Annotated in this window: 30 protein-coding genes (2 of these 30 cut by a window edge); 5 read left to right on the top strand and 25 right to left on the bottom strand. The window is 46.8% G+C overall.

The window, feature by feature from the left end:
- Together AC58PQ_RS18775 and AC58PQ_RS18780 are read right to left on the bottom strand one after the other, a co-directional pair.
- Positions 1–6,949: the 5' portion of an endo-alpha-N-acetylgalactosaminidase family protein gene (locus AC58PQ_RS18775; RefSeq protein WP_497244153.1), read on the bottom strand. It extends 767 nt beyond the left edge of the window; the window shows 6,949 of its 7,716 coding nt (coding positions 1–6,949); its start codon is at positions 6,947–6,949; the stop codon falls past the left edge of the window.
- Between the two features lie 379 nt (positions 6,950–7,328).
- Positions 7,329–8,024, bottom strand: a complete 696-nt coding sequence (locus tag AC58PQ_RS18780) for a DMT family transporter (RefSeq protein ID WP_497244243.1) — start codon at positions 8,022–8,024, stop codon at positions 7,329–7,331.
- Between the two features lie 26 nt (positions 8,025–8,050).
- Between AC58PQ_RS18780 and AC58PQ_RS18785 the strand changes: the two genes are divergently transcribed.
- Entirely contained in the window at positions 8,051–8,545 is a 495-nt protein-coding gene (locus tag AC58PQ_RS18785) for a LysR family transcriptional regulator substrate-binding protein (RefSeq protein WP_497244155.1), read from the top strand.
- Positions 8,546–8,757: 212 nt separating this feature from the next.
- Here AC58PQ_RS18785 and AC58PQ_RS18790 read toward each other — a convergent pair whose 3' ends face one another.
- Together AC58PQ_RS18790 and AC58PQ_RS18795 are read right to left on the bottom strand one after the other, a co-directional pair.
- A complete protein-coding gene (locus AC58PQ_RS18790; RefSeq protein WP_497244157.1) occupies positions 8,758–9,588 on the bottom strand; it encodes a TrmH family RNA methyltransferase in 831 nt (276 codons plus the stop codon).
- Between the two features lie 8 nt (positions 9,589–9,596).
- Positions 9,597–10,256 (bottom strand): potassium channel family protein, encoded by a 660-nt coding sequence (locus AC58PQ_RS18795; RefSeq protein ID WP_497244159.1) that lies wholly within the window; start codon positions 10,254–10,256, stop codon positions 9,597–9,599.
- 182 nt (positions 10,257–10,438) lie between these two features.
- Between AC58PQ_RS18795 and sspI the strand changes: the two genes are divergently transcribed.
- Complete coding sequence (gene sspI / locus AC58PQ_RS18800) at positions 10,439–10,642, top strand: small acid-soluble spore protein SspI (protein ID WP_497244161.1); 204 nt, start codon at positions 10,439–10,441, stop codon at positions 10,640–10,642.
- A gap of 143 nt (positions 10,643–10,785) precedes the next feature.
- On the opposite strand, the gene AC58PQ_RS18805 is transcribed toward sspI, so the two are convergent.
- The 12 genes from AC58PQ_RS18805 to AC58PQ_RS18860 all read right to left on the bottom strand — a co-directional run bounded on the left by AC58PQ_RS18805 (position 10,786) and on the right by AC58PQ_RS18860 (position 46,181).
- The gene (locus tag AC58PQ_RS18805; RefSeq protein ID WP_497244163.1) at positions 10,786–11,463 is read right to left on the bottom strand and encodes a S1C family serine protease; all 678 of its coding nucleotides are present in this window, start codon (positions 11,461–11,463) and stop codon (positions 10,786–10,788) included.
- A 32-nt stretch (positions 11,464–11,495) separates the two neighbouring features.
- Positions 11,496–20,681: an FN3 associated domain-containing protein gene (locus tag AC58PQ_RS18810; RefSeq protein WP_497244165.1), complete on the bottom strand. Its 9,186-nt coding sequence runs from the start codon at positions 20,679–20,681 to the stop codon at positions 11,496–11,498.
- Between the two features lie 86 nt (positions 20,682–20,767).
- Entirely contained in the window at positions 20,768–28,363 is a 7,596-nt protein-coding gene (locus AC58PQ_RS18815; protein WP_497244167.1) for an S-layer homology domain-containing protein, read from the bottom strand.
- Between the two features lie 93 nt (positions 28,364–28,456).
- Positions 28,457–33,826, bottom strand: a complete 5,370-nt coding sequence (locus tag AC58PQ_RS18820; protein WP_497244169.1) for an Ig-like domain repeat protein — start codon at positions 33,824–33,826, stop codon at positions 28,457–28,459.
- A gap of 311 nt (positions 33,827–34,137) precedes the next feature.
- Entirely contained in the window at positions 34,138–37,197 is a 3,060-nt protein-coding gene (locus AC58PQ_RS18825) for an ATP-binding protein (RefSeq protein WP_497244171.1), read from the bottom strand.
- A gap of 5 nt (positions 37,198–37,202) precedes the next feature.
- A complete protein-coding gene (locus AC58PQ_RS18830; protein ID WP_497244173.1) occupies positions 37,203–37,604 on the bottom strand; it encodes a PilZ domain-containing protein in 402 nt (133 codons plus the stop codon).
- Positions 37,605–37,801: 197 nt separating this feature from the next.
- A complete protein-coding gene (locus AC58PQ_RS18835; RefSeq protein WP_497244175.1) occupies positions 37,802–40,867 on the bottom strand; it encodes an ATP-binding protein in 3,066 nt (1,021 codons plus the stop codon).
- Positions 40,864–41,997, bottom strand: a complete 1,134-nt coding sequence (locus tag AC58PQ_RS18840; protein ID WP_497244177.1) for a response regulator — start codon at positions 41,995–41,997, stop codon at positions 40,864–40,866. Before AC58PQ_RS18840 ends, AC58PQ_RS18835 begins: the two co-directional genes overlap by 4 nt.
- Positions 41,998–42,164: 167 nt before the next feature.
- Positions 42,165–43,259: a Gfo/Idh/MocA family protein gene (locus tag AC58PQ_RS18845; protein ID WP_497244179.1), complete on the bottom strand. Its 1,095-nt coding sequence runs from the start codon at positions 43,257–43,259 to the stop codon at positions 42,165–42,167.
- Between the two features lie 21 nt (positions 43,260–43,280).
- Entirely contained in the window at positions 43,281–43,913 is a 633-nt protein-coding gene (locus AC58PQ_RS18850) for a ThuA domain-containing protein (RefSeq protein ID WP_497244181.1), read from the bottom strand.
- Between the two features lie 29 nt (positions 43,914–43,942).
- Positions 43,943–45,082 carry a Gfo/Idh/MocA family protein gene (locus AC58PQ_RS18855; protein ID WP_497244245.1) on the bottom strand — a complete coding sequence of 380 codons (1,140 nt, stop codon included), beginning with the start codon at positions 45,080–45,082 and terminating at the stop codon, positions 43,943–43,945.
- A 64-nt stretch (positions 45,083–45,146) separates the two neighbouring features.
- Positions 45,147–46,181 (bottom strand): LacI family DNA-binding transcriptional regulator, encoded by a 1,035-nt coding sequence (locus AC58PQ_RS18860; RefSeq protein ID WP_497244183.1) that lies wholly within the window; start codon positions 46,179–46,181, stop codon positions 45,147–45,149.
- A 271-nt stretch (positions 46,182–46,452) separates the two neighbouring features.
- Between AC58PQ_RS18860 and AC58PQ_RS18865 the strand changes: the two genes are divergently transcribed.
- A complete protein-coding gene (locus AC58PQ_RS18865; protein WP_497244185.1) occupies positions 46,453–47,817 on the top strand; it encodes a putative bifunctional diguanylate cyclase/phosphodiesterase in 1,365 nt (454 codons plus the stop codon).
- Here AC58PQ_RS18865 and AC58PQ_RS18870 read toward each other — a convergent pair.
- From AC58PQ_RS18870 to zwf, 4 genes are all read right to left on the bottom strand, one after another.
- Complete coding sequence (locus AC58PQ_RS18870) at positions 47,812–48,636, bottom strand: YheC/YheD family protein (RefSeq protein ID WP_497244187.1); 825 nt, start codon at positions 48,634–48,636, stop codon at positions 47,812–47,814. The two genes, AC58PQ_RS18865 and AC58PQ_RS18870, sit on opposite strands and share 6 nt — an antisense overlap.
- A gap of 127 nt (positions 48,637–48,763) precedes the next feature.
- Positions 48,764–50,347, bottom strand: a complete 1,584-nt coding sequence (locus AC58PQ_RS18875; protein ID WP_497244189.1) for a peptide chain release factor 3 — start codon at positions 50,345–50,347, stop codon at positions 48,764–48,766.
- 45 nt (positions 50,348–50,392) lie between these two features.
- Complete coding sequence (locus tag AC58PQ_RS18880; protein WP_497244191.1) at positions 50,393–51,466, bottom strand: metallophosphoesterase family protein; 1,074 nt, start codon at positions 51,464–51,466, stop codon at positions 50,393–50,395.
- Between the two features lie 172 nt (positions 51,467–51,638).
- Entirely contained in the window at positions 51,639–53,174 is a 1,536-nt protein-coding gene (gene zwf / locus AC58PQ_RS18885; protein WP_497244193.1) for a glucose-6-phosphate dehydrogenase, read from the bottom strand.
- 191 nt (positions 53,175–53,365) lie between these two features.
- Between zwf and AC58PQ_RS18890 the strand changes: the two genes are divergently transcribed.
- On the top strand, positions 53,366–53,734 hold the full coding sequence (locus tag AC58PQ_RS18890; RefSeq protein ID WP_497244195.1) for a hypothetical protein: 369 nt from the start codon (positions 53,366–53,368) through the stop codon (positions 53,732–53,734).
- Positions 53,735–53,790: 56 nt separating this feature from the next.
- Here the strand turns inward: AC58PQ_RS18890 and AC58PQ_RS18895 are convergent, their stop codons facing one another.
- Positions 53,791–54,237 (bottom strand): GNAT family N-acetyltransferase, encoded by a 447-nt coding sequence (locus AC58PQ_RS18895; RefSeq protein WP_497244197.1) that lies wholly within the window; start codon positions 54,235–54,237, stop codon positions 53,791–53,793.
- Between the two features lie 130 nt (positions 54,238–54,367).
- Between AC58PQ_RS18895 and AC58PQ_RS18900 the strand changes: the two genes are divergently transcribed.
- Positions 54,368–55,039: a hypothetical protein gene (locus AC58PQ_RS18900; RefSeq protein WP_497244199.1), complete on the top strand. Its 672-nt coding sequence runs from the start codon at positions 54,368–54,370 to the stop codon at positions 55,037–55,039.
- A 69-nt stretch (positions 55,040–55,108) separates the two neighbouring features.
- On the opposite strand, the gene lepB is transcribed toward AC58PQ_RS18900, so the two are convergent.
- The 4 genes in view from lepB to liaF are tightly spaced (at most 36 nt apart) and all read right to left on the bottom strand, a layout consistent with a single transcriptional unit that may run on beyond the window.
- The gene (gene lepB / locus AC58PQ_RS18905) at positions 55,109–55,639 is read right to left on the bottom strand and encodes a signal peptidase I (RefSeq protein ID WP_497244247.1); all 531 of its coding nucleotides are present in this window, start codon (positions 55,637–55,639) and stop codon (positions 55,109–55,111) included.
- A 36-nt stretch (positions 55,640–55,675) separates the two neighbouring features.
- Complete coding sequence (locus AC58PQ_RS18910; RefSeq protein ID WP_477590515.1) at positions 55,676–56,323, bottom strand: response regulator transcription factor; 648 nt, start codon at positions 56,321–56,323, stop codon at positions 55,676–55,678.
- A 26-nt stretch (positions 56,324–56,349) separates the two neighbouring features.
- Positions 56,350–57,417, bottom strand: coding sequence for a sensor histidine kinase (locus AC58PQ_RS18915; RefSeq protein ID WP_497244201.1), 1,068 nt, complete (start codon positions 57,415–57,417; stop codon positions 56,350–56,352).
- Positions 57,418–57,441: 24 nt separating this feature from the next.
- A protein-coding gene (liaF, locus tag AC58PQ_RS18920; RefSeq protein ID WP_497244203.1) for a cell wall-active antibiotics response protein LiaF crosses the window boundary here: on the bottom strand, positions 57,442–57,671 show its 3' portion. Its footprint extends 433 nt past the window's final position; only the last 230 of its 663 coding nucleotides appear in the window; the start codon falls outside the window, past its right edge — the gene reads right to left on this strand; its stop codon occupies positions 57,442–57,444.

Here is a 57,671-nt window from a genome sequence, read left to right on the forward strand (position 1 = left end):
ATTTACCGTTTCCTTCCACAACAATATTGAAGTCCACTGCACCAGTCAGAGGTGTAACACCCGTCTGCTTCACTTTTGAATTGATTTGATCCGCAACTGTTCCCTCCACCTTCTCGATAACAATACTGATATTCACGTTTTTCGAATCGGTTCCGAGTTGCTTAGCAAAGCCGTCTAGATTCAACGTCTTTACAGGAACATTGTACGTCATGTTATTGCTCTTAACAGATAAAACAGCATCCGGTACAGTTTCTAAGCCTTGAGACATAGCGCTCGCACCAATTTCTACTACAGAGACTGCATCGGTACTTTTCACTTCGATGTTAATTGTTGGATTGTTTGCTCCGCTCGTTTTCAATAAATCGAACGCTTGTCCTAGTGAATCTCCGTCCACAGTGACTTTCGCAATCATCTTCCCGTCGGAGGCTTCTTTTACCGGTTCGATAGAAATCGTAACTCCATCGTTTGATGTTTGTACATCTGATGTGTCAGAAGTGCCTGCGCCAGATCCGCCAGGTAACGGGTTTGTCGGAACATAAGGAGGCTGTACCGGCTGTACTGTTCCCTGTGGTGTCGCACTAGCTACGCTGGAATAACCACTTTCACCCGCTGTATTTGCTGCTGTAATTTTATAAAAGTAGGCCGTTCCGTTGGTTACGTCTGAATCCGTAAAAGTCGTATTCGTAACATTTGTAGCAATACTGGTGAAAGTACCAGTCGCCGATGTTCCGCGATAAACATTATAGTACGTTGCTCCTGTGACCGTACTCCATGTCAATGCAACCTGTGCGTCACCCGCAGTTGTAACTAAGTTTGTCGGAGCAAAAGGCGGCTGTACTGGCTGTACGGTTCCCTGTGGTGTCGCACTAGCTACGCTGGAATAACCACTTTCATCCGCTGTATTTGCTGCTGTAACTTTATAAAGATAGGTCGTTCCGTTGCTTAAGCCTGAATCCGTAAAAGTCGCATTCGTGACATTTGTAGCAACATTGATGAAAGAGTCAGTCGCTGTCGTTCCGCGATAAATGTTATAGTACGTTGCTCCTGTGACCGAATTCCATGTCAATGTAACCTGCCCATCACCCGCAGCCGCCGTCAAGTTTGTCGGAGCGGAAGGCGATTCATTAAGTGTCATATCAATGACAGCCACATCCGCCAACGGCACGACCACATTCGAGCTTGTCGCGTTCACATAGCCTTCTTTGCTCACCGTCAGGGTATAAGTTGAGCCAGCTGGTAAGTTAGAGATAGAATAGGAGCCGTCCGCTGCCGTAGTAGCGGTACCATATACTGTATTGGTATCCGATACTGTCACGTTCGCGCCGGAAACTGGCGTATTACTGCTATCTACAACTTTACCTTGAATGCTTCCAGGTGCCGTATACTCCAACACCGGCCAGTACTGCGATAAAGAATTTTCTTTAGTCGCAAATTGATAATCTGATGATCCACCGCCTAGGGATGCATTCGAGATTTTTATTGATATGTTTTTATCTTGGCTGATAAGCGCGCTCTGGGCAATTGCCGTTACATCAATGACAACTGCCATATTCGGAGACGCTGGTTTAATAGGCGTTGTTCCATTCAACTTGCCACCTATTACTGCAGGCTTCATAGTCCAAGTAATACCAGATTCAGTCCAATTGTTACCTACTTGTTCAACATTAAAGCCATTCGCGACAGAACCCACCGCCGTCGGATAAAGCTTAATCTTTGCGGTTGTCATGTTTGGCGGCAAACTAGTCAAATTAAATTTGAAGAAAGCCTCACGGACATAGCCCGGTGCATCCAACTTTGAAAATGCCAATGTTTCCGTTCCGTGATTAATATTGACATCACTACCGTCACGCACAAATGAATCCGCAGCAGCAACGATTGAGATTGCATTCGTTGACGTACCGTTCACAAGTGGACTCCAGTCCGTCGTCTCTGCAGCGTTCTTAGCCCTTACTCTGTAGGTATGAGTGGAACCTACAGACAATCCAGAATTCACATAAGGGTAACTAACAGATGGAACCACTTGACCATCAATTTCCAGATCATATCCGGTTGCCAAATCCGTCTCATCCCAGCTTACGCTAATCTCTGACGGGCTTATAGCAGTCGTCTTTAATCCAGTAGGCACTGTCAAAGGAGGCGCTGTAGTTACAACGTCAATCGCAAAGTCATCAATGACGAAGTCAATCATTCCACCCGCGTTCTTAGCAAACGCAATGTAGGTGTCATCATAATTTCCAGTCTTAAATACTTTTGTAAACGTAGAAGGCGTGGTATCGGTAGTGGATGCTGGCAGCGGTGCATTCGACAAAGTCACTGCACCGTTGTTTCCTTTAACCGCAACACTATAGGTTCCACCGTTAGCTGCACCAAGCAGATAGTTAAAGCTCAATTGATACATCGTATTTGGCTGCAACTTTACAGTATAAGGCACTGTTCGCAAATATTCGCCTATTTCCGGATTATCAGTTGTCTGTCTTGTCTTCAATGAGTATTTGCCATTGATCGTATCCGTCGTGTAACCAGTATGCGTCTCAGACCTGTGAACACGTCCGTCCTGTTTGGTTGGTATAAAAGGTCCATAGCTTTCGTCTTTACTTTCAAAATCTTCGAAGAAATAATGGTTTCCAAACGGTGTAGTATCCATTTCAACTATGCGAACATCATCGAAATTCAAGTAAGACTCAGGCGTCGTTCCTGTACTTCCCTTGATGTAAATCTCTGCAGTAGACCCAGTTGGAGTAAATTCCAGCTTAATTCTCTGCATGTTATTACGCCCATACTTTAACGTGTTATATTCCTGGTTTCTAAACGGCGATTTATCCATGGAGTTCGTTACCTCAGAACCACCATAGTTCTTAACACCAATCGTTCCAATTCGATCCTTAACCTCCATCCACGCGGATAGTTGGTAAGTCTTGCCCGGTGTCAAACCTGTAATGGTTTGGCTCAATGCAGCATCTGCGCCACTGTTTCCAGTCACACTCAGATAGCTCTCGCCATCGATGCTGTTCACAATGTTAACGTGACTTTTATCTGCATTGGAAGATGTAACAGTCCACGCTGAAGCTCCAGTCAAGTTGTGACTATCAAAGCCAGGATCTTTGACAAATCCGAATTCTCCCCAAGTCATAGTTTGAGCAGCTTGTGCACCTTTGTAAATGACATATGGTATCTTAGCTGTTGCGTTAATCGTTACACGACCACCAGTTACCGGAAGGGTTGCTACATGAGTCCTGCCTGAATCGGATAACTGGTACAGTTCTACCGTGGACAACCCAGCCCAACTGTTCGGAAGATCCCATGTTGTGCTCTCGCTGGCAGTATTATAGTGGTAGATCTTCGTTTCGCTTTGGGGATCCCACGGAATGAACATCTTAGCCATTAGGTTTGTTACTGGAAAACTTGCACTGCCATTAAAAGTAGCATGGTTTTGATAAGTTGCGATCTTTTTATTATCCTTGTATAGCTCAACTACTGGATCTGCACCCGTTGATAATTGTTTGACATATACATGGTTAGTGAAATCGATTCTGTCTGGAGCCCACTTCAGGATGTCAAAGTTCTTCATGTACTTATTTGGCAGATTCGTGGTATAGAACATGTCCATTTGTCTGGTCAAGCTCACGTCATTGCCTTGATCGTCAGTACCATCAAACCCATATCCCATCGAACCCCCATGCCTTGAATTCAAAAGCATGTTGTTGAACCCAAAGGAATCGGTTACGCCATTTTTGATAAATCTTAAAACTTGGGTTTTAATTTGAGGAACGTGATTCCAAATCGAATAATCTTCAAGTGCACCCATGAACTCTGTGCCGATCGCCCAGCCATATTTGTTCATTTCGGTTGCGAGCTTCCACTCTGGATAGCCTTGCGTATGATACACGTCTACATAAACCCATTTCAAATTAGGAACAGCACTGTGAAGCTCAGCTAGCCTACCTGCTAAACCGTCCCCCTCAAAATTGGTGGCATCCGCGTATTGATCGATTTGCCACGCTTTGTCCAATGAATCCCAGCCGCCTTGATGTGGTTGTCTCAAAATTTTCTCACTGTAGTATTGGGCTTCTGGATAAGCTTCGGTATGATTGATGTGTATACCAACACTTGTATTATATTTAGCAGCCTCATCAACTAAGGTGTTAAACTCTTCGAGTCCGCCTGCTCTTTTATTGATGTTGATTCCATAGTCAGGGTGATTGGAATCGTGCCCTTCAGCCTGATGTCCTTTGTATTCCAATAACTGTCCGAAGTTGTCCGTGTACAGCGATATCTTCTTCACCATATCCAATGTTCTGAGGAACGGCCACTGGGCACGACTTCCGCGGGTATAGGCAATATGAGCAAAGGTTTTTTTGATGAGGTCTGCACCGATTGGGTTCTTCATAATCGATCTGTAGCCGATCGCGCCATCCTGCCAGTCTACTACACCATCCGTGTTGGCATCGTCGGAAATGACAATCTTGCTATATGGTAAATCAATAACTTCCGTCGGTACTTCTCTATACGTCCAAGCATTGTTCCACGCAGCCATTCTTTTGTAACCAGACTTTTGTTCCGTCTGGTAAAAATATCTAGCCTCGTTTTTGTTGTCTTGAATCTTGGTTGTAGTAGTCGTCTTGGTCTGATCCGTAGGATTAAAGGTATTGTTGTACATACTTGCTGCAAGCTTGTCGGTATTCAAAATCAGATAAGATTTTGACACTGGAGCTGCGTCAAGCGCTTTAGTAGACAACAAGTTCCTTTCTTCTACCGTATTATCGGAATAGACTACGGAGCCCTTGATATCCACACCTGTTTCTGCGGCACCCGTCTGGGTGCTCCGAATGGACAGTAGATTTTGCTTCGGAATCTCAAAGGTCATTACTTTCGTGGTTCCGCTTTCAGTAATGCTGTCAACTTTAAATTCGACAATATTCCCAGTAACCTGGAAATGCATCGTCATGGTTACTCCTATACTTGAAAAGTTCATTGCATAGGAGATTTTATCCGCCACCCTCTCACTGATTACAGTAGGCGTATAAAGCGTGCCGTTGATTTTTACTTGAGTTAGCGTATCTTCATTCCCATATAACACGGCATTTTGAGACGTTCCAACCTTCAACCATTCGTATTGAATAATTCTAGGGAAAGTATCGTCCACTCTCACCTTCAAATCAGTTGATACAATTTGCGGGAGATCCATAGGTGTCGCACTAGCTACATTTGAATCGACACTTGAACCTCCACCATTTGTTGCTTTAACCGTATAGTAGTAGGTTGTTCCGTTGGCTACGCCTGCATCCGTGTAACTCGTTGTCGTACTCGTCAGGTTTGGAGCAATTACGGTGAAAGGACCGGCCGCCGATGATCCCCTATACACGCTATAGGAAGTTACTACTCCTCCAACCGCACTCCAATTCAATGCAACCTGCCTGTCACCCACAGTCGCCGTCATGTTGGTCGGAGCAGGAGGCGGAGTAAGAGCCACCTGAGGTGTCGCGCTAGTTACGTTTGAATAGTCACTTTCACCCACTACATTGGCTGCTTTAACCTTGTAATAATAGGTCGTTCCATTCGTCAAGCCTATATCCGTATAAGTCGCACTCGCGAGATTGGCGCCAACCTTGGTGGAAACATCAGCCTCCGTCATTCCGCGATACACGTCATAATACGTTGCTCCTGTAACCGTATCCCATGTCAATCTAACCTGATGGTCATCAGGAGCCGAAGTCAAGCCCGTCGGAACAGCAGGCGGCACAGCGGTAAATTCCAAAGTCGGTCTTATTGCTTGTACACTATGATCTCTGGTCGCTATTTTAAAATCAGCTTTATTAGTTGCAGTAGATGTTGTTGGCTCATAGAGCCTGATTGAAATGTTTTTGTCTGTTGTTGTAAGTGCATTCTTGACCATGTCCGTTACATCAATGTAGATCGGCTTGCCCGCATCAGTAGCAGGATTAGGACGAATGATTGCCGTATTCAACGGGGTACCTGTCGTCTCTGCTGGCTTATTAGCAAAAGTAATCGTGCCTTCTGACCAACTATTCGCTACCTGGCTAACATTAAAGCCCGTTGATGTACCACCAATGTACGTTGGATAAAGCCTGACCTTCGCATTCGTAATATTTGCTGGCAAAGTCTCTACATTAAATTTAAAGTAAGTCTCGCGCAGAAAGCCAGCATTAGCAGAATGCCTTACTTTGCCCTCCGTCGTATTCGGACCTTTGTTAGAAGAAGTTGCATCATTTTGCACATACGCATCCTCTGAAGCGACAACAGAAGGCACATTGTAATTCATCGTATACTCCACCGCAGGTCTTAACGATGGGTAAGTATTATTCTCTTTAGACGCAATCTTATACGGATTAGTAACAGTATCTGACACACTTGAGATCTTCAATGATAGGATCTTATCTCCGCTGGCAATAACAGCCCTAGCAGCGTTCGTAATATCAATGCGATAACTCGTTTCATTGTCATTCGATGTAGGAATCTTTGGCGTTGCATTCAAGTTGCTTCCTATGATTGCAGGTCGATTCGTCCAATTAAGACCCGTTTCAGTCCAACCGTTATCTACTTGTATGACATTAAAACCCTTTGTACCAAATGTTGTAGTTGTATACATACCAATTCTAAGGCTTGCTGTAACAAAATCTATTGGCAGACTACTCAGGTCAAATTTGATGAAAGTTTCCTTAATTGAAGTAGCGCCAGTATAATTATCTGAAATTAAGTCGACTGCAGTACCATAATTAGTTGATTGATTAGCAGCAGCGGAATCTGCATAGGTATCAGCCAAAGCACCGATGGAATAAACCATCAATGGATTGCTTGGCTCTCCTGCCGCCTGAGCCTTCTCCACTTCAAGAAATGGCAAGCTACCGAAAGAAACTTGCATGAATAGCAATACGAACATCAGAACGATCTTGACATACTTAGCAAAACTCTTTTGAATCCATTCACTCATTTAGTTTCAGCTCCTCACCGAGATTGAACAGCATTGTGAATAAAAAAACGTTCTAAATAGATACCCTCATTTTCACCACCTTTATTCCTTGAGCAACATATTTCGATCTAAATATATGATCAACTCACAGTCTCCTACAAGGTGCAATTGTTGCGCGGCTCCTTCTCTCTAAGATTTCTACAATTGATATACTGTCGCTGAAGTACAGTCGCAATTATTGCAATATTTGAGAGCCAAACTAGAAATGCGACTTACAAGATATGCTGGATTGGTCCTCACTTGGATGGACTTTCACCAACTAGATAATGCGTTCCTCTGGGCACGCCGAAATAAAAAAGAGGCCATGTGGCCTCCTCAACTTCATAAAGTATCTATTTTTTTATGATGGATTGCCGATTGTATGCTGGCGGTTCTTCCTGTTCCCTTGCCAATCGGATACCACTACACCGAGTAGGACAAGCGCCGCACCGATGTAGCCTCTTAGCGGCAATATTTCATGGGCGAACAAGAATCCAAACAGAGCGGCAAACACGGGTTCGAGCGCAAAGATTAAACCAGTTCGGATAGGTGTCGAATATTTTTGAGCCAATGGTTGAACAACAAAGCCAAAGGCGCTGCATACGAGGCTAAGCACCAGGATGGAGATCCATCCGTTTAAAGTAACTGGAAGCGAAGGCGTTTCAAAAATAAACGAGAAGAGCAATCCAAAGGCGCCGGCAAAACCTAATTGCAAAATACCCAGACTCAACGAATCCGTTTTTTTAGCTGCGGTTCCGGTAATGATGATATAGACGGCGTAGAATAATGCTGACAGAATGCATAAGAAATCACCCGGATATATACGCAATTGGCTGTTCAGCGTAAGGAGTCCCATCCCGATAAAGGCGAGGCAGACGCCAATGATAAGGTTGGGATGCAGCTTTTTCTTAAACACAAGAACGTAAATTAAAGGTACAAAGATGACCGTTAGACTAACCAAAAAACCGGCATTGGATGTCGTTGTCGTTTTCAGGCCAAAGGTAATGCAAATAAAGATACAGAACAACAGAAACCCCAGTAAAGCACCATATTGGATAGTGGATAAATCCGTTTTCCGTACTCATGGAAGGTGACTACGAAGAGATTGAGAGCTGGATCGCATCAGGGGAAGTCGATTGCGGGTTTATTACAATTCCCGCACGGGGAAGCTTTGATGTTGTTCCATTGAAGAAGGACAGGATGTTGGCCATTTTGCCTATGGCGCATCCCCTGAGTCAGCTCCCCTTCTTTCCTTTATCGCAAATTGAAAAGGAGTCGTTCATCATTCAGCGAGAAGGATCCGATTACGATGTCAGACGTATCTTGGATCAATCGTCGCTCAAACCCCGCATTAAGTTCTCGTCAGGGGATGATTATGCTATTATCGCGATGGTGGAGAACGGGCTGGGCATTTCCATACTTCCTGAACTGGTACTTCAGGGAAGGGATCACAATGTTCATTCGCTGGAGTTGGAGGATCATAGTTACCGTTCTCTGGGCATTGCCGTTCATTCCATGAAAGATGCGTCACCGGCAACCAAACGTTTCGTCAATTATGTGCAGCAATGGTTGAAGTAATTCTTTGTAGGAAGACGAATGTGAAAGACGCATGAGTGCACAGCAACGTCTCCTGTTGAAAATAACTATGAAAACTGTACATAAGAAAAAAAGACCGAATTTTATTATCGGTCTTTTCGATTTCACGTTTAACTATCGTCTTCCCTGCTTTGAGTGGGGAAATAGTGGGGATGGGGTGGGAATAATACAACTATATTTTCAGCGATACGAGTTTATTTACTTGGATATGTGTTTATTTGCGGGGAATACATCCGCTGCCTAGCCGCCTCAAACAACAAAACCGTCGCCGCCATCGCGACGTTCAGCGATTCCGCTTTTCCCTGCATCGGAATAATAACCTTCACATCCGACTGCGCAGCAACCTCCGGCGACACGCCATTGGCCTCGTTGCCGAGAATCAGCCACGTCGGCCGCCGCAGGTCCGTGTCATAGCACGAGCCCTGCGCCTGCAGGCTCGTCGTCACGAGCTGCACGCCGCGCTCACGCGCTCGCGGCAATAGCTCCCCCAAATCTGCCTCCACAATCGGCAGATGATACATCGATCCCATCGTCGATCGGATCGTCTTGGGATTATACAGGTCGACGGTGCCGCGACCTAGTACGACCGCTTTGGCCCCGACGGCATCCGCGCTGCGGATGATCGTGCCCAAGTTGCCTGGGTCCTGGACGCCGTCCAGAACCACAACCAGATCATGCTCGCCGCCAAGCAGCGTCTCCATGCTAAGCTGTGGCCGCGCCACAATCGCCACGACGCCTTGCGGTGTCTGGGCATCGGAGCATTTGGCCAGCACCGCTGCGCTGACGCCGATCCATTCGACGGCGCGATCACCAGCGAGCGCGACAAGCTCCACAGGGCTCCCTTTTTCCGCTAGAAAAAGAATGACCTCCACCTGCGCCCCCGCTTTCAACGCTTCCTCAATCAAATGGTAACCTTCAATGATATATTTGCCCTGCTTCTCTCTGCCGCGCCGCTCTAAGAGCAGTGCCCAATCTTTGACTCTCGTATTTTGAACTGACATGATTTCTATATATGAATTCCTCATGAATATACCTACTCCGCAAAAGTGACTTCAAAGGTTTGAAGACTCGAATTTTTACCCACAATAACTAAAATATCTTCTTGTTGAATTGACTCTTCTGCGCTCGGCGGAATAATCATCTGATCATTCTGCTTAATGGCAATCACATTGCAGCCAAATTTTGCGCGCACATCGAGCTCTCGCAGGCTTTTGCCAATCATCTGTTTCGATGCTTTCATTTCAAGGATACTATAATCGGCCGATAGTTCTATATAATCGATAATATTCGATGAAATCATATGATGCGCTACACGCTGTCCCATATCTCGCTCTGGATAGACGATTTTATCCGCGCCAATTTTTTTGAGCACCTTGCCGTGAAGATCATTTACTGCTTTTACAATTGTCGTAGCTATGCCCATTTCTTTAAGAATCAATGTAGTTAGAATACTCGCTTGAATATCTTCCCCAATTGCCACAACGACTACATCAAAATTCCGAATTCCCAAAGCCCTCATAGCTTCCTCATCAGTTGAATCAGCTTGAACAGCATGTGTGACATGGGCGGAAACGTCTTGCACCGTTTCTTCGTTCCGATCAATGGCTAGAACCTCGAACCCTGATTGTGATAATGTCTTAGCGACAGCTGAACCGAATCTTCCCATCCCAATAATCGCAAATTGTTTTCTCACCGCTCACGTTCCTCCATATTCCCAAGAATACATCCCATTATCCTATTATATCATACTTGAACCTGTATACTCACTTCTCTACAATCGAACAACGATCGCGCATTGGCGAAGTGTGGGAAGGATGAATCCATCTTCATCTGTACATATTAATAACGAGAATGAAATGGAAGCGAGGTCCTCGAATGAATATCACCTTAAGACAAGCCATCCACCAACGGGTTAATAACAAGTCAAGTGAAGAGCTGAAGGAAGTTATTGAAGATTCCATCGGCGGAGAAGAGAAGGTTTTACCCGGATTAGGTGTGCTTTTTGAAATTATATGGCAGCATTCAGAAGCTAGTACGCAGGATACGCTTGTCGAAACACTCAAGGCACATCTCGGATAAAAAAGACCACGCTCTCGAGCTGGCTAGGGGCTGCCTCGCACTCTCTAGCTAGTTTCCTGTTTCGTGAATTATTAAGCCTCGTTGCAACTAAAAAGAACCCCTCCCAGTAAAATCATTCACTGAGAGGAGCTCTTCGTTCATTACTAGTCTACTGGCAGTAAGCTTTGGAGATCCTCGGTATTAAGTACAAGATGAATGTTGTTCATCGTTCGCAATGATCCTGAGATGATTCCCGACAAATATCCGTACTGATCGATCATCGCCCCCCCAGACATGCCGCTTACGATCTGCGCCGACGTCAATATCCGATCTCTTCCGTTAATATTTGCTTTCGGGGAGTTGACAATCCCCTCTGTAATTATAGACGTATTTTTCATCGGATACCCGATTGCAAACACTTTTTCGCCATGTTTCACGGCTGCTTCTCTGATCGGAAGAGCGTGATACGGGATTTTGTCCCCGGAAAATTCTTTCAGATCAGGCAGTTTTAATATCGCTGCATCCGTCAGTTCATCAGAGCCGAGCACCTCAATTGGAGAAACGACACTTCCGTCATTAAAAATACCCTCAATACGATCGGCCCCTTGAATCACATGGTACGCTGTAGCCGCAAGCCCTTCAGAAGAGATCATTACACCGGTACCGGTCGATTTTAAATTATTTTCCTCGTCCAGAACTCGGATATAGAATACCGCATCTTCAAACTTCGCATAAATTTCTTCCGCGTTGTAGCGAATTGGAGCATCCGCTTTTGAACTTGGGGAAAAATTTTGGAAAGAAAATAACGAGAATAATAAACATAAAGCCACTATTTTTTGCATTCAGTTACCGCCTTCTCCCAAACAATTGGTTCTTAATTAACAACAGACATAATATCCTGATAAGCCCAGTGTGAAGGAGGCAAGTCATCAAATTTCACAGGCAATTCTTGCTTGTGCGCACCAATAACCCGATTGATCAGCACGACTGCCTCAGCCCTTGTAATTTCGCTATCCGGTTGGAACGTACCGTCCGGGAAGCCTTGTACATAGCCTGCCTTCGTAAAGGCATTTATATATTTTACAGACCAATGATCCTTCACGTCCGACAATGACGTTTCTCCTTGATCGGAGACATTAAGCTTTAATACCCTTGACATCAGCACGACAAACTCTGCTCGCGTCAAGCCTTTCTCACCGCCGAAAGTGTTGTCGGGGTAACCTTCGATAATTCCTGCCGATGTGAAGAATGCTACGAGATTTTCTTTGCCGCTGGCTACATCTGAAAGCTGGCTTCCAACAGTGACATCCTCTTTATCCAGCAGAAGAGCAAGAACATCTGCGATCTCATATCTGGTGAGGGCTGCTTCCGGTTTGAATTCGTTATTTTCATATCCAGCAATGTACTTCACTTGGCTTGCATCACTCCTCATGTCATACTTGGCATTTTCGACCTCATAGCTGATCGTCAACACTTTATCATCCTTATCGGTGATCATCTTGATCGTCATATTTCCAGTGATGAGAAGCTCGCCATGATATTGTGGGCTATTCTTCGTAGGCGTGCTTCCATCGATCGAATAATAAATCGTTTGACCCTCTGGCGCAGATAATGTCAGTTTACTGTTCTTAGCGACGACGACGGAGGATTCCGCATTAACGTCAACCTTGCTTTGACCAATATTTGCTGAAACGGACGGTGGTGGAGGTATGAACATTCCGCCGCCAAAACTCTGAGTGACTTTCGTCCAAACCGCTGAGAACACTTCACTGACTTCCTTGTCTTCCACGATCGTGATCGCTTTAACTGTTGTGGTGTTCGTCAATACAATTGGCGCCGTATACAGCGTAGACCATTGATCCGGCTGACTGCCGTCCAATGTGTAATAGATTTTGCCATCTGCTTCATCGGTAGTAAGAACAACGGAAACCTCTTTACTGAACTTATCCTCGCCGGGAACTGTCGCAGGCTTTTTCGCAGTCTCTACAAAAGATAAAGCAGTTTTATTAATCGTCAAGCTTCGGCTTGTCCCATTTACCGTTGCTGTCAAAACGGCACTTCCTGGCTTTTTCAAGGTTCCTGTGAGAATGCCTGAACCATCTTTGAGCGAAACTGAGCTCGGATCGACTTTCCAGCTCACTGCAGCATTGTGCGTTAACGTAAAGTCAGACTTCATCTGATTTACTATATCCCGTTCGTTAAGGATCACTGCTGCGGTACTAAGCATTGCCGCATTCGTTCCATTAAAAGCTATCAATTGAGGATAGAAGCCTTGAACGGCTTGCCATTTACTTGCATTCCAATTGAGCGGCAGCGTTCCATTCGTAAGATCTTTGGCTAGTATGCCTATCGCTTGCCCATCTGTTCCAGCGACTCTCTCCCCGGCAGCATCATAATAAGCTGTATTCGCTTTGAGCATCTGCCTGTTGAAGGCGCTCTTCGTGACTGCAGCTGCTGCTTCCTTTTGACCGGCAATGCCGCCAAAATAACTTACACCTGGTACAATCTTTCCGCCAACTGCTGCGAGAACCTCGCCATAATTCAATGAATCGCTTATCGAGCCAGAGACAGCATGGCCAACGATACCGCCAGACCAGGCTTTGGATGTACCTATAGCACTTATACGACCTGAATTGTAAACATTTCGGATCATACCGCTATTAAGACCAGCTATGCCTCCAACCTTCACTTGATCGGCAGTCAATTCGATATCTATGAAAGAGAAAGATTCGCTAATTTCACCATTCGCCATGTTGCCACCGGCAATACCACCTCTAATCAACGTCAGATTGGAATCTGGACTGCTCAGGCTGCCTTTGGTGTATGTCTTGCTTATGTTCCCATCATTGACACCAGTTGCCCCGCCTGCCATATTGCCTGTACTACTAATCGTTGCATCTACAACAGCTTCAGAAATGGTTCCACTATTCTTACCGGTTACGCCACCTGTGTAATTAATGCCATCGACTGTCAGGGATTGAATGGTTAAGTCGGAAAGATCACCTTCATTTTTCCCTGCTACACCACCTGTGTAATTGTTGCCCTTCACTGAACCGCTGATTACGATGCCAGTGATGCTTGCTCCAGTATGATTGATACCTGCCACGATTCCTGTATTTTCGTCCCCTGTGAGGACAGCGTCCGTAAAATGAATATTAGCAATATCTCCAAAATTCTCCGCGACGAAGCCGTATGCAGCAGCATCTGATACCCCGTGAAGACCACTGATCGATTTGCCCTTGCCATCAAACACACCATTAAACATGAAGAATGGAATCCATGCATGGCTTTCCATCGAAATATCTGCTCCGAGGGAGAGCTTATCCAGGCTCGGTTTGGTCACAGCCGAACGGTCAAACAGTTTGTAGTAAGCTAGTCCTGTATCATTGTTTAGCAGAACGGCCCCATCTAACTGTTTCACATTGTTGATAATGATGTCCAACTCATTACTTAAGCTCAGGAATGAGTTGTCGATTTCAAAAATTGTATCTTTAAAGCTATAAGAATTAGAGAGGTCTTTATCCGCTTTAGAAACAACTGCCGCAGCCAAATCGCGGCCAATCGGATTCAGCGTGCCCAGATAAGAGGAAAGCGTAACGCTGGCATCTCTGAAATTGTAACCAATCAGCGAACCGCTGAATGCATTCGCGCCGCTGACATTCATTTTGATTTCAGAGACATTGGCAAAGACATTTTCAATAACGCCATCGTTATAGCCTGCAAAACCCCCAGCATACGATCTTGTAGCGTGATTAATTCCTGTCGTCTCCACCTTGCCTTGATTCGCAAATGAATTCTTCAAGTTAGCCGACCGCTCAATGATCCCTGCAAACCCGCCGCTTCGCGTATCAAACCCCGTATTCGAAACATCTCCATGTGCATACGCATCGGTGATCGCATACCTGTCAACGGATCCGACGAAGCCACCAACATAAGAGCCGGTAATTCCTTTCACATTCAGTACGCCTTTGGCATAGGCTCTTTCAATCACTCCCGCACTCAGACCGGAATCGCCCAGCATACCTGCAAATCCACCAGCATAGATGGTGTTGTCCTGATTATCACAATCTATTTGTACTAGCATATCGGCAAATGAATTCGTTATTCGGGTGTTATCCCCCATGCCAACAAAACCTCCGACATGTGCTGCCGGCATGATTCCAGGTTTCGTTACTGCACTGCCAACGACGATCTCTTCTCCACCGATGGAGGACGCATTGGAGTAATGGATTTCGCCGCCTACGGCTTGACCTACGACCCCGCCAACATGGTATACGCGACTAGTGTCTGCTTCGATATGGCTATGGGAAACGGTATTCACCATAATGCCGCTGCTGAAACCAGCGATCCCCCCAACGGCAGCCGTACTTCCTTCACTAACCCCAATACGTGTTGTTGACTCAGCGTAATAGATAGAAGCGTTTGTAAGCTTGCCCACGATTCCGCCCACAACCAAATCCGCTCCGTTATCCGAGCCAACTGCGTTAATCCCTTTCGTAGAAACGCTAGCATTATAGATTCCTCTATAAAATGGAACTAGCTTGCCAAAATCAAAACTTCGGTTGATATCGCTTGACGTCACACTTCCAGCTACGCCGCCTACGGCAGTTTCACCCGTCGTGGACGTTGAGTTAATGTCAGACTTAACGTCAACCATATATAAGGTAGAATCGTTCACCTCACCTGCAATACCGCCAGCCGTTACACGTACACCAGCTACTTGCAGCGCAGCACTCATAAAGGCTTGCTGCACAGCAGCGTTGTTCAGCTTCCCTGCAATGCCGCCAATGACAGCCTGGTTGCTGCTATCCACTGTGGCTAACACGAGCTTCTCCACTTTGACATTGTCAAGGTCAAACGTATTGCTGCCCTTGCCTTCCTTAACCCCTACAATGCCACCGATAATGCCGTTGCCTGTCAATTGCTGACCATCGCGGGTAGTTGTAACCGTTATATTCGCGATCTCATTGTTGGCACTGGAGTATCCGACCACACCGCCTAAGGTTGACTGCTCTCCCGATACTTGCAAAGTGACAGCAGCGAAATTCAGCGTCATATTCGCTGTCTTACCAGAAATATGACTACCAACAAGTCCGCCGACAATACTATTCGTGCCTGATGAGGAGATCCGATATGTCGTCCCGACATCCATCGTCAAACCGCTGACATCTCCAGCTTGCTTTCCGACCCATCCGCCAATCGTCGCATTGGCAGATGAACTGCCCACACTGCCGTCCGCCGACTGAATGGATGCGGTACTAGGACTGATCGCAGCTGCATTATCGCCGATGATCCCACCGACAATCGCATTTGTACCCGTGCCTTCAATACTGCCGCCGCCGTCCAAGCTCAAGTGCAGAGCAGATATCGATCCGGTATTCTGTCCTAGAATGCCGCCAACGATTACGCCACTAATTTGCGCACCATCAAGCAATCTGACGTCAACATTGGAAACCGCACCTTGATTGACACCTGCAAGCGCTCCGCTAAATTGACCGCCTGCAACGTATAACGGCTCAAGCTTGACGTTCTGCACATTACCTTGCTGCCCAATGACTCCGAATAATCCACTATACGTATCGTTGGATAACAAGCTTAGACCGTCGATCAGTTGACTATTCCCGTAAAATATTCCTTGAAAAGCGTCGATTTCATTCACGCCAATCGGTACCCACCGATTCGATTGAATGTGAATCGGATTGATGACTTTAATCGTTCTACCCGAGAAATTGAACTTGTCGACACCGGGAATCGTCCCGTTGACAATCGCCGCAAGCCCTGCGAGCTCGGCTTCCGACTTCAACTCGAAGTTAATCGCGTCTTTATCTCGCGTATACCAGTTGATGCTTGCATTCATACTGTCGCCGCTTCCCGAACTTCCGCCGGAATTGGCAACTCGGATTAATTCAGGATATTTGTAATCGGCATTCGGAGACCCGTATCTCCATATTCCCGTGAAATCCCATTTGGAAAGCCCCGGAAAGTAATGTCTATCTTGCAGCGTCGACGTCAATATCGTGCTTAGACGTGCATGGACGTTGAGCCAAATCAAGTTTCCTTCAGCAAAATCCGGCAAGTCGCCATTAATGTCATTGTCGATATCCTTCACATAATACGATTTATCCAACAAATCTTTATTGGCATTGTCATAGCGCCCGGCGAATCCGCCTGCAAGCGCGCCATCGACTGCCGAAACCTTGCCGGCTGAGTAAGCGTTTGTCACTGTTCCATTTGTAATTCTACCTAGGAAACCACCAGCATAAGAATGATTTGCATTGGCTATGATCTCTTTGGCTGCGTAGGAGTTGGCGATGCTGCCTGCCGTATGCTCGCCGACCAAGCCGCCCACATTCGTATAACTGCCATTCGCGGTTACTTTGGAGACAGAGTAAGACTTATTGATCGTACCTGTATTTCTACCGATAAGTCCGCCCAAGTAAGTAGATGCGCCGCTACTTCCAAAGGCATCGCCAGTAATATCGATGTCAACATAGGAGGCGATAACCTGTCCTCTATTATCGCCAGCCAAACCGCCAGCAATCGTATTTTGTCCTCCGATGGTCAGCTTCGCACTTGAATACGTAAAATAGAGCGTTCCCTCCGCCGTATTCAAACCAACCAATCCGCCCACTGTGCTGGAATCCCCTTGGGAAACAACCGAATTTTTATCGGAAATGCTGACATTTGCAATCAAACTGCGATTCTCTCCGACCATGCCACCAGTTACAGAAGAAGGGGCACTGACCAAAATCGTTCCCACACTCCGACTGTTCTGAATCGTACTAACCGCACTCTGCGGGTCTGAACTCGGATCCCCTGCCTGACGATCATTGATACCAATGATCCCGCCAATTGTAGATGAAACTGCGGACGACTTCACTTTTATGCTAAGGGCCGCCGTATTATTATTGATCAAAACGGCAGTGTTAGAGCCTAAGTTATATCCAGTCATCCCCCCCACTGATGCGCTAGGACTGTTGATGACGAAATTTACAGTGCCTGAGAAGACTTTCTCCATGAGGGTCTTGTCGCTATATCCGGCAAGCCCACCAAAATAGGATGACGTTGCAGCTACTGTGCTAGATATAAGCAGGTTGTCCGCATTCGTCTTCACGGCATCGCCGATAATTTGACTGTTTATGATGTGGCCTGCCAGTCCGCCAGCTTGCGCCCTTGCTCCCATGACGGAAATCGTAGCCGAATCAGGAATCTCTGATTCTACTTGGAAATCCTTGATCTCGGTATTTTTCGCATAACCGACAATGCCGCCGACGACAGCATTCGTACCTGTGACCTTGATCAGCTCCGTTTCTCCTGCATGAACCCATGCGTTGGTGATACCGGCCAAAGTTGCACTGTTGTCTGGGACTTCGGAGTGACCAACAATCCCTCCGATTTCAGCCATGTCACCGCTAGCCTTGAATTGATTGTTTTTCGTTTGAATATTAGCCAAAATGCCGGTGTTTTTCCCAGCAACTCCGCCGATTTGATTTGTATTTCCTGCTGTATCAATCACGATATTTTCTGCCAAGCTCATCGGGACATCCTTATTGTTTTCCCCGAAAAGACCGCCGATCTCGACCCCATTGCCTTGGGCAGACACGGTAATATCAGTAGCTGTGAAAACAAATGCGTTAGCGGCCGGGCTCGTAATCACAGCATCCTGCACACCCGCCACGCCTCCCGCCTTGACCCCTGAAGCTGGAATGTTCATATTAACATTCTCTACCTCCAAGAAGGCCATTGCTGAATGGTTAATCCCAATCGCTCCGCCCACATTGCTGTTGTCAGCCTTAACGTCGATTACCATCTGATTCACATGGACAGGCGCACCTGCTTCACCGATTTGTGCATCCACAGTGGCGAGACCCGCTACGGCTCCAAGCGTATGTCCGTTACTCCCCACTTCGCTGAGCAAACCGATGCGGGTGACAAGACTGTTCGTAATGGCAATGGTGCTATCATTCTGGCCCATAATGCCGCCGGCTGTCATTTGATTAATTCCGGCTGCAGCAGCTAGTTTAACGCTGTCGCTGCCAGTCGCCTCTGCACGGGTGTCTCCTACGGTTGCATCCGTAATAGTTCCCTGCGCTGTACCAGCAATCCCTCCAGCAAAACCGTTTACATTACGGACAGTAATAGCTGTATACTTAACTGCTGCCGTATGGATAGTCCCCTTTAAATATCCAGCGATACCACCGCTGCTTCCATCTGATGAAAGAACTGCATAGTCATCTGACGTTTTCGCTGCAACCGCTCGGTTAATTAGGCCTTCATCCACATATCCGGCGATCCCGCCCGTGAACGTATGTGCGCCTCCACTCGCGTTCAGAGTACCTTGGAAAACAGAATCGTTGATCGTTCCATTGACCGCGTACCCGACAATCCCGCCAGTGCTGACCGTGTTACCTTGGCTCGATGAAGCCGCCGTAACCGTAATCTGATTGGCAAATGTTGCCCCAGTAATCGTTTTATCCAGGCTATCCGCTGGAAGCCATCCAATGAAACCGCCGGTGTACAGCTTCGTTACGCCGGTTATTGTAATATTCCCTGTGCTGTAAACATTGCTAACGATACTATTATCTCTCGCATAGGCCCGGTTGGACACGATTCCTCCCGTGTATACCCCAGTTCCACCATGGACTGTGATGCTTCCGCTATTGTCATAAGCATGAATCGCTTCATTATTCAAAAGAATGCGATTTACACCATATCCGACCAATCCACCGGTATACGCTTCATCTGGTTTGTTCAGGCTACCGCCACCGCTTACTTGGATAGCTCCTGTATTTTTCGCTGATCCTTGCAAACGTAGATCTCCTGTTACATATCCCAGAAGTCCACCGCTAAATACATGATCATTGCCTGAAGCTGTGATACTCACGCTATTCGTATAGTTCTTTTTCCACGTTAAGGTACCTTCAATGTAACCAGCAATCCCTCCTGTATACACGTTGGAGCCGCCGTTGTTCGTTATTGTGCCTGTATTCGTAAAGGGGAAGTCCAATACATTCGTCGTTGCTGTCACCATCGCACCGACCAACCCTCCGGCATGCGAACTGCTAGCCGCAGGCGCTGTGACCGTAATTGCCCCACTGTTAGAGGTGTTCGCAGAGAAGCCCACATGACCACTGACTTGACCAATGATGCCTCCCACGTAGTTATGCAGCCCGTTGATAACCGTAACGGATGCCGTATTAGCTATAGGTGTCGAGTCTTCGTCCATCATGAGAGATACCGCAGAATAGCCGACAATCCCTCCCGAATACACAATTTGGCCGTTGCTTGTAGCCTTCACTGCGCCCGAACTCGTAACCTTCTTGATCTTCAAACCATTGCGGTCCGCATAGCCGGTTATCCCTCCAGCAAACACATTACCGCCAGACACAGTTATAGCTCCGTTATTCACCGAGCCTGAGATGACTCCCTCGCCCTGTCCGACAATGCCGCCCGCGTAAACAACCTTCTGCACAGTATTGGCCGTAATGGCAACATTGTTAGTAATATCATAGACAGTACTATTGTTTATCATCTTGCCGACGGCAACACCGACGTAAACATCGTGTGTGACCGTCGGCATTATCATTTCCTGTGAATTGGCAAAGGTCAGTCCACCAACCACAGCGCCCGCCTCACCACCATCCATCAAACCGATGAATCCATTATATGTATAATCATCCAGTATCTTAATATTGCTTATCTCGGTTGTCCCGCTTCCGATGATGGTGCCTTTGAAAGGTTTACCTTCCTTGCCAATAGGCACCCAATGATAGGCAGATAAGTTCAAATTGCGATCGATCTCAAGAATCTTTCCGCTGAAACCGTTTATCGATAATCCACCTGAAGTCACTCCGTCATTTACTAGCTTTGCGACGCCAGCCAGTTTAGCCGCAGTATCAATTCTAAAAGTATCATACGTAGGATCATACCAGCTAACGTCAGCATTATCAGCCCAGCTATCCGAGCTTGCATTTGCCAGAAATGCTCCTGAGACCGTCACCACTGCCATGAATAATACAGCAAATACAATCGTGTAGATTGATTTTTGCCTCACTGCCATTTCCACACCGCCTCAATTTTGTTAGGTTTCACTTAAAACAAGAGGTACCGACACACTTGGAGCATGTGTCGGTATCCATGTATTCGCTAATTGCCTGTGATCCAAGAAGCGAGTCGAACTGCAATAGCTGCAGCCTGCGTTCTCGTCAACTGATCCTCTGGATGAATGTTGCTGTTGTCCCCTTCGATAATCCCGTTCTTAATACAGAGTGCAACTGGAATACGAGCCCACTCCGGTATCAATGCTCCGTCAGCAAACGTACTCAGCAGAGTGTCTGCTTCTTCCGATTGAAGGTCCTCGGCTCGTCCAATGGCCATCAGCATTCTTCCGGTCATCGTCATTGCTTCGACTCTTGACATTGTCGCTTGAGGAGCGTAGGATCCATCCTCCAAGCCGTTTACAATACCAAGATTCGCTGCGATCGACACGCTGCGGTTATACCAATCGTTTTCATTGACATCCGTAAAGCTCGCAGCAGCCGTTTTATTCATCATGCCTGCTGCTCGAAGCAGCATTGTAGGAAATTCAGACCGTGTGATATTGCTTTCTGGTTCAAATCGGTCTGCATCCGTGCCTAGCACGAATAGTTTGGATGCAGCATTGGCGATGCTCTCCTTGCCCCAGAAGTCGTCTTCGACATCGCTGAATGTTTTCGCACTCCGCAGGAAGACTAGATTGCCTTGGCCGCTTAATTGAACGGTAACGGAAGTCGCACCGCCTGAAGTTAAGAGCTTCCATGGCAATGGTGTCCATTCGCCGTCAGGACCTTGCAGCACAACCGCTGTAATATCCTCAGGCTGAATCGTACTAGGTACCGGAACTTGAGCTGAAACGTACGTGTTCCAATTCGCATTCGGTATGTTCGTTGTAATAGAAACACCTTGACCGGCTGCTAGCAGAGACGCATCCACGCTTGCCGCTATTTCTCCCACACCCGTTATGGCTGCACTGCCATTAGGACGAATATCGATTTCCAAATCCTGCTGCATGCCAGCCAACATTTGCGGTGTCAGCACGACCCTGGCTAACGGCAGGTCAATAATAATATTTTTCTGATTGTTGATTACTTGCTCGCTAACAGCCTGAGCCACGTGTATCTGGAATCCATTGGCTGATGCATCCTGTGAAGCGATGACGAGGTCTTGAATGCCTCCAGCTTCTACATCCTTAGCTGTTACCTGGACAGTTACGATACCGTCTTTTTTATCAGGCGTCACTTTCTGCCCATTTATCGTTAAATCGGAGGTCATGCTTCCTATAAATCCGCCCATAAATCCGCCTAGTACAGGTGCCCAGACATTGGCAGCCATCTTAGCAGATGCAGCTACAGCCAATTTGCCCGAAGACGTTCTTTTCGCCACTACGACACTGTCTCCGGCTTTGGCCGGTATCATTCCGTTCTCGGGCAGGAAGGTCCAATCGCTAATGTTCTGATTAAGCGTCGGCAGCCCTTCGCTCGTATTTGGCGTGAATACTTTATATACGAGTTGATACCCGAGCATTTCACCTGCATGGTCTACAACGACTTTTGTTGCGCTATTGTTGTACGGAATGCTGGATGAGTATGCACTCAAACGCTCCATTACGGTTGGCGCAGGAACTTCAACAGTCGCTGCAGCCATAGCCTGCAAAGATATGCCTTCGGACACTTGGTAACTCGCTTCAAGGAGACTAGAGCCCCTCGCAAGTGCCGTTATCGAGCCATCGCTTCCCAGATTAATCGCATCCCCTGAAAGAACCGAATAGCTAATCTGATCGGAAGGAAGCTCAACCTCTTTGAACTTCGGTTTCCCTTGCGCATCTTTGCCATCCGACACGCGTAGGAATGATTTCAGCGTTTGTTTATCCCCCGGTTTCATGATCGGAACCTGTTTGATCACTAGCCCTGCAGGCACGACATAGTCATCATTCGTAATATCGAGGGACGCCACATTCTCATTGCCGGCATGATCAAGAGCTCTGATCGTAAGCTGTGCCGTCGAATCGCTCGATGTGACACTAACTTGCCCATCAAAAGTGCCATCCGTCGCTGGAATCAAGTTTGTCGCTTTGCTCTCATCCCCGTTCACCGAAACCTTAAGCACAGCATCGTTGGACGTTCTTCCAGCAACTCGTATTTTCCCGTCTATCGTTCTGGCGCCCGTTAACGGTTCATCCAAATACAATACTGGTGCAATGGTATCCACGGTAAGGTAGAGCATCTTGACCGCCCTGTCCTTCGTCTTCGTGTTCTTCGCCAACAGTTCAATCCCATACTCTCCGTCTGTGGTGAATGTAGTCAGATCCAGTGTCCCGTGGCTGCCGCTGCCATCATTTTGAAGCTTAACCTTGCCGATAGATTCGTTATTGTAAAAGGCTTCTACTTCCACATCCTTCTGATCGGAAAACAGCTCGATGCTTTGCTTCGTTTTGCCGGTCAACATCTGAATTTTGTGATTGTTTCCACCTAGCAACGACTTGTCCGCTTCGAGCACAGGCTTGACAGGTACAGGGAGCAAAGTCTGCGTACTATTTACTTGACCAGCATAATGATAATTCTCATTTGCGTCCTTATCTTTAGTCGGTTTGGTTACCGAAGAAACAGCTACAACATACTCCTGTCCCACCTGAAGCCCGACGTTTTTCAGCTTTTTCTCATCCAAAGGTTGCTCTTTCGGATCGCCTGTGTAAACGGTCGACCAGCCACCAACAAGAATGCCTTCATACTTGCCGGTCGCCTGATTCCAATGGTCGGCGAGCTCCTTCTCGGTAAACATGAGCTCACCAAAATTCGGATACGGCTTCAGCTTGCCGTTTTGTTCTTGTAGAGCATGGATCACATAGCTGTGTTCAAAATCCTCATGCCCTGTTTTCTTCGGCGACGGCTTGAAGGAAAGCTCAAAATATCCGTTGCCTGCTGGCTCAATGGCTACCTCGCTCACTTCTTGCGGTGCAAGTGGATCAACGATTTCAAACTTCTCTGCTGAAGTTTGAGTACCGAATGTGGCATCCGACTTGAGCTCGGCGCGTAAATAGTAATCGCCTTGTTGCAATAATCCTCGAATATCTTCGTCATTCCCCAACAAGCGAACCTTAGTGACGTCTATGTCCATTTTGCCGCTAGTTGCAGACCCCGTTACGCCACCTTCGTTGTCCACTGGCAAATCTTTAGCGATTAAGAAGCTTGAACCTCCCGGATCGAGCACTTCTTTGCCGCCTTCCAGCTTAATCTTATCACTGGCTACTGCATTCTTAGCGAGATATAAACTTACAGTGTCACCCGGCATGGCATTATCCACGGTCCAATTCGCTGTGAATTTATTTGCATCCGCACTGTCCTTATCCAAGCTGACATTCTTCAACTGAGGCAATGTCGGAACATTAATCAACCTAGATTCGACTGCAGATAGCGATGTAAGCGTCCAAGTGCCTCCATCTTTCAACCGTTCCTGCGGAACAATGATAAAGGCCTTCTTATGATCCACCTTATCGGCCGACTTCGCCGCTGGCAGGATTTGCTCGAAAGCGTTGGCCTCCGGATTCGTGTTCGTATTGTCAAACACTACAGGATACTGCTTGCCAGCCGAATCTTTCAACGACATGCTCGGTCTAGCTTTATCGGTATATTCCACTTCAATGATGGCATTACCGGAGACCCCGCTCATCGGGATTTCGTGCACGCGCCCGCCATTTTTCACCTTAATGCCGCCAATACCAACATTCATTGTGCCGCTGTCCAACACTTGGACTCCTGGAGCCACTTCTGTATACTGAATTTCATGAGTTTCCTTCTCTGCTTCGATCCATGAGGTGGCTACCGTCTTCATACCCTGCCCGATTACCATCAATCTCGGACCCCGCTCTGGATCCTCTATAAGCAAATGGGTGAAGCCATCAGGCAACTGTTCGCCTGAGGTACCGAATTCAACCCCTCCACCCCAATAATAGGTGATGCCCACTGTGATGAATAAGATGCCTACGCTGCCCCAAATCTTATCGTTATTAAGGCCAAAGAACACACTAGCCAGCGGTATTCCGCCTACGACGGGCACATCTTCAGGAATTTGGATTTTGGCTCCCACATATCCTTCAAAGTCGATCCGGTGCTTCTCCAAATTTTGTCCTACGAATATGCCGGCCTTGCCGATGATCACATTCCACTTCCCAATGTCCACTTCTGCTTCCAGACGCACAAACCAAGGCTTTGTCCATTGCGCCTCGATTAAGGCATGCGTAAGCATCGGCATTAAATCATCCTCTTCAGGATCAATCTTGGTGGAGAAATCCATTTTCCCTTCCAAAGCAATCCCTGTTCGCTTTAAAGTAAGATCGATATCTCCAAAATGATAGGCAGGTGCAATACCGAACCTCAAGCTTACGCCAGCCTCGATGGTTAAAGGAAACGGATCCTCCTTCGTGCCGCCGGCAATCGTATCAGCCAGCTCTCGAATAGCTCCCCGCACAGCCGTTAAGTAGGTCGCTCCAGTAATGAGTCTACCAGGGCTTGTCAGTGTGGTGCCAAAGGCAATCACATCCGGCAATATTCGACCGTCTTCCACTTGCTTGAAGGAAAGCTCAGCCTCAATCTCCATCATGTTCTTCAATTGCGCACCGAATTGGATGCCATATTCATTGGAGACATCGTCAACCGGCTGGACATAATGGACAATGTTGATTTCACCGCTAGGCCTATCGGGTCCCTCCGGCTCCTCACTGCCGCCTCCGCCCTCAGGTTCTTCCTTTTTCTCCGGTTCGAGCAAGCCTAATTTCCCGTTCAAATCAAACTTAAGTCCCGCTTCAATGCCCACAAATCCCTCTTCATTAAAAATAATGTTACGCACTTCAGCCTGAATCACCTTCAACGAAATCATTCCACCGAATGAGATGCCGCCAGGTCTTAGAATAAAATCGTTAAATTGAAGGGAAAACCCGGAAACCATAAAGTTTGGCGCTGCAAACAAGCTATGCTTGTTGAAATACACCAACTGAATCATTAACTGCCGCATCGGATTCAGCCTATCCCCCAGCGCTCCAGCCGCCCATCTCAAGCTGCTGTTCAAGCTGCTTTCTTCCTCATTGCCTTCTTTGTCCGGATATTGCGCTTGCGGAATGGTATACCCTTCACCCAGCGTTTTATCAAATCCGTTAAAGAAATCAAGCGACCATTCGCCTTTGTGGAAAACAAAACCGCTGCTGGCTACGCTTAGAACGCCATCCCCTTTTACAATCAGCGTATCGAAGAACGGCATGGTGTCAAACCCGTTCACTTTATCCTGCACGCCGAAAATACTCAGCTTGCCCTCGGAAAAGACAATATCCTTTCCTTTATAAGCAACGGCCCCATTAATAATGGCCCGCTCGGTTCTCGTATCTACCACGATCTGCTGATCATCGCCGGAGCCTACCTGTTTAATCATCCCGCGAATGTCAACAAGCTTTTCTCTTTCTACTTCTTCATCCTCAAAAAACTTATCCATTTCTTCTTCCGATTCAAACAATTCGTAATTATAGGCTGGGACTTCTGCCAGAGATTCATCGTCCAAGTATTCGGCAAGCTCGAATTCCGGGTCGATCGCTTTACTCGCCATGCCAATAAAGTTTTTGGCCATCTTATACACCAGTACAGAGCTGTACAGATCCGTACCCGATTCAAAAGGTTCCCCAGGGAATGCATCATTAATCTCCTCTAGCAAATCCCCGTTTAATGAAGGTGTAACGTGGCTTAAATCCACCATCTGCTTATAGACCGCTATGATATTGGCTTCCCGAACCCGGGTCGTATCATTATCCGTGACAGCAAAGGTTTGATTGGTCGTAATATCGTACATCGCAGCGAGTTCCTCATCGCCGCCTGCTTCGCCTTTATAGTCAATTTCAATTTGGTATTCTCCCAGAGGCAGTTCTGGTCCACGACCAGCCTCAATCACTCGCCCCGCTTTGTCAACCAAATCACCGTCCCGGTAAGTAATGCGCATATCCCCGGAGAATCCATCATCCGTTGGGTTCAAAACAACGGAACCCTTGACAGGCACCTTATAGCGCTTATCAGTTGCTTTCTCTTTGATATACAGATCAAAGTTAGGCTCAGTCGTTTCACTTCCCGTATTGTACGCATCAATATTCGTGATGTTGACGTTCAAATATTTCACATCACTTATATAAGTTTCTTTCGGAGATAGCCCGTAAGCATATGTTGGAACCGCTTGGCCAATGGCCGGCAATAAGATAAAACTGGATTTGTTCGATTCATACTGGGCTTTGATCCCCTCGTCCTCAATCCCCTCGACCTTTTGCTGGGTCTCTGGACTCTTCGCAGTCAGCATATACTGCTTGGTCGTAGGCCAAGGTCTGCCTTTGGCCATCACTTTGAACGAAGCCGTAATCGTATCGCCTGGCTTATAATTCGGAATAATCCCCTGCTGCGCTTCCTCCAGCGTCGCCGACTTTCTGAACTCTATCGCTTTGCTGTTTACAGGCTCAGTAAGAACTTTGCCGTTCCCATCACGCTTTACCCTTCCCTGTTCATCCAACTGAACAAAACTCAGCCCACTTTCCAGTGTCAGTTCGACTTGAATCTTCGAATGCTCCATGTTGAACGCTGGGAGATTCTCCACTTCTGCTTGTAAATCGAATATGCCTTCATTCTCATAGCTGCTGTTGTCACTGAGCGTAGCCAGCTGTTGTGGCGTATCCAGGTAGCGAATGGAAAACACCTTATCCGGCTCAATGATTTCCCCTAAGCCGTAGACGGTTTCGAACGATTGCACAGCATTGTTCTCCAGGTTCTTCGGATTCCAATAGAACGCTACCGCCGAATCTGCTGTGCCGTAATCATTCGTTGCTCGTGTATAGTCCAAATTGCCGTTCGGGGTATAATCCCACTTGGTATTGGCCAAACCGTTCCAATGACCCACGATCATTTCATCCACAATATTGATGTTCTGCTCGGCAAAATTATTAAACCCGTATGCAATCACATTCGTCGCTTGCGGATTGCTATAATCCAGCGTATCCCGCATAACCCAATATGGTGGCAGTTTGTACAAGGGTTCGTCTTCTTCGGAAACCGCAGGATTATGAACGAGCTTTCTCTCCACCAGGAGCGGCGCCTTATAAGCCTTCCCGATCTGGAACGCAGGTCCGTCATTGCCTGCGACCATCGTATCCAGCATCAGGCGAGTGCCCAGTTCTACCTGCGCACCGCTATGGTTAACCACCTCATAACGGATATTGACATTCCCCAGATTCTTCTTGTCTAGAGCATCAGTATAGAGCATTAAAATTTGTTTTATTGCAACCCCTTTGATTGTCCAGACGGTTTCGATCTGTTTCGTTCCGTTCGAATTTAGAACAATACGAGGTGGCGTAATCTCAGAGAAAAAATCTACCGCAAATTTATAAGGATTACCAAAAATATAATCGGTTCCGTCAATTCGAAACGTCGTAAAGGACGTCTCTGGATCATCGCCGCCGAACAGCATATTCACATTCTGATCCTTTTTTCGAATGGGTTGTCCCTCTATCGTTCGAATACCGTATCGTCCTGTGTTATTATCGACCGTAACTTTTATGTAATCATTCTGCAGCATCGTTGTATCAGGCTTAATAATTTCAGCCGCAAGAACGGACGCAATTTCGCCAGTGGTGCTGAAGAGGAATATAAGTGTCAGTACTAGTACCAACGTCTTTTTGACTAGCCTCAAGTGAATGCCTCCTGTTCCGGAATTAATCTCCACAATAACCTCACACGGGACAACAGCGTTGATATGCGCTTCATCCCGTGCTTGGCCATTTTATTATTTCCCGCCAATGAAGAAGGTGGAATACTCGCGTTCCCTCTCCTGATTCCTTACGATAATCGTGTACCAGCCTACCTTATCGAATTGGACCTCGAAACGGCGGTTCACCAATTCGTTGTAGGTGATTTTACTTGCGATATACTTCATCTGACCTTCGCGATACAGCCCTGGCTGATAAAACACATCATAAGTTCCCCACTCGTTAATCGCATCTTGACCGTTCACTTCCATGATGTTGTGTCTTGTAATGTTGAAGGTGAGCGTGCTTTGATCGAACAATGCGGTTTCCCCGCTTGATCCCGAGATAAGCACATCATTGGCAAAAATAAGCATGCCGTCTCCAGATACGACAGTAACATCCTGATGCGCTACGACAGTATTCCCAACCTGATCCATAGCGGTGTAGGTGACGGTCTGCTTGCCAAGCCTGCTCAGATCCAGCCCGCTGATCGAAACCTCGATCTGATCGGCGCTTGATAAATTATCGGAAACGACGTACCCGCCCAGATCAGTGCGGAAGTTAAAATCCGTCTTGTTTTGTGCGATGCCGACTGAAGCCATATTGAGCTGAATAGTCGGCGCTGTGTTATCCAGTCCTCGAATCGCAATAGGGACTTTTCGCACATTGCCCAGTAAGTCCGACAAGGCGACTAGTGTGGAGCCTTCCCCTGAGTAAGATCTGGAGTACGTGAACGATCCGTCAGAGCTGCTAATCTTGTTTGTATACTCGCCGCTTACGGAATCCCTTGCCGGAACCGTCCCTGCAAACACCATGTTAGGCGACCTTGTTTCACCTCTAAGCGTTGCCTTAACTTTACCTTTCGCGTATTGCTGACCGCCGATCGTAACGACCCGTTCCTCCGGCAGCGGGTTGCCCGCCTCATCCACGAACGTGTATGTATTGGAATCAGCTTTCGGCGGTGTGGAGATAATGTTGTCTACTGTTTCTTTTACGACAGACACATTGCCAAACTCATCGGTTACCATAAAGGACACGGTGCCGTTCTCTTGCAGTGTTACGACGTCTTTTCCATTCAGTACGATAAAGTCCTTGTCGCTCGGATTTACTTTTTCCAGTGTCAAAGTAACGCCAGAAGCGTACTGCACATTGCCAGAGCTGTCTTTGATCGTGCCGTATGTCTTGTTGTTGTTCTCTCCGTAAGCATAAGAGCGAACCACTCTCACCGTCGGTGCTTCCTTATCGATATTCGTGACGCTCGCCGTCACCGTATTCGTATTCCCTGCTTCATCCATGATTCTGAATTCAAATTCACCATTCTCCGTAAAGGTGTGGATCTGCCGTCCGTTATTATTGATAATCCTGACTGGTTCGGAAAGATCTACAAGTTTTACCGAAACATTTCCGTTGGTATTTCCCGTAGTCAAATATTCAATATTTCCTAATGGTTTGGTGTCATCTATATTCTTGACCCCGACATAAAGTTTAGGTCTATTGGGTATATCACCAGCGGCAATATCGATCAGATCAAAAGCATACAACCCGTTTTGCTTCACTGTAAACTTATTGCCCGAACGAATCGGCAGAGACGGATTCACAGCCGAAGGCACCACTTTGATGCCGAGCGGTGTCGTCACCTCAATTTCAACCCCTACGCTCGAGCTAACCGGATCACTTGTGTTCAAGGCGGCCAATGCGTAGATCGGCTCTGATGAGCTGACGTTAGATGTCGTCAGACGTGTAGGTACCCCGATGATACCGTTCGGAGCTCTATATTTCACTTGAATTTGCAAGTCCGCCGCTTTGTTCGTCGGCACTTTCAATGCTACGAAATTGGTAAACGGCCTCCACTTTACCCAGCTTGCCCCGTTGTCAGGGGATACGGAGAAATCATATTCGCCTTGATTCACTGCCCCAGCTTCGACGCCCAACTGTACAATCGCGGTATATCCATCCGCTTCATCACCATACAAATAGACGAGATCTGGCGTTACATCAACAGGTGGTATGTCGGATCCTTCCGGTTTGGATACTTTGAATACGCCCGGCGAAGCCGTAACGCTCATATTCCCTGCGGAATCCTTGACCCATATATACAATTTGAAGCTCACTTCTTCACCAGGGTTTAGCGAATCATTATTGATCTCGACTACACCATTATCAGGAACCTGCACCCAACCGCTGGAATGCTCATCAGGCACTTCCGCACTCTCGACCAGCCACTGATATTGTTTCAAGACAAGTTCGCCGCTTTGCAGCGCTTCTTTCTTTATTGTGACAGTGACATCTTGTTTCACTTGCGGATAATTGGCCCCGGTCTTGCTGAAGGTGACATCTGGAGCCCTGTTATCAAAGTAATATTTTTTAGAATAGTAATAATATTTATCAACACCCGCCTCGGTCACCTTCACCCTGACGTGGAAATACTGTTCACCGTTTTTCGCAGCATCGGCAGGTGCCGTGAAGATCAGTTCGCCGTTGTTCTCAACGGGATCGTTGAAACCTGTGAACAACTCCGGTCGAACTGCGCTATCCTTGAATGCATAGCCGACATAAGTCGTTTGAGTAACTGTTGATCCGTACGTTGCTTGCGTCACCGGCGTCGAGTACGTCGCACCTGTCACGGATGACTGCACTCCCGTAGGGTCAATGCCACTGAGCTTGAATACGATGTCATGGCTTTGTACATATTGGCTATTAGCTTCAGGCTCGAATGTTCCTCGGATCGTCGCTGTCGAATTGACGGTAAACAGCGTATCGCTCGTAACGAAAAGCTCGTTGCCCGCGTAATCTGATGTTTTGATGCTCAACCGATAGTTGCCATCCTCGAAGACCTCATTCAAGGTGGACAGTATCGTGCTGTTTCCAATCAATTGCGCGTCTACCCACTCGGCATCAGATGGCTCTTCTCCATCTTTTACCCATTGATACTGGCTTGCCTGCACGCCGCTATGTTCATCGGCAATCGTGAGATGGGCTTGAACGGCGGCACTGTTATTACGGATCGGATCGCTAATAGTAACTATCGGCGCCCGATTGTCCAGCTTAATTGTTGCCACACTGTAACTCCAGTTGGAATCGTCTTGCTTAAAATCATTTAGCGGCCATACAGCGGTATTCCCGTATTGGCCTACAGCTTCCAATACTTTGTTATCCGCATAGAACTGTCTATCCGCTGGAGAACCAGTCGTCTCGGCTTTCCACGCTGCGTATTGTGTCGGATTATCGTTAATGTAGGTTTTTTTCTTCTCTTCCTGCATCAGTTCCCTAGCCGAATCCCAAGTCATATCCGCAGTCCACGTATGCAAGTACCATTCGCCACTGTTCTCAGCAGTCTTCGCTTCGGCAGGCACAGCAATCAGGTTCGTTTTGTTATTCGCAATCCGCAGGTCAATATTTGCAAATTGATCTGGATACAATTCTACCCGAGGCTGTTTGGATGCAAGCGAAAATCTTTTGACAAAGGCAAAATTGTCCGCACTCTTGTCAGCAAAAGGATTGTCTGCGCTTTGGCTCCACAAGTAATAGACAAGTCCGACAGCCGGCGCCGTTGATCCCGTCATATTCGATGGCCGATAAATCCCTTTGCTCGGCCGTGGCGTACCCGCCCCTACCGGATCTTTAGACGGAATGAGGATCGACGGATCATTGGCGTCTATCGTTACTTTTCCGTTCTTTTGATATACCGTGTTCGTTGCGCCGCCAGACTCAAAACGATAGCTGAAGATCGGCTTCGTATTATCGATGGATAACTGAGCCCAGTCAATCTTTGAATTTACGTTGGATGACTCCGATAGCCCAGTACCTGGATCGGTATCTACGAAAACTCCATCGTAGTTGGCCGGTTGAACCAACATATTGCCTGCGTAATCCTGAAGCACATTCTTATCCGCTTCATTCCTCTGTTCATGGGACAACGCGATGGCCTTCAAAAGCGGCGCCTCGGCACTAACTGCATCCGTGATCGGCAAACGGAAGGTCCATTTGTTCGTCTTGTCGCCCTTGAAATATTTAGCCTTCATTCCGTTATTAAGAAGCAGGTAAGTATCGTCAACATCCCAACCAGTTCGGACAGTTGCGTCTTCCGTTAACTGTACGGTGAAATCTATCGAGTCGTTCTTGTTCAAGGTGACTCCCGTCAATATTTCCGGTTGAATTCCGTTGCCCGTCTTCTCATATTTCGGAGGCACTGCATCGACGATAACTCGGTATCCGCCATGACGATAGTCGAAAGGGTCGACCGTATCGTTTCGCACCTCAGTATTACTGTCGTTGCTCGCCTTTCCTGGTAAGTTAATTGTTGCTATATTTCCTGCTGCATCAACAAAAACAGCGTCTTTAAACTTCTTTTCCAAGCTTTGATTCATTGGCAACGCCCCAGAATCGCTGGACGAACTATCAATTTTCGGTTCAATCGGGAGGTTGCCGCTATGGTGGTACTTGACCCCTTTATATTGATATACGATATTATCATGAAAGGATTTCAGGTTGCTTGAAGTGTAAGTTTTATTCGTTAGATACTGCTGCTCTCCTGCAGCAGGTAATCCGGTATCTTCCGGATTGACAAACAACGGATGCTTTAGGAAATGCGCATTATATGACGAATTCAGAGCGCTTGGTTTAACTGGCTCATTGAAATGATAGGTCATTGTTATATTTTCGTTTTTCTTGACATACAATTCCGTTTGATTGATCGCCGTATTATCCCGCTCCGCCCCATCACCTGTAAACGTGTAGCCTTCCAATTTGGGGCGTGTCTTACCCTCAAATTTCAAATAAAATCCTCTAACGCCTGTTTTAACACCATCAACACCGTCTTGCCCTACCAATCGGATACGGATTACTGAATTGGATTTCAATTCAGCAGAGTCGCTAGCGTTGTAAATACTACCATTATTATCATTTGCATGTCCGTGCAGCTTCAGGTCATCATCAACATAAATCCACATTTCGCTGTTTCGTTCGTAACATAAAAAAGGACATTCATCAACGAATACTAATTTGTCCCATCCAAACCGTGCTACACCATTACCACTTTCAGCAAGTAGTTTCAACTCGGGATTATCCGCAACCTTTACTTCAAATTGAAGCTCGGCCCCATAATCATCATCCATCCCGGTTCTAATATCCCCGTTCCCGAAATCAATTGTCGCATTGCTGGAATTATCGGTTATTTTAAACCCGGGGGCATTCGTAGATTCATTAAAGTTAATAAACGCGTTGCCCGCACTGCAGGACAAATTGCCGATGCGAACACCTGCCCCATAATGAATTTCTTGGTCATTCCCATTGCAATCGCTCTCAGCCGCTTTCGCCTGCTGTGCAGGCAAGCCTGGCATCCATGTAATCATTAAGCATAAAATTAAGATGATGACCGTCCATTTGGATACGATCTTATTCCTGCTCATTTTAATTAACCGCTGCCAAGAGCTTCTAAAAATCAAAAAAAGCGCTACTTGCTTGATTCGTAGTTTTTCGACTTTTACAAGGTTGCGTGTCTCAACGAAACGGTTTCCCCCCTTGTTCATTTCGTATTTTACGGAAAGCCTTGCACTGCAACCTGCACAAGCGTTTGTCCGATCTTACAAAGGCGACGTTTGGGTCCTAGTTCCAATCTAGTCCTATTTTACTATATCAACTCTCAACAAAATCTCAACAATTGTCGAAAAAAATTACATTATGTAAAAAACTATGCATTGCCTGTCAGGAAGAACACGGATCAACTGATCTTGACTCCTACCAAATCAGCAGGAATCCGTAGTACCACTTTCGTTCCAACGCCAACTGTACTCTGCACGTTTAACCCCGTTCCATAAGTGAATTTAAGCCGTTTGCTGATGTTTTTGAGGCCAACTCCTGAGCTCAAACCATGCTGTTCGAACGCTCCCATTGTCAGCGTCTCCTCCAGCTTCTCTTCCGTCATGCCCACACCGTCATCCTCTACCTCGAAGACGAAATAACCATCTGCTCTATACGTCCTAATGTATACTGTTCCCCCATCTTCCCGACCTCCGATACCGTGCCGAATCGCATTTTCGACGAGCGGTTGAAGGAGCAATGGCGGAATTCTGACATCCTGTATCTCTTCCGATATGTCATATTCCACCCGTATAAGATCCTTGAATCGCACCTTTTCAATCTCGGCATAAGAGCGGATCAATGCGAGCTCGCTACTGAACGAAACCTGTTCTTGAATGTTGCTGAAAGCGAAGCTTCCGCGCAAATAGTCAGCCAATTCCGTCGTCAACTTCCTCGACTTTGTGACATCCATATAGCTGAGCGCCATGATCGTATTCAACACGTTGTACAGAAAGTGCGGCTTTATTTGCGACTGGAGAAATGCTACTTCCAAATCGACCGCTCTGCCAACCGATTCTTTCATCGTGAGCAGGCTCTTCACACGGGCACGGAGCTCAGCTGCATCGAAAGGCTTAGGTAAATAATCGTTCGCTCCCGCCTCGAATGCCGCAATTTTATCTTCTGCCTGAATCGATGCCGTCACCATCAATATGGGAAGCTCGAGCATGCTGTACACGCTTCGTAATATCCTGCACACTTCGAGCCCGGAGAGACCCGGCATCATCAGATCAAGAATGACCAGATCGACCGCGCGACGATTCTCCATTTGCTGCAGCGCCTCGTAGCCGTTCTTCACAGCAATGACCGTGTAATCCAGACGTTCCAATGCATCGATAAAGACTTTCAGATTGGAGAAATTGTCATCAACAACAAGAATCGTATATGCACCCTTTCGCTGTGAAACGTACGGCGTCTGGAATGAATATTCCGGCAATGCAGGTATGGCAGCATCGTGCACCTGCTTAGCGCCTACAAGCGCGCTCACATCACTGTTTGCCATTGGCAAACAGAATGTAAATGTTGAACCTTCGCCTTTTTTAGAGGATGCCCGAATGACGCCGTGCTGTAATTCAACCAGTTGCTTTACGATAGGGAGGCCTAACCCGAAGCTCTCGTTAGAGTCCGTTACCAATGTCTTGTACGGCTCGAAAATAATCGCAAGCTCACTCTCGTCCATGCCTTTCCCTGTATCTTTAACGAAAATTTCGATCATGCCGCCATGTTCTGCCGCCATGACTTCAATACTCCCGGACTCGGTATGTTTGATGGCGTTATCCAGTAAATTATTCAAAATTTGACGAAAGCGGCTTTCGTCTGCCAACACGTAAGGTAAATCCTCCGGAACATTGTTCATTAGACTCACTTCTTTACCAGTAGTCAAGAAAGAGAACACTTTCAACACAACTTCTACTGTCGAACTCACATGTATCGGCACCAGATTAACAGTAAGTCGCCCTTCCTTCAACTTGGAAAAGTCAAGAATATCGTAAACGAGCTGGGACAGCCGTTTCGCGATGACAGAAACCAAACCTACATTTTCCTTCTGCTCGTTCGAAAGCAGATGGCTGTGATCGTCGATCACCGACTGCGTAATATGAATAATGCCATGCAGCGGTGTCTTAAATTCGTGCGCCGTCCTTCTAAGAAATTCATCCTTCAACTTATCCGCTTGCACGAGCTGCTCGGATAATTGTTCAATCTTTTTATAAGCATTAGAGAATCTCAGCGACATGAGCAGAGCGAACATCAGCAGAAACACGAACGGCTCCACTGGAGGAAATGTGTAGATAGGAACGGCATAGTAAAGGTTCAAATTTTGGGAAAACGCATATGCATTGAAAGCAATTGCGGCAATGAACAAATATAAGCTTCCTTCGACTCTATGTAAAGCTCCCAGTACGCACACATATATGGTGAATAAAGTAGGGATCGTACCGTATATCGTTGCAATCGATTTCACAGCCTCTTCATCGATGAAGGAAAGAAGTCCAGCGTTCGTAATTAACTGAACGAGTCCAAAAACGAGAACAAATCCGATGAGCCATCGAGAAGAAAATACGCGAAACGTCGAATACATAAGGAAAAGCAGCCCTATACCCGCAGAAAAAAACTGAATGGCCAAAAAAAGCCATACAGGCATCGACTCAAATACGTCATACACAATTCTTTCGCCTCGCGTTGTTGAATATACCGCGAACCATTGGCACACCAGCCCGAAAATGAGCAGAAAGTAATCTTTTCTGCGCTGATTATAAAGGCCTAAAAAATATAATCCTATTATTAAAAAAGAAGTAACCGTTATCCAATCGTGTGCGAGCGCTTTGGATTCCAGCTTTGAAATATGGAATTGATCGCCTAGATATATGGAGTGATTAATTCCACTACTTGCGGGAAAGTCGTAATTCGCAACCTGGACGATGACTTCATTCATACCCCGCTGTAAATTAAAATACGCGACAATCGGCTTATTCTTCCCTGAGTATGAAGGCTCATCTGCAGGGATACCGCTGGCTCCGATCACTTGGCCATTAATAATGATGCGGCTGGACATTTGGATCGATAACGTCTTGATGCCATATATTTGACTTTCATCGCTTATGTTGACATGCAATCGGTACGTGGCTTTACCGAGCGTATTCATTTGACTCGCCCAAGAACTAGGAACGGAAATCAACTGCGAGTGAAGGTCGCTCGACTCTGAAAAATCCTGTGTGTCTAACAGCTGTTCAGGATAAAATTCCCACTCACCGTTAAGAGCGGCAACGCCCTCTTCAGCGAAGCGCCACATCGATAAATCCAGAATGCCGCCTGAGGCTTTTGGCGTCTCTCCGTCAATATGAGCTATAATGGCAGGTATCGTTCCATATGTGCCTGCAAGCATTGCAAGCGTAATGAGTAAGGCCAATAGTTTTCGTTTCATAGGCCTTACGTGTTCCATCCCGTACCGCTACTCGACAGGCTTGGCTGCAGATCATTCCGTAACTTTTTAACATATAATTTCAGCTGATCCGTAATATATTGAGGCGTGTGATCTGTGAATTGAATACCATATATATAGGAATTCCACTTCTTTTCGTGCCATTTTACTTTGCCAGTCAATTGGATCGAATCAGACAGTTGGAATGCAATCATCAAATTCATTATTTGAACATTTGCATGAAAGCTAATCTGCGATTCAATTTTACACCCATTATGACTCAAATCCAGTAGTTTAGCTTCAATGGTATAACGTGATATATCCTCATTATTCATTTCATCTGCATGCAAGATACAAGGTATCGGCGGATTAAACATAAAGCGTAATGGGTCGTTTCTCTTACTGTACATGATTCATCCCCTCATATATCCAATGATTTCCGTCCATTGTATATCACCAGTACTCAACAATATCTCAACAAGCAGCACACATGCCCGAATCGTAAAAAATTCACAAAAAAAATCCCTTCCAGATCAAGAAATGAATGGCACATTCCACCGAATGTCCCATTCATTTCTTTCCAGGAAGGGATACTACCTTTAATGCTTCATACCTGGTCGGCAGGAATCCGAATCTTCACTTTCGTTCCTATCCCAACCGCGCTTTGCACGTCCAATTCCGTGCCATAAGCGAATTTCAATCGCTTGCTGATGTTTTTGAGGCCAACGCCCGATCTCGAAGAAGCCTGTTTTATCTCTTCTAACAGTTCGTTACCCAAAATCTTTTCAACCTGCTCCGCCGTCATGCCGACGCCATCGTCCTCGACTTCGAAGACGAAGCTCCCGTCCGCTTCTTTGTACGCCCTCACAGTTACGATTCCCCCGTCCTCTCGGCCCCCGAGGCCATGCCGAATCGCATTTTCGACGAGCGGCTGAATGATCAGCGGCGAGATTTTGACGTCCAGCACCTCTTTCTCAATATCGTATTCTACCTGTATACGATCCTTGAACCTTACTTTTTCAATCTCTGCGTAAGATCGGATCAGTGTGAGCTCGTTGCTGAACGAAACCTGTTGCTGAATGTTGCTGAAGGCGAAGCTTCCACGTAAGTAGTCAGCCAGCTCGGTTGTCAGCTTCCTTGATTTATCGACATCCTTATAGCTAAGCGCCATAATCGTGTTGAGCACGTTATACAAAAAGTGCGGCTTAATTTGGGACTGAAGAAACGCCACCTCCATATCTACCGCTTTGCCAACCGATTCCTTCATGGCGAGCAAGCTTTTGGCTCGGGCGCGAAGTTCGGCCGCATCGAATGGCTTCGGCAAAAAATCGTTCGCGCCTACCTCGAACGCAGCGGTTTTATCCTCGGCCTGAATGGATGCCGTCACCATCAGGATCGGCAGCTCCAGCATACTGTAGGTGCTTCGCAAAATACGGCACACTTCGAATCCGGACATGCCCGGCATCATCAGATCAAGAATGACCAGATCGACCGAACGTCGGCTTTCCATTTGTCGTAAGGCCTCATAACCGTCCTTCACGGCTATAACCGTGTAGTCCAGACGTTCCAATGCATCAATCAACACTTTCAAGTTGGAGAAATTATCGTCTACAACAAGAATCGTATACACACCTTTATGCTGCGAAATGTAAGGCGTAGGGAACGAGTATTCCGGCGCCACATATAGGGTGGGGACTTGCTTCCGAGGAGCGTCGGCATTTACGAGCTCGTCATTGCCTGCCTTCGGCAAACTGAACGTAAACGTCGAGCCTGCACCTTTCTTTGAGGAAACCCTAATTTGACCGTACTGCAATTCAACCAGCTGCTTGACAATCGGCAAGCCTAATCCGAAGCTAGCATTAGCATCCATTTGCAATGACTTGTACGGCTCAAAAATAATCGAAAGCTCTCTCTCGTCCATACCTTTTCCAGTATCTTTGACGGAAATTTCAATCCTGCCCCCCTGTTCCGCAGCCATGACTTCTATGCTTCCAGATTCCGTATGCTTAATAGCGTTATCCACCAAATTGCTTAAAATTTGCCGAAAACGGCTCTCGTCCGCGAATATAAACGGTAGATCGTCTGGAACTCTGTTCACAAGACGCACCTGCTTACCTGCGATCAGAAAGGAAAACACCTTCAACACAACATCAACCGTCGAACTTACATGAATCGGCAATGGATGAACCGCCAGTTCCCCTTCCTTCAGCTTGGAAAAGTCAAGAATATCGTACACGAGCTGGGATAGCCGCTTCGCAATGACTGCGACTAGACCAACATTCTCCTGCTGCTCGTTCGAAAGCGGATGGCGTCGATCATCAATCACCGATTGTGCAATATTCATGATGCCGTGCAGAGGCGTCTTGAACTCATGTGCCGTCTTGGTAAGAAACTCATCCTTCAGTTTATCCGCTTGAATAAGCCGACCAGACAATTGCTCAACCTGCTTGAAGGCATTCGAGAATCTCAGCGACATGAGCAGAGCTAGCGTGAGCAAATATACAAACGGCTCAATTGGCGGGAACGTATAGACAGGAACTCGGAAATAGATGTTCAAATTTAGGAAGTATTGATGCACGTTAAGCGCAATCGCTGCCGCCACCAAATACAGGCTGCCTTCTACCTTGTGCAGGGCAGTAAGCACAAGCACATATATCATGTAACCGAACGTGAAATTAATATGCATGGTTACGAGTAAGCGCATCGTCCCGTTCTGAATCCCTGTAAAAAAAAACAGCTCCAAAGCCATGAAAATCATCCCGATGATGGCTGCAATCCAAATGAGCCGCTTGGAACAAAACAGACCAAAAGCCAAAAATACATAAAAAAGCAGAGCGATACTGGCGGCAATTGGCACAATGATTTGAATACGCAAAAACAACCAAACTGGAAGGGAAGGGAGTAGGTCATATATAATTCGTTCGCCCAATGTTGCTACAAATATCGCGAAGAATACACTCAATAATCCAAAATTAATCAGGAAATAATCTTTTCTTCGCTGCGTGTACAAACCGATAAAATATAGCCCCATAATTAAATAAGCTGTAAATCTGACCCAATCGTGCGCGAGTGCTTTGCTTTGAAGTGCAGCTATTTGCTTCTGGTAGCCAAGAAAAATGGAATGGTTAATGCCGCTGCTTGCCGGCGCGTGATAATTGGCAACCTGAACGATCAATTCATTGAGACCGGGCCGAAGAGTTAAGTAGGTGACAACCGGTTTATTTTTCCCCACATACGATTGGCTTTCTGCCGGACTGCCGCTTGCACCAACCTCTTGTCCGTTGACGATAATCCGGCTCGACATTTGGATCGACAACGTCTTCAGTCCGTAAATTTGACTCGCATCTGTGATGGTAACGCGTAATCGATACGTCGCTTTTCCAATCGTCTTCATCTTGCTCGACCACGACCCTGGCACAGCAATCATTTGCGGATTAGGACGTTTACCCTCCATAAAATCCGCCGCCGTTAGAAGTTGATCCGGATAAAACTCCCAATCCCCATTCAACGCTGCTGCTCCATCCTCAGCGAAGTTCCAACCCGTCAAATCAAGATAACCCTGAGATGCTTTTGGCATCCCACTATCCAGATGCGACAAGATGAACGGTGCCGTGCCATACGTGCCCGTAAGCATCGCAAGCATAATCATAAGCGCTAACAGTTTTCGCTTCATAACACGCTCCTTAGCCCGGAAGCCGATGAAACAAGCTGTCGGTACAGCGCTTCCGTTTCCGCCTCCAATTCAACCCCCATACGATCATGAACCGCTTTTTCCAACTGACGGTACGATTTTATGGCTTCATTGCGGTTCCCCGCCTCTATGTGCAGTTTGATCAGCTCGCGACCATCCTTTTCAGAATCGGGAGAAACAGCGACAAGCTGTTCCAAACAATCCAAAGCTGATGTACGTTCACTGCTTTCTTTAAAAAAAGAATACAGCTTTCTAAGCGCCTGCACATACTTGCTCTGCAATTGTTCCTTTCTCCCTAATGCCCACCTAAAATCGCAAGTGCTCAAATAATCACCTTTAAATAAGGCAGTTATTTTATCCAACTGACTCTTCCCCAAATGATCTCCTACCAATGCCTCATTAAGCAGTTTCTCCAACTCAATCGTATCGCAGACGATATGACCAATATCAAGAGAATATCCTTTGCCAATTTTGTTCAGGACGATAACAGACCCGTTAGCACGTATGTTTTTTTTCAACTGCCAGATACTTGTATACAGATACGAACGAGCTTTCTCCACGTTGGACTCTGGCCATAACGCTTCCATAATGACGGCTTGTTCAACCGTTTGGCCGCAATGATGAACAAGAAATGCGCATAATTCCTTCTCTTTCGTTGTCCGCCATGACCATTTCGTATCGCCAATATGTACAGAGAAGTCCTCCATGCAGCAAATCATCGGTTGGGTGCTCACTTCCGTACTGCGAATGGCCAAAGCCTCTTCAAGGCGTTTAACCGAATTGTTCAACCTCTCCATATGAAGCGGTTTTAATAAGTAATCGAGTACTTTTATCTCAAAAGCCTCAATCGCATATTCCGTATACGCCGTGGTAAAAATAATATGTATATTCGGATCTATTGCTTTAATGGCTCTTGCTGCCACATTGCCCTTCATTCCCGGCATCTCAATATCCAAAAAAACGGCATCTGGCTGCTGTGTTCTCATTTCTTCGAGTGCATGCCCTGCGTTCTTATATTTCCCGACAACCATCACATTGCCGATTCCGCCAAGCAATATTTCCAGCATATCAAGTGCGTATTCTTCATCATCGACTAGCATGACACGAATCATCTTATCCTCCACTATTCTCGAACTCTACCCGAATCAAAGCTTTATGATCCGATAACTTTTGTTTAAGCATACCTTGTGAAGTATGCAATGCACAAGAGGGGGAAAGTGTCCATCTTTTTCACTACAAAAAAATCCCCCTCGCATACAAATCACGAGGAGGATTCTATCTATAACACCGTCAATGGATTCATCGCTGCCGGCCTCTCGCAGCTGCTGTGCATCACATAATGCTGTCCGGAATCGGACGCATCATGGAAGCCATGCATCGCTTCGAGCACATGGTACGCTAACTCGCCGTTCGCGCGGTGAGCGGAGCTGTCACCCGTGATTAGCGCCTGCGCCATTGCCGCAACACCGAGTCCGCGATACTGATCTGTGTAACCGTGTGAAAGTGGGATCGGTTCCCAATCAGAACCGCCTTTGCGAATCATCACTGGACCTCCGAAGGTATTCGGATCAGGCACTCGCAAGGAGCCGTGGCTGCCGTAGATTTCAATGTTCGGCAACTGCGTGCCGCCCATTATATCAAAGCTTGTCACGAGTGTTGCGATCGCACCACTATGGAAATCTAGTACGCCTGCAATGTGTGTTGGCGTATCTACTGTAATTTTTTGCCCGCGCTTCTTCTCGCTCGTAATCGTTCTCTCCGGGAAGCTAACCGAAGTTGAACCCGTTACACGGCGAATCGGACCTAGCAATGCCACTAAAGCAGTTAAGTAATAAGGACCCATGTCGAACATCGGACCGCCGCCTTTGGCATAGTAAAACTCTGGATCTGGATGCCAACCCTCGTGCCCTCTGCTCATCATAAAAGCTGTAGCGGCAACCGGTGTGCCAATCCAGCCATCCTCGATCAGCTTCAAGCACGTTTGAAGCCCTCCACCAAGGAACGTATCCGGCGCACTGCCAATCAGCAGTCCTTTACGTTTAGCTACTTCTAAAATCTGTTGTCCTTCCTCACGTGTAACAGCAAGCGGCTTCTCCACATAAGCGTGTTTACCCGCTTCTAGAATTTGAATACATACCTGCGCATGCACAGCTGGTATCGTCAAGTTAATCACGATGTCCACTTGAGGATCATTTAGTAATTGTTCCACGGTATATGCATGAGGAATCGCAAACTCTTCCGCGCGCGCTTGCGCTCTAGTCAAATCAATATCTGCACAAGCAACCAATTCCAAGTGTGCAAATGTCGGAATATTTTTCATATAAGCTGCACTTATATTTCCACAGCCAATAATACCAACCTTCATCTTCTTCATCGAATGATTTCCCCCTTATAATTAACGTGTCGCCCACAGCAACCCGCGTCGCATCAATTCTAATGTTCCTGGCATACGAACAATGTTAGCCTGATGGCCAAGCGAGTTATAATATACTTTGCCTGCGCCATAGGTTTTAGTCCACACAACTGGCATTTCCACATCGTCAAAGTCTGTCACCGCATGCACCTTAATGGCTGGATCAACATGCATATAATATTTTTCAGATACGACAACGAAATCACCGATGCCCGTGGTCAACGGCTGCTCATTGTCTTTCATACGAACCGTATAGGTAACACCATCATTCCCTGGATGTGCCACCCATTGGCCGCCCACCATATACTGATATTCCACTTCATTTCGGAAGGAATCGGCCATCCCGCCATGACAACCTGCGATCCCTGATCCGCCTACTTTAACCGCGTTAATTAAAGGCGTTAGCTGCTCATTTTCGATCTTCCCCATTGTCCATACCGGTACAATAAGATCTATACTCGCCAAACGCTCCTCATCACGAAAGCTGTCCAACGTATCCGAAACCTCGACACCATAGCCCTCTTCACGCAGCAAACCTGCAAAAATCCCCGCAACCTCCTCGGGTTGATGACCATCCCAGCCACCCCATACAATCAATGCTTGTTTCTGACTCATCGCAAACTTGCTCCTCTCTATATGAACCTTTATACTTCGCTAATGCTCACCCAACGGCGCTGCGCGATAGATTGATCTACGGCTTCCAGCACCTCTTGACACTTCACGCCATCCACAAAATTCGGAACCGGCTGACGATCCTCGGAGAGCGCTGTCATCAACTCGACAACCTCATGTACAAACGTATGCTCATAGCCAATCGTATGTCCTGCCGGCCACCAAGCATCCGAATACGCATGTGCGGCATCTGTTGCTAGAACGCGTCTAAAGCCCTGAACATCCTCATCATCACTTGTAAAATACACCTGCAATTCATTCAATCGCTCGAAATCGAATTTCACGCTGCCTTTACTGCCATTAATTTCAAAAGAATTCGTACACCGGTGCCCAGGTGCAAACCGTGTAGCCTCGAAGCTGCCTAATGCGCCATTCGCAAATCGCGCCATGAACAAAGTCGCATCGTCTACGGTAACCGGTCCATGCGGCGCATCCTTACTGCCTTTGGCACTAAGCCCTGTCATGGAGGTTGGAAGCGGACGCTCCTTCACGAACGTTTCACTCATCCCGATAACCTCGGTCATGTCACCCACAAGGAAGTGCGCCAGATCGATGAGATGCGCTCCCAAATCGCCGTGCGAGCCAGAACCTGCGATCTCCTTCTGCAAGCGCCATACCAACGGGAACGTCGGATCAACGATCCAGTCCTGTAGGAACCAAGCGCGGAAGTGATAGATCTGGCCGAGTCGGCCGCTCTCCACAAGCTTCTTCGCCAGCTGTACCGCTGGCGCAAACCGATAGTTGAAGCCGACCATGTGCTTCACGCCAGCCTCTTCAGCCGCATCGAGCATCTCCCTTGCGTCTGCAAGAGTCAGCGCCAGCGGCTTCTCACAGAAGAGATGCTTACCGGCCTTCGCCGCAGCTAATGCAATTTCCTTGTGCGCATCGCTCGGTGCATTGATATCGACCACATCGATATCAGGATGCGTCACCAGCTCGCGCCAATCTGTGACATACCCGTCCCAGCCGAATTGCTCCGTTGCCTGACGAACACCGTTCTCGTCGCGACCGCAGATGAGCTTCATCTTCGGAATCGCCGTCTGAGGGAAGAACATAGGTAAATCTTTATAAGCATGACTATGCGCTTTTCCCATAAATTTATAGCCAATCATCCCGATATTAAATGTTTTCTTCACCGAACTCACGCCTCCCCAAAGTCATATGCATCCACACCAACTAATCACGCCTTACGCCATACCTTGATGACTGTCTAACCTTCACTTCCGTCGGCAGCTTAACTTGCAGCTGAACCTCACTATTGCCCTGCCCAACACTAGCTAGCACTGCACGTGCCGCCTGCTTACCCATTTCAAAGAATGGTACTTTAATGCTGCTGAGCGGCGGATCACTTAGCTTCGCAGCATCCGAGTCATCGCACCCAATGACTGCGAAGTCTCGCCCAGCTACCCAACCCCGTTCGCGCAGTCCTTGCATCAATCCAATGGCCATACGATCATTAGCTGCAAATATAGCTTCTACTTGATCCCGAATCTCCCACACCTTTGCCGCTGCTTCATAGCCGCTAGTACGGCTGTAGTTCCCCTCGAACTGCAGCTCAGGATCAACCTTTAAACCTGCTTCCAGCATTGCCTTTTGATAGCCATGGAGTCTATCCAAGGAATTTGAATACTGCGGGGATCCGTTGATGAACGCAATCTTACGATAGCCTTCATCCAGCAAATGGCGTACCGCTTGATAGCTTCCCTCCACATGATCCGCATCTACTTCCAGGAAGGATAACCCCTCAAACCGTTGATTCACCAAGCAAAATGGATGTCCCTGCTCCTGCAATTGCAGCAAAGAGCTTCGCTGTGACTCGGTATCTCGTGCACCCAGAATCACACAGGCATCTACCTTTTGCGAACGGTATAACCGTCCATAATCCAGCTCATCATCCGGTGTAAGCAGAGACAACAACATGTCATAGCCTTGCTCCCTCACCTGCTCGCCAATTCCGCTCAGAATCTCCGCAAAATAATACGCGGAAAACAGATGCACCTTCGGCATATACGGAAGCACAACACCCAGATTGCCACTTCTTCTTCGAGCGAAGCTTTGCGCAATCGCATTAGGGTGGTATCCAAGTACCTTCGCCGCTTCAAGTACACGTTCTTTGGTTGCAGGCTTCATCGGACCAAGTCCATTGAACACACGAGATACGGTCGCTTCTGATACCTTGGCTAGCTCAGCAACCTCTTTTCTCGTAACCATGTTGACAGGCTCCCTTCCGCTCATTTCCACCTTTTATGTACACGCGTACATTCTCTCATTCAGAAGCTATTTCTGTCAATATAAATTCCGATATTTCCGTTTTACCTTATTTCGCTAATATTCGACATTTTCATTAATTTTTCGTCAAGAATCAAGAAATTAATGACCAATTTTTGTCATAAAAGCAAACTCTTAATATTGTTTATCTCCCCTTCGCGCTTTATGATAAAGGATAGGGGGACAACTATGAGATGGGAATGAGTGATAGCAAATGAAAGCAATCTGGCGCCAGCTTCAGTTCAAAGCGTCTACAACGATCGAAGCTCTCAAGAGCAGATCAAAGATCGCTCGTCTTCACACTCGTGGGCAGCTCCTAGCTCAGTTAGAGCATGCTGTTCAGAAGCATTTTAGTACATCAACTTCTCAGGTCCGTGCACTTCTTATTTTCGATATAGATCGTTTTCGCCAAGTGAATTTCTCACTCGGATATGCCTGCGGTGATCATCTATTACAAGAATTAAGCCGCAGATTGAAGTTATTAGATCACATCGATCTTGTAGTTCGATCTGGCGATGATGAATATATACTTCTTCTTCGGGCAAGCACACAGGAACAACTTCAAGCTGCACTGCAGCATGTTCAAAACGTATTTGTTTCCCCTTTTACCTATCAGGGCCAGGACTGCTTCCTTAGTGCGAGCTTCGGACTGAATGCCCTTACGATAACACCCGAGAATCTTACACAAGTCTTCCATCAAGCCGAGCAAGCGCTCCTAATTGCCAAACAAACAGGCAAGAATAAACTCATTACCTTCCACTCCATGCCTACACAACCACGGTTTACTAGTCAAATTCAAATGGAAACCGACCTTCGGAAAGCGATCAATGAAAATCAGCTTCTGTTATACTACCAACCTCGACTTGAGCTATCAACAGGTCACATTAGTTGCCTAGAAGCCTTAGTCCGTTGGAATCATCCCCTACATGGCATGATTGCACCTGCTGATTTCATCCCAGTTGCCGAGGAATCCGGACTCATTTTGCCACTGGGAGAATGGGTGTTACGGGAAGCCTGTCTTCAGAAGGCACGATGGTTAGCTGAAGGTAAGCTCGATTATCAGGTTGCTGTCAATATTTCACCCTGCCAGTTTCAAGACGATCATTTTGCGGATAAAGCCATTCGTATTATCGAGCAAACCGGTATTCATCCCTCTTATCTAGAGTTCGAAATTACGGAGAGTTCGATTATGCAAAATATGGAGAAAACCATCGCTGTCCTTGATAAGCTTTGTGCCACTGGGATTTCCATCTCTATCGATGATTTTGGGATTGGCTATTCGTCGCTCAATTATTTGAAGGAGTTCCCTATTCACTGCCTCAAAATTGACCGTTCCTTCGTAAAAAATATCCAGAGCAATACCAATGATTGGGCCATTACGAATGCGATCATTCACCTCGGCCATGCCCTCAATATCCAAGTGGTTGCCGAAGGTGTTGAGGATATCGGACAGCTTGATATTCTTAAAGAAACAACCTGTACAACGATTCAAGGGTTCTTGCTAAGTCCCCCTATTTCCGCCTATGACATCGAACAAAACTTCCATATGTACGACAACAGACCGGTTATGATTTCATAACCGGCCATATGCCTTGGCGTATCTTCTAATTTTTGCAAAAATGCGCTTATCACTTAATCTCTGAAAAATATAAGGATCCGGACTTGTGTTCACCTCAAGAACCCAGGGATGCAGATCCTTATCTAAGGCTACATCGACCCCAATCTCTTTAACCCCTCTATACCGCGCGTTAATCGCCTTCGCCACCTGGATTCCCATCACCTGCAGCTGCTTAACATACCCTTTCCTCTCCGTAGGCGGCAAATACTTCTGTAGCAAAGTATCCACCGATTTCAGCGTACCTCCATTATGAAAATTCGTCACAATCTTGGCGGGATGTGCCACGCGGCCAATAACACCAGTGGTTTCCCATTTGCGAGCAGGCGTCATCTGCACCATGACACGGAGATCAAAACGGTTCCCTTTATAGGTCAACAAGTGAATTCCTTTCTGTACGAGATAGGGCCGCTTCTTTGTCACCTTTAGGAGTGATACGTACATGTCAGCGAAGGTTTTGAACTTTTTGATCGTGACACCGGATTGGTAAGAATAGGAACGTTCTTCGTCCTCCCCCGCTAACTCGATACGGATCACACCGTTCCCGAACATCCCCACATTGGGTTTGACATAGACCATTTTATATTGATCGAGCATTTCTTGTAAGGTTGCTGACGTCATACGTTTGGTGCTTGGCACATACTTGCGAAGTGATTCATCCGACACGACGGCCATGGTTTTCCCGATTTTGCTGCTTACATATCTTGCTGTATTCAAGCCTAGCGCTTTCTTGGAGATCTTCTTTATACGCTTAATTGTACGCATCTTTATTCGCTTCTTCATACCTAGCCTCCAGCTTCGAATTCACCCCATCCTAGTGTATGAAGGCAAACGACGGTTGGCGACTATAAAGAGCAAGAAGAGGCTGCCCCTGAAAGTATCAGGAGAGCCTCTTTTTTATGTTTTGCTATTAAGGCGCACTCGTTAAGAACTGTGCACTTGGGTTTTTATCAATGGAAGAACGCAGGGCATATTCACTCTCGAATAAGCCAACGTAATTTCCTTTCTTATCTTTCACCAACTGAGAGTTAATGCGGAATTTAGCTGGGTCGATTTTGTCGTCGATAATCCAACGTGCGAACTGGTAGTTCTGACGTTGCAAGAGAATATCTACGCCATATTCCGATTTCATTCGATGCTCAAGTACTTCGAATTGGAGTTGACCAACGACACCAAGAATCATGTCCTCGAACCCAATTGTCGTGAAGACCTGGATCATCCCTTCCTCGGTTAATTGATCGATCCCTTTCAGGAATTGCTTTTGCTTCAAGGCATTTTTGATCGATACCTTGCTGAATAGCTCCGGTGAGAAGGTTGGTAACTCATCGAAAATGACTTCTTCCCCTTCGCTTAAGGAATCGCCAATCCGGAATATACCTGGATCGAACAGACCGATGATATCCCCTGGGAAGGCCTCTTCCACGATATCACGATCTTGCGCTAGGAACTGCTGCGGCTGCGCGAGCTTAATGTCCTTGCCAAGCCTTACATGCTTCACGGACATGCCACGTTCGAACTTACCGGAGACGATGCGAAGGAATGCTACGCGATCACGGTGAGCAGGGTTCATGTTCGCTTGAATTTTGAATACATAGCCCGAGAATTTCTCTCTCGTAGGCTCGATCACACCAACTGTGCTCGTGCGCGGCTCTGGTGGAGGTGCAAGCTGCAAGAAGTTCTCAAGGAACGTCTGCACACCGAAATTGTTGACCGCACTACCAAAGAAAACAGGTGTAAGCTCACCCTTCATGACTTTCTCCATGTCAAAAGGATCCCCTGCAACATCCAATAGCTCGATATCTCCGCACAATTGCTTGTGGAGGAATTCGCCTGCGATTTGCTTCACTAATGGATCTTCTACGCCATCAACCTTACGGACTTCAATCTCCTTATGATCATCGCCTTGATAAAGCTCCAATTGCGATTTTCCACGGTCGTAAACACCACAGAATTGCTTCCCTGACCCAATTGGCCAGTTCATCGGATAAGAACGAATGCCAAGTACTTCTTCAAGCTCTTCTAGCAATTCGAAAGGATCACGGCCCTCACGGTCCAATTTGTTAATGAATGTGAAAATGGGAATTCCACGCATACGACATACTTGGAACAGCTTCTTCGTCTGGGTCTCGACCCCTTTGGCAACGTCGATCAACATCACAGCGCTATCTGCGGCTGTCAGTGTACGATACGTGTCCTCACTGAAATCTTGGTGACCAGGCGTATCCAGAATGTTGACCCGGTGACCTTCGTAATCGAACTGCATAACGCTTGACGTTACAGAGATACCACGTTGCTTCTCGATCTCCATCCAGTCAGATGTAGCATGTTTACTCGCTTTACGGCCTTTAACCGTTCCTGCTAGACGAATTGCGCCCCCGAACAGGAGCAGTTTCTCTGTTAGTGTTGTTTTCCCGGCATCCGGATGAGAAATAATCGCGAACGTCCGTCTTTTAGCGATTTCCGTTTCGAGTAGTTTAGTGAGTTGCGTTTTCATGTATTCGTTTATTCCCTTCTTCTTTTACATATGAATACTTTGGAATCAAGCGCGTGCTTTCTCTAAGGGAACACTCCAGTTCGCTTCTTCAATGAACTTGCGAGTGCTGAATTCCCTGCCGCGCACAACCACCTTATCCGCAAATACTTGCACATAAATACCCTGTGCTTTATCCTGTGCAGTTTGCTGGTACGCCCGATTCAGCGTTCTCCCAACAGAGGCATTATGGAAATAATGGAATGTTTCCTGAATATAGTGCGGTGTCCCATTCTGGAAATCCTGATGACGATGACCGCAGAAGACGAAAACATTTTTGTAAGGCTTCAATGTTTCGCGGAACTGAATCGCCCGAATGAGCTGATGACTAGCACCATTGGTTCCAACTGGCGGCAGCGGTTGATGCGTCATTACAAACAGGGGTCTTCCTGGCTTATATAAAATTCCCGTTCTTTCTTTGAACCAAGCCAATTGTTCATCGGAGTACCATGCACCTTCACCTACTTCGGGCTTCTCTTGCACGTAAGCTTCTTGCGATAGCAGTAGTATAGAGTGTCCTTTTGCCGTAAAATCATTATAAATGGAAGTATAGCCCATGAACTTCTTGAACTGCTCTCTACTTATCGCATCGCTCTTGCCATTCGGGACTTTATCCTGATCCCAGCTATTCGCTTTATTAATCCAAATCGTGTAATAATCATGATTCCCCATATTCCCATGAATGGGCGGAAGCTTATAATCATTCATTATGGCACGCAATGCCTTATAATCAACCTCAGTCCCTGTATCGGTCAAATCACCGGTCAGCATTATCGCATCGACTGGCCCATCGAACTGGGTGACATCATCTAGCGCTAGCCTAAGCTTCTTATTGGGAAGAGAATCTCCCGCAGTCACATGAAGATCGCTTAGGATAAAAAAAGACATCAGCGGACCAAGAGGCAGCGGTTCCTCCGAGGGTTCTGGGCTAGCTTGGAGTGGCTCGGCAGTTGCCATCGGTAGGGCAGCGGTCTGAGCCTCAGGTATGAATTTCTTCTTAACCAACAGACTAAACCAAGCACTTAATCCTACTAGTACAGCGCCAATGGCGAGCAACCATCGCACAAAAGCTCTACGTGACATCAATGCACCTCTAGTGTATAAAATGAAAAAATGGCCATATGCACTAGTATACCACAAATTGTGTCATATACGTCGTCCAGACAAGGTGACATCGAGCGATTTCTTGCTATTCTTGTACCAGCACGAAAAAAACCAACAGGCCAAATCGCCTGTTGGATGAGCTACCGACTGTTTAAGCTAATACGGTTGTTTTCTGAACGGCTTCCCAATCGACTTCCCCTTCATTTTGACCGTTAATCGGCCACCACTTGAAACCATCATCGCTCAAAAGCTTCGACGCTTCTTCAGGACCCCATGAGCCAGCAGGGTAATGTTTGAGGTCTTCCGTCTGTTCGTTCCATGCAGCCGCAATGCGGTCCACATAGGACCAAGCAAGCGCAACTTCATCCCAACGTGTAAAGTATGTGGAATCTCCGCGAGCTGCATCATAGAGCAAACGCTCGTAAGCCTCTGGCGTATTGATGCCGATTTGACAGCTCTGGCAGAAGTCCATGGCAACAGGTACGATCACACCTTCTGAACCAGGCTGTTTCGCGTTCATTTTCAAATAAATGCCTTCCATCGGATTCACACGGAATACGAGCAGGTTAGGCTCTAACTCATGCTTTTTAGCTAGGTAGACATTGCTCGGAATGTTTTTGAATTCCACAACGACCTCCGTCGTTTTGACCGGCAGTCTTTTACCCGTACGAATATAGAATGGCACACCTGCCCAGCGGAAATTATCCACGTGAACACGAGCTGCAAAATACGTTTCTGTCGTCGATTGCGGATTCACAGAATCCTCTTCACGGTAAGCCGGCAGCGCCTTGCCTTTGGCAGATCCGTTAGCATATTGACCGCGAATCACATTCGCACGAACATCATCTCCGTCTTCGAATAAACGAAGAGAGCGCAGCACTTTCACCTTCTCATCACGGATATCCTCCGGATGTAGACGACTAGGCGGTTCCATCGCCATCATCATGAGCATTTGCAGCATATGATTTTGGCCCATATCGCGAAGCGCTCCCGAGTTGTCATAGTACCCACCGCGCTCTTCAACACCAACAGTCTCACTCAACGTGATCTGGATGTTCGCTATGTATTTATTGTTCCAAAGCGGCTCAAAGAAGGCGTTCGCGAAACGAACGAACTCGATATTCTGAACCATTTCTTTACCAAGGTAATGATCGATACGGTAAATATCCTTCTCTTCGAACACTTGGCGAAGTTGTCCATTCAAACGCTCAGCCGATGGCAAATCGTAGCCGAATGGTTTTTCAATAACTAGACGATGCCAGCCCTTTGTATTGAGCAAGCCGCCTTCACTTAAATTGTAGGACACATTACCGAACAGCTCAGGCGCTAGCGCCAAATAGAATAGTCGGTTACCGCCCGTTTGATACTTCTCATCCAACTTCGCAGTGAGGCTATTCAGCTCATGGAAGCCGGCAACATTGTTAATGTCGAGTGACATGTATTCAAATCTCTGGGAGAACTTCTCCCATTCTGCCGCATCCGTATTTTTGTAACGAGCGAAATCATGAATCGAATTTTTCACGTCTTCGCGGAATTGCTCGTTCGTCCGCGGTCTGCGAGCCAAACCGACTACCGCAAAATTATCCCCCAATTTGCCTTCCCGATAAAGACTGTAAAAAGCCGGAAACAGCTTTCTTTTGGCTAAATCACCCGTTGCTCCGAAAATATAAAACACAGCTCCACTCATCTATGCATCATTCTTTCTCTATTAGAATTAGTTAATATGCTTAGCATACCTAAAATTGTTATTCTATTCAACTTATATGGTCACTTTAACTCATAACATTTTCTTATGAGCAACTAGACATTCGTCTATACCGTTACCTACCACATGGCATAGGCTAACCATACATACCAATACGGAGGTGCCACCTAGCCATGCAACCCATTCACCCGATCACGGAAAAAAACTGCAGGAATCTTGTCGGAAAGCCCGTTCTTGTCTACTTAACGAATGGCTCTGACATTTATGGGGTCGTCAGTCGCGTTGAGAAAAACAAGCTCATCTTGAATGATACTGGGCAAGCTAAGCTCAAATCGACTTCCAAAAGCACGAAACCAACGCTTACGAAGAAGGGGAAAAAGAAACTAGCCCAACCGGATACACCGCCTCAACTAACAGCAGACAATCAGCTCTCTTCCTTCGGCCTCATCCGCTTTGGCGGGCCCGCACAAGCACCTGCCACTAGACCCACCAGCCCCGTGGATATTCAAATTGATTATATTGCCGCCATGTTTAGCGATTGAGAACAACGCATGAGAAAATAAGGCTGTAGATGCTCAATTCATCAACAGCCCTTTTCTCAACGTTTCATCTTTTTACTCATGCGATAGCAGCTAAGCTCAGAAACATAAGTATCAATTTCATACCCTCTTTTGCTATAAAATCGAATCGCTTTCGGGTTGCTGTCATCAACGAAGAGCTGGGCCGAATGGCACCGTTCACTGCGCCCGTAGTCTTCCGCCGCCTTCATAAGTGTGTGCCCAATGCCTTTCCCTTGCTCACGCGGATCAACGGCAAGCATATCAATGAAGAGTATATTCGATTTGCGCATAACCGAAATGAAGCCGTAGGGCCGTTTATACCCTTTGGCGATGACGAAAGTTCTATTTGCGTTTAATCGCTTACGTATCTCTGAAAAGGTCACCGAATTACCTGACTCATACATTCTAGAAAAAGGAACTAATTGTTCAACAACTAATCGATATATAGCAGCGTCGTCAATGGTAGCCAAACGTTTGCGTATCACATGGCACCGCCTCCACAAGAAGCAATAATGCTATCTTATGTTGGTAATCCTGTAATTGACCCCACAAGTACCAATTTACCCCAGTCTACGCAAGTGATATACTTAACGTATATGAAACGAGGTGATCTTCATGATCAATGCTTATCCTTCCGTCATGGCTGTGAACAGGTATCAAACCCACAAGGATTATTACCGTGTAGGGGCTGTAAGTGCGGTTTCCGGAGGTAATTCGAATACGATTCGACGAATGCTTGATTTGCCATATGAGCAGCTCTCCTACAAACAGTACGCACAGACGGCTGCCAAAGACGTGGCAGGCTTCGTTCAATCTACGCAAAATCTCAAGCAATCGGCTCAAACGCTCATTTACACGAGTCAACCCAACATCACCCAGAACATTCAAAACTTTATTCATACATATAATGAACTGCAAGATGCTCTTGGGGACACACCTGACTATGTCAGTCATGCCCTGCTTCAAGGCCTAGAGGGGGCCGCTAAGCCGGGCACACTGCATGATCTTGGCATCACCAAGCAGGATGATGGGAAGTTGATCCTCCAAACTGATGTCCTTGAGGGGCAGCTTAAACAGCCTAACGGCATTGATCACAAAAGCATGCTTCATCTCACCAGCTTCGCAAGCTCGTTAGTGAGCAATATTGATCACTTGCAGAAGCTGCCTTCAGCTTCGTTGTTTCAATTATCATCGTCACCGCTTAAGCCTTATGGTCAGTATCAATCGCAGCTTGGGGCGTATTTGCCAGTTCCCATGCGCGGCTTGTTGCTGGATGCGAAGATGTGAGGATGTGCATTTGAAAAAGAGGCTGTCTCCCAAGTAGATTCATCTACTGGCGAGACAGCCTCTTTCGATTTAGAATAGCTTTTTACCTAACACATGGTCAATAGGAATGAAACCAATGACGCGACTATCCATGCTATTGTTTCGATTATCCCCCATCACGAAAAGATGATCGGCTGGAACAGTCCACTTTTTGTTCCCGTTCGCTCTCATTTCCTCGTTGATATAAGACTCATTCAGAAGCTCGCCGTTGCGGTACATCTGATTATCCTTAAGCTCAAGGTCATCACCTGGCTTACCAATCACCCGTTTGATCCACACATGCTTATCATCGCCTCGAACAAATAAGCTAAGCAATGGGCTGTCCATCAAATCATTTTTAAAAGTCCGCTTCATATCAACCCTAGAGTCGATAATGACAATGTCTTCATAATTGGGTTCATAATGAAAGGTATGCGAAAGCTTCGATACATACACACGCTGACTATCATGTAACGTAGGATCCATGGAATGTCCGCTAACTCTCGTCGATTGAAACACAAAAACACCTAGAAATACAACTAGTACAAAGGAAATCGCAATGGAACCAAACCAGCTCCACATCTGTTTAACTACATTCAAGCTTATCGCTCCCTTGCGTTATTCCGCCAATCCATGCTTGAAGGCATAAATCGCCGCTTGTGTGCGATCTTCTACGCCTAGCTTGGACAGAACGTTAGTGACATGGAATTTCACCGTCTTCACACCGATAAATAAATCATCAGCCAACTCTTGATTGGATTTGCCTTTCGCAATCAAGCGAAGTACTTCCATCTCGCGGTCCGTTAACTCTTCATGAGGCTCCGCTACCGGCTTCGGTTGACGAAAGCGATTCATGATTTTCGAAGCAACCTGCGACTCCAATATCGATTGCCCTTTGGCCGCGGCTCGAATCGCTTGCGCGATTTCAGATGCTCGCGAGGTTTTCAACAAATAGCTGAAGGCACCCGCTTCGATAACTGGATACATTTTCTCATCATCTAGGAAACTCGTCAACACAATGACCTTGCATTCTGGGTACAATTGCAGTAATTTCCTAGTCGTTTCAATACCGTCCATGCCTTCCATGACCAGGTCCATCAGAACCACATCAGGGCGATATTCTTGAGCTAACCGAATACCATCGTGCCCATTGCTCGCTTCGCCAACAACCTCAATGCCATCTTCTGTCCCCAGAACAGCCGCAAGTCCGATTCTGACCATTTCATGATCATCGACAAGTAGTACTTTGATTAAGGTGTCGTCCATTCGCTTCTCCCTCTCTATGTACAGTGCTAATTCTCGATCAATTGAGGATCACTTGCTAGAATAGGCACTCGAATCTCGATACGTGTTCCTCGTTCAGGTGCCGTAATGATATCGACCGAACCGCCGATTTCGTTCACGCGTTCCTTCATAGATACGATGCCATAAGAAGTCAGCTTCTTCGCATCGAGCTCGAATCCAACGCCGTCATCGCGGATGACTAATCGAATGCCATCCGAGCGATGAAGTAGTTTCACTTCAAGCTTATTCGCCTTAGAGTGACGCAGCGCATTCGAAAGCGCTTCTTGTACGATTCGGAATAGATGATCCTCGATCCCTTTGTTCAAGCGGATTTCCTCATCCATATCCCAACTGATCGCCATTGGAACCTTGGCTGCCAGCTCCTTCAAGAGCTCAACAAGACCCTCGGATAATCGTTTTCCTTCGAGATGGATCGGCCTCAGATGCAGCAATAAGGCTCTCATTTCTGATTGGGCGACAGACGCCATCTCTTCAATAAGATGAATTTGCCGCTTTGCTTTCTCAAAATCCTTATCCAACGTCCGTCCTACCGCTGTTGCTGTCATCGAGATCGCGAACAACTGCTGACTTACCGCATCATGCAGCTCGCGTGCCAAACGCTGGCGCTCTTCAATGACCGCGGTTAGCTTGGCTTTCTCGGTAAGCTCAGCATTACTATTCGACAGCCGTTGGAGCGAAGTCACCTGCTCTTCCCATCGCTTCATAATACGGCCGAGTTGTTCGCCCAATCGTCCAATTTCATCATCATCCCCGTTTTGGAAGCCTTCTCGGGCAAATGTACCTTTTTCTAATAATATCATCGTCTCCATCATTGGTTCTAGTCTACGTGTAACCTTCGAGCTGTTCCAGTAACCGAAGACAGCACCAATCACACCCAGTATCAACAAGGCCATGAACGAGAATTTGACACCCTGCTGCCAGCTGGTAAAGGGCTCGATCAAATGTCTTGAATTCAAGAAATATAGCATAGCACCGAAAACAGCGAAGCTAAAGAGGATAGCTTCCCCCATGCTGCGCCATATCATATTCGTTAATCGTCTTTTGTAGCCGTCCACTTGGTGATGTACCCCCTCCAGCCGTTACAATACTTTAACCTTGATATCTCCTACGATGAAAGAGAGCACGAGTTTCACCCGATGGTCGCAATGTTGATAATTCTCCGATTGCCACACCACTTTGTTCATCACACCTGCCTCACGTTGTTCGGCTACATGAAGCTGACCGAACATGACAGAAGCTGTAACGGAAACGCCGATATCATCGGGAACCTTTATATCAATATCTCCTACAACGCCCTGTAGGATGACTG

This window comes from Paenibacillus sp. J22P143 (assembly GCF_059692035.1).

What these genes read in the sequence shown, in the direction of transcription:
- AC58PQ_RS18785 (WP_497244155.1), top strand. Translation starts at nt 8,051, where the DNA reads ATGGAAGGTGACTACGAAGAGATTGAGAGCTGGATCGCATCAGGGGAA.
- AC58PQ_RS18790 (WP_497244157.1), bottom strand. Translation starts at nt 9,588, where the DNA reads ATGAGGAATTCATATATAGAAATCATGTCAGTTCAAAATACGAGAGTC.
- sspI (WP_497244161.1), top strand. Translation starts at nt 10,439, where the DNA reads ATGAATATCACCTTAAGACAAGCCATCCACCAACGGGTTAATAACAAG.
- AC58PQ_RS18805 (WP_497244163.1), bottom strand. Translation starts at nt 11,463, where the DNA reads ATGCAAAAAATAGTGGCTTTATGTTTATTATTCTCGTTATTTTCTTTC.
- AC58PQ_RS18810 (WP_497244165.1), bottom strand. Translation starts at nt 20,681, where the DNA reads ATGGCAGTGAGGCAAAAATCAATCTACACGATTGTATTTGCTGTATTA.
- AC58PQ_RS18820 (WP_497244169.1), bottom strand. Translation starts at nt 33,826, where the DNA reads ATGAGCAGGAATAAGATCGTATCCAAATGGACGGTCATCATCTTAATT.
- AC58PQ_RS18825 (WP_497244171.1), bottom strand. Translation starts at nt 37,197, where the DNA reads ATGAAACGAAAACTATTGGCCTTACTCATTACGCTTGCAATGCTTGCA.
- AC58PQ_RS18830 (WP_497244173.1), bottom strand. Translation starts at nt 37,604, where the DNA reads ATGTACAGTAAGAGAAACGACCCATTACGCTTTATGTTTAATCCGCCG.
- AC58PQ_RS18835 (WP_497244175.1), bottom strand. Translation starts at nt 40,867, where the DNA reads ATGAAGCGAAAACTGTTAGCGCTTATGATTATGCTTGCGATGCTTACG.
- AC58PQ_RS18840 (WP_497244177.1), bottom strand. Translation starts at nt 41,997, where the DNA reads ATGATTCGTGTCATGCTAGTCGATGATGAAGAATACGCACTTGATATG.
- AC58PQ_RS18845 (WP_497244179.1), bottom strand. Translation starts at nt 43,259, where the DNA reads ATGAAGAAGATGAAGGTTGGTATTATTGGCTGTGGAAATATAAGTGCA.
- AC58PQ_RS18850 (WP_497244181.1), bottom strand. Translation starts at nt 43,913, where the DNA reads ATGAGTCAGAAACAAGCATTGATTGTATGGGGTGGCTGGGATGGTCAT.
- AC58PQ_RS18855 (WP_497244245.1), bottom strand. Translation starts at nt 45,082, where the DNA reads ATGATTGGCTATAAATTTATGGGAAAAGCGCATAGTCATGCTTATAAA.
- AC58PQ_RS18860 (WP_497244183.1), bottom strand. Translation starts at nt 46,181, where the DNA reads ATGGTTACGAGAAAAGAGGTTGCTGAGCTAGCCAAGGTATCAGAAGCG.
- AC58PQ_RS18865 (WP_497244185.1), top strand. Translation starts at nt 46,453, where the DNA reads ATGAAAGCAATCTGGCGCCAGCTTCAGTTCAAAGCGTCTACAACGATC.
- AC58PQ_RS18870 (WP_497244187.1), bottom strand. Translation starts at nt 48,636, where the DNA reads ATGAAGAAGCGAATAAAGATGCGTACAATTAAGCGTATAAAGAAGATC.
- AC58PQ_RS18875 (WP_497244189.1), bottom strand. Translation starts at nt 50,347, where the DNA reads ATGAAAACGCAACTCACTAAACTACTCGAAACGGAAATCGCTAAAAGA.
- AC58PQ_RS18880 (WP_497244191.1), bottom strand. Translation starts at nt 51,466, where the DNA reads ATGTCACGTAGAGCTTTTGTGCGATGGTTGCTCGCCATTGGCGCTGTA.
- zwf (WP_497244193.1), bottom strand. Translation starts at nt 53,174, where the DNA reads ATGAGTGGAGCTGTGTTTTATATTTTCGGAGCAACGGGTGATTTAGCC.
- AC58PQ_RS18890 (WP_497244195.1), top strand. Translation starts at nt 53,366, where the DNA reads ATGCAACCCATTCACCCGATCACGGAAAAAAACTGCAGGAATCTTGTC.
- AC58PQ_RS18900 (WP_497244199.1), top strand. Translation starts at nt 54,368, where the DNA reads ATGATCAATGCTTATCCTTCCGTCATGGCTGTGAACAGGTATCAAACC.
- lepB (WP_497244247.1), bottom strand. Translation starts at nt 55,639, where the DNA reads ATGTGGAGCTGGTTTGGTTCCATTGCGATTTCCTTTGTACTAGTTGTA.
- AC58PQ_RS18910 (WP_477590515.1), bottom strand. Translation starts at nt 56,323, where the DNA reads ATGGACGACACCTTAATCAAAGTACTACTTGTCGATGATCATGAAATG.